Origin of the sequence: Chitinophaga rupis (assembly GCF_900109685.1) — a bacterium.
GTDB lineage: Bacteria > Bacteroidota > Bacteroidia > Chitinophagales > Chitinophagaceae > Chitinophaga > Chitinophaga rupis.
In genome coordinates, this window is the sequence record NZ_FOBB01000012.1 from 115,344 (window position 1) to 173,014 (window position 57,671).

The 57,671-nt window shown below is 48.2% G+C and carries 20 protein-coding genes and 1 tRNA gene (2 of these 21 cut by a window edge); 2 read left to right on the forward strand and 19 right to left on the reverse strand.

Features of this window, described 5'->3' with window-relative positions; translation table 11 throughout:
* Both BMZ54_RS30360 and BMZ54_RS30365 read right to left on the reverse strand, forming a co-directional pair.
* A protein-coding gene (locus BMZ54_RS30360; RefSeq protein ID WP_162277715.1) for a RagB/SusD family nutrient uptake outer membrane protein crosses the window boundary here: on the reverse strand, nucleotides 1-1,299 show its 5' portion. 138 nt of this gene lie to the left of the window's left edge; 1,299 of the gene's 1,437 nt are visible here — the first part of the coding sequence; the start codon lies at nucleotides 1,297-1,299; its stop codon lies beyond the left edge, outside the window.
* 48 nt (nucleotides 1,300-1,347) lie between these two features.
* Nucleotides 1,348-4,539 carry a SusC/RagA family TonB-linked outer membrane protein gene (locus tag BMZ54_RS30365; RefSeq protein WP_162277716.1) on the reverse strand — a complete coding sequence of 1,064 codons (3,192 nt, stop codon included), beginning with the start codon at nucleotides 4,537-4,539 and terminating at the stop codon, nucleotides 1,348-1,350.
* A gap of 620 nt (nucleotides 4,540-5,159) precedes the next feature.
* Between BMZ54_RS30365 and BMZ54_RS30370 the strand changes: the two genes are divergently transcribed.
* Both BMZ54_RS30370 and BMZ54_RS30375 read left to right on the forward strand, forming a co-directional pair.
* Nucleotides 5,160-5,705 (forward strand): RNA polymerase sigma factor, encoded by a 546-nt coding sequence (locus tag BMZ54_RS30370; RefSeq protein ID WP_089920683.1) that lies wholly within the window; start codon nucleotides 5,160-5,162, stop codon nucleotides 5,703-5,705.
* Nucleotides 5,706-5,746: 41 nt separating this feature from the next.
* Nucleotides 5,747-6,904, forward strand: a complete 1,158-nt coding sequence (locus BMZ54_RS30375; protein WP_089920685.1) for a FecR family protein — start codon at nucleotides 5,747-5,749, stop codon at nucleotides 6,902-6,904.
* 435 nt (nucleotides 6,905-7,339) lie between these two features.
* On the opposite strand, the gene BMZ54_RS30385 is transcribed toward BMZ54_RS30375, so the two are convergent.
* The 17 genes from BMZ54_RS30385 to BMZ54_RS30465 all read right to left on the reverse strand — a co-directional run.
* Nucleotides 7,340-7,410 (reverse strand) — tRNA-Gln (locus tag BMZ54_RS30385).
* 67 nt (nucleotides 7,411-7,477) lie between these two features.
* Nucleotides 7,478-8,650, reverse strand: a complete 1,173-nt coding sequence (locus tag BMZ54_RS30390; protein ID WP_089920689.1) for an efflux RND transporter periplasmic adaptor subunit — start codon at nucleotides 8,648-8,650, stop codon at nucleotides 7,478-7,480.
* Nucleotides 8,651-8,652: 2 nt separating this feature from the next.
* A complete protein-coding gene (locus tag BMZ54_RS30395; RefSeq protein ID WP_089920690.1) occupies nucleotides 8,653-9,900 on the reverse strand; it encodes an ABC transporter permease in 1,248 nt (415 codons plus the stop codon).
* On the reverse strand, nucleotides 9,893-10,579 hold the full coding sequence (locus BMZ54_RS30400) for an ABC transporter ATP-binding protein (RefSeq protein ID WP_089920692.1): 687 nt from the start codon (nucleotides 10,577-10,579) through the stop codon (nucleotides 9,893-9,895). The genes BMZ54_RS30395 and BMZ54_RS30400 overlap by 8 nt, the downstream gene beginning before the upstream one ends.
* Nucleotides 10,580-10,607: 28 nt before the next feature.
* Complete coding sequence (locus BMZ54_RS30405) at nucleotides 10,608-11,333, reverse strand: thioesterase II family protein (protein WP_089920694.1); 726 nt, start codon at nucleotides 11,331-11,333, stop codon at nucleotides 10,608-10,610.
* A gap of 5 nt (nucleotides 11,334-11,338) precedes the next feature.
* Nucleotides 11,339-13,018, reverse strand: a complete 1,680-nt coding sequence (locus BMZ54_RS30410; RefSeq protein ID WP_089920696.1) for a cyclic peptide export ABC transporter — start codon at nucleotides 13,016-13,018, stop codon at nucleotides 11,339-11,341.
* Between the two features lie 25 nt (nucleotides 13,019-13,043).
* Complete coding sequence (locus tag BMZ54_RS30415; RefSeq protein ID WP_089920698.1) at nucleotides 13,044-16,877, reverse strand: non-ribosomal peptide synthetase; 3,834 nt, start codon at nucleotides 16,875-16,877, stop codon at nucleotides 13,044-13,046.
* Nucleotides 16,878-16,898: 21 nt separating this feature from the next.
* A complete protein-coding gene (locus tag BMZ54_RS30420) occupies nucleotides 16,899-23,300 on the reverse strand; it encodes a non-ribosomal peptide synthetase (RefSeq protein WP_162277717.1) in 6,402 nt (2,133 codons plus the stop codon).
* 29 nt (nucleotides 23,301-23,329) lie between these two features.
* Nucleotides 23,330-24,076, reverse strand: a complete 747-nt coding sequence (locus tag BMZ54_RS30425) for an aspartate/glutamate racemase family protein (protein WP_089920702.1) — start codon at nucleotides 24,074-24,076, stop codon at nucleotides 23,330-23,332.
* 23 nt (nucleotides 24,077-24,099) lie between these two features.
* A complete protein-coding gene (locus tag BMZ54_RS30430) occupies nucleotides 24,100-33,702 on the reverse strand; it encodes a non-ribosomal peptide synthetase (RefSeq protein ID WP_089920704.1) in 9,603 nt (3,200 codons plus the stop codon).
* Nucleotides 33,703-33,723: 21 nt separating this feature from the next.
* Nucleotides 33,724-35,667 carry a methylaspartate mutase subunit E gene (locus tag BMZ54_RS30435; RefSeq protein ID WP_089920706.1) on the reverse strand — a complete coding sequence of 648 codons (1,944 nt, stop codon included), beginning with the start codon at nucleotides 35,665-35,667 and terminating at the stop codon, nucleotides 33,724-33,726.
* 5 nt (nucleotides 35,668-35,672) lie between these two features.
* The gene (locus tag BMZ54_RS30440) at nucleotides 35,673-36,428 is read right to left on the reverse strand and encodes an aspartate/glutamate racemase family protein (RefSeq protein WP_089920708.1); all 756 of its coding nucleotides are present in this window, start codon (nucleotides 36,426-36,428) and stop codon (nucleotides 35,673-35,675) included.
* Nucleotides 36,418-38,328, reverse strand: coding sequence for an asparagine synthase (glutamine-hydrolyzing) (gene asnB / locus BMZ54_RS30445; RefSeq protein ID WP_089920710.1), 1,911 nt, complete (start codon nucleotides 38,326-38,328; stop codon nucleotides 36,418-36,420). Before asnB ends, BMZ54_RS30440 begins: the two co-directional genes overlap by 11 nt.
* Before the next feature lie 50 nt (nucleotides 38,329-38,378).
* Nucleotides 38,379-39,356, reverse strand: coding sequence for a TauD/TfdA family dioxygenase (locus BMZ54_RS30450; protein ID WP_089920712.1), 978 nt, complete (start codon nucleotides 39,354-39,356; stop codon nucleotides 38,379-38,381).
* Nucleotides 39,357-39,374: 18 nt separating this feature from the next.
* Nucleotides 39,375-42,578: a non-ribosomal peptide synthetase gene (locus BMZ54_RS30455; protein ID WP_089920714.1), complete on the reverse strand. Its 3,204-nt coding sequence runs from the start codon at nucleotides 42,576-42,578 to the stop codon at nucleotides 39,375-39,377.
* A 9-nt stretch (nucleotides 42,579-42,587) separates the two neighbouring features.
* Nucleotides 42,588-45,782 (reverse strand): condensation domain-containing protein, encoded by a 3,195-nt coding sequence (locus BMZ54_RS30460; RefSeq protein ID WP_089920717.1) that lies wholly within the window; start codon nucleotides 45,780-45,782, stop codon nucleotides 42,588-42,590.
* Between the two features lie 19 nt (nucleotides 45,783-45,801).
* A protein-coding gene (locus BMZ54_RS30465) for a non-ribosomal peptide synthetase/type I polyketide synthase (RefSeq protein WP_162277718.1) crosses the window boundary here: on the reverse strand, nucleotides 45,802-57,671 show its 3' portion. 538 nt of this gene lie beyond the right edge of the window; the window shows 11,870 of its 12,408 coding nt (coding positions 539-12,408); the start codon falls outside the window, past its right edge; the stop codon is at nucleotides 45,802-45,804.

Consider the following 57,671-nt stretch of genomic DNA (forward strand, 5'->3'; position numbering starts at 1 on the left):
TCGGCGAAGATCAAACCACCTATGCCCCCACTCAGTGAATAGCTCCACTTGTCTTTCATGCTGAATGGATTCCAAAATCGAATTTTTGTCCAAAGGGCCTGAATAATCTCCAAGCCCGGAACGATTTCTTATTGTGTTAAGATCTCGAACGGCTTCTTCATATAGACCTTGTTGTGCCTTTGACTCGGAACGAATTAAATATTGTTCCGCTAATCTAAGAACTACAGAATACTCGTTTAGCTCGGATCCGACGGCCACTTTATACTTATAAGGAAAACGATAGTTCTGAAAAGATGAAATCCATTCAACTCTTCGCTGATCATTTTTCTCAAATGCGTTCCATAAATGATCACTTATAGTTGAGGTTTGACTACTACCCATAATTTGCGGGATACTTGTTAGTATGTAGTTACGTCCTTCCTGAGTATTAAATCCGGACTTATTTGATGGTTGTAAAGACCAAATAGTTTCCACACTGCCTACCAAGAATACAGTGTTAAGATCTTTGAGTAACCTAAAATTTGGATTATTATCTATTAACAATGAAGATATTTTGACTGCATTCGAATATTCATCATTGTATAGATAAACTCTTGATAAAAGTGCATACGCAACCCATCTGTTTGGACGAACGCGGGTTTCACTTTTAGATATGCCATCCACTGCGACATATGTTTCGGTTAACAACTCTGCTGCGTCTCTCAGATCATTTATGATTTGTTGATAAACAACTTTCTTTGAAAATCGTGAACTGACAGAATTAACAGTATAATCTGTACTTATAATCAAGGGAATAGCATCAAAAAAATTGAGGAGGTAAAAATGCCAAAATGCCCGAATAAATTTTGCTTCACCTATTAATTGATTACTTAATGCAACAGGTATGGCTTTTTGCTTTCCCAACTGTTCTATTATAGCATTACATCCATATATATATTTATAGCCGGGACTCCACAGTTCCTGCAAGAGATATTCGTTCCCTGGTAGAATTTTGTTATTATAAAACATCTTTAAATTAGGATCCGTTGAATGGCAATTCAATTCATCCGATGTATAGCCTGTATAAAGAGAGATACTATAAGGCCCACCCAGTTCATTGCACATCTGAGAGAAAATTGCAAGCATTGCAGCGTTAGCTGTTGATGGATCCCGAAATACCTCCTCAGAAACAAGCTCATTTTTGGGTGATTCAACAGTCAGGAACCCTGAACAGCAGGTAATCATTATATATATGATTGTTGCTTTAAAATACTTAAAGGTAATTTTGAAGAGATTACACTTCCCATGAAATTTATTCATCGCATATCGAATTTTGTCAATTAAATAAGTCAATCCAAACATTTTATGCTAAAATGTAAGTTTATATCCAAGAGTCACCATTCGCAATGGAGGTAGTTGAGAGACAGAAAGCGTCTCTGGATTCAGTCCAATGTAATTGCTAATTGTAAAAAGATTCTGTGCTTGAATATATAAGAGGCTATTAACTTTAAATTTTGAGCCGAAAAGATTTTCTGGAAGATTATAGGAGATATTAATATTTTTAAGACTTACATAAGAAGCGTCGCGTATCTGACCATCACTATATATAAAGTTATAATAGGCTGATGTGCTTACGCCCCCATAGTCTTGACTCACCCTTCCAATTTCACCATTCTCAATACGTCTGAAAATATTAGATGGTTGGTTTGAATTGTACTCTCCTGGCATGAATCCATAATATAGACTGTTTATAGCATTCTGCTTTACGAATTGGAATAAAATATCAATCTGAAATCCTCTTAATGTAAGAGTATTGCTAAAGCCACCATAGAATTTACGCGCAATTTCTTTATAGGCTGTAAAGTCTTGATAGAAGGTAATGCTGCCATCATTATTAACATCTTCAAATGCATATACTCCTGTCGCTTTTTCAAGTCCAATATAATGGAAGCCTTTGTATATAAATAGTGATCGCCCCTCTGCATAAACATTGTTATATGGCGAGGCTTCCAAGTTTGGATAAGAAACAAGTTTATTCCTTGGAATGGTTAACGTTAAACTATTCTTCCAATTAAATCCTCTTTTATTCAATATAGTAGTACTTACTTCAAATTCAACACCCCAGTTTTTTATTACAGCCGGGAGATTGGCCTGCACTGACCCAAAACCTGTCAATGTCGGTAATGAATACCCTACTAGCTGATTTGATGTTTTATTTTCATAAAAATCGGTAGTTAGAACTACAGAGTTATTTAGAATTCCCAGTTCTAATCCAAGTTCCAACTTACGTATTGACTCCCAGTTGTAATAAGGATTTGCAATTCTAGTTGGAAACAATCCTGTTGCACCTAAGTATGGTATATTATAAGATGAATAACTGCTTAAGTATTGATAGTCTGATAATTGATCATTCCCTGCTGTACCGTAACTAGCTCTTACCTTTCCATAGCTTAAAATACTTTGGCTCTTAAAAAAGTTCTCATTTGTAAAAATCCATCCAGCTCCAATAGCCCCAAAGTTTCCATATCTTTTTCCAGGACCAAACCTACTACTACCGTCTCGCCTAGCAGTTAGGTTGATTAAGTATCTTTCTTTAAAATTATAATTGATGCGCCCAAAAAAGGATATATATCGGTACTGCGTGTAGCCGCTTCGGCTGAATAGTGATGTAGCAGATCCTATATCCCCAATCAGCGCGTCTGATGGAAAATTTGATGCCGCGACAACTAAACTTTCATTAATGGTTTGTTGTATCGTTGAACCAAAGAGAATATTTAAATCTCCACTCAATATTCTCCTTGAGAAAGAAACTTGAGGTTCGAAACTCCAAGTATTAATACTATTTGTAGCTTGAGTATTCTTTCGAAAATATGGCTTGTCCGCGTAGGATGGGCCATATGAAGTTAGAGGTGTCGTCATCGATTGCTTCATCTGAATGTTACTAAATCCAAATAAACTCTTTACTTCCAAACCAGGGGCTACATCATATGATAAGTTGGCATTTCCCATAACATTCTTTGTTGATGAAATAGACTTTCGTTGTAACTCTCCAATGGGATTAATCCAAGTATCTTTTTCCCAGTTTAATTGGCCTTCAGCATTCCATATAGACGGAGCATTGGGTGCCAAAAATATACTGTTTGTTGGATCAGAGAGAGGAATAATATTATTGTCATTTGAGTAGCTACTTGTCACTGTAGTTTTAAACTTTCCATTTCTGGATCTATTAGAAAGGCTGATTAATGACGATAGCCTTCTGTCATTAAAATCTCCCGGAAATACAGTTGTTTCATTTCTGTACGTCCCGTTAATAAGAAACTGAGTCAATTCATTACCACCAGAAATGCTTACATCAGCATTAATTAACTTGTTGGTATTACCAATAATAACTTTAGGCCAATTTGTGTATCTTGTAGTATCCCAATTACCGTTAATATCGTTATCAGAAGCTTGAGGACTAACTCCATCATTCGTAAATGCTAATCGCCTAAGTTTTAAATATTCCTCCGTTTTCAGCAGTTTAATTTTACTTCCTACGGCTCCGATACCTGAATTAATATTAACGTCTACTTTAGTTTTACCAATATTGCCACGCTTCGTAGTTATTAGAATTACACCATTAGCTCCTCTTGATCCATAAATTGCCGTCGCATCTGCGTCTTTTAGTATTTCTATACTCTCAATATTCGCTATACTTAAATTGGCAAATGGGCTTAATGATGTCGCCCCACCTCCAACAACTTTGCTGGTTAAACTTTGCGACGGAAATGGTATACCGTCGATGATATACAGTGGGTCATTTCCATTTGCTATACTGTTTTGACCACGTAGTCTTACAACTATATTTGCTCCAGCAATTCCAGAGGTTTGTGTTATTTGTAATCCGGGCACTATCGCTTGCAAGGCAAGTATAGGATCAGCAACTGGTTGTTTAGAAATGTCCTTAGAACTAATTTTTGTTACTGATCCTGTATTAAGTTTTTTAGTTGTGTTGTAGTAACCCTTAACAACTGTTTCATCTAAATCGTTTATACTAATGTTTAGTTTTATTATAATACTTTTTCCGGTTATGACCAATTCTCTTGTTTCAAAACCAACCGAACTCGCAATTAGCAAATCATTTTTTTTAGTATTTGATATGAAAAAAGCACCTGCAGAGTCAGTAGTTGACCCTTCATTTGTTCTTTTAATCCTAACCGTTGCTCCAGGGATCGGAGTACCATCTATTGTCATTACTTTTCCAGTTAAAGCAATCGAAACAATATTTGAATCTGCAGGCAATCCATCCTCAACTACAATCTTCTTTTTAGGCTTAATAGAGATAAACTTCTCCCTCTCATAAGACCAAACCATTCCAGTCCCTTCAAAAACTTTATCCAGGACATCATCCAATGTCTTATCAACTGCAGAAATAGAAATCTTCTGCTCCGTATTAAAAAGATTAGAGGCATAAAAGAAGATCATGCCCGTTTGTTTTTCCAGCAGGTGTAGAACATCAGCCCGCCGTTTGTTGGAGACCTCTAAAGTGACTTTTATTTCCCCCTGGTTGGCAAATCCCATTAGGGATAGGGATAAAAAGATGACGCATAGCGCTATGCACCGTGTGAGAACGGAATAAAGTTGTCCCATAGATGAAGGATTTAGATAAATTTTAGCTTTCGTTATTACGCTGTAGGTATGCCGAGAAAAAATGTCAATTCCGCAGGGACCTGAGACGCCTTTCAGGACCTTCATATATCCATATTATAACAGGCTTTTCTAAGGACGTAACATCCTTATTATGAATTCACATGACTTAATAATATGTCCCAGTAGGACCTAGTTGTTTTTTGCTATAAAACGGGTGCTATATTAATAAACCGTTAAAAATTCATTTTGTACTGTTCAATTCTAAAAAAAATTGGGTTTTAGCCCAAATAAAATTGGCACCAAGGGGTTATTGCCCAGCATTTACAACACATTAACTTTAAGGCTGATCCTAACCAGTTATATTTGGATTGGATAAGGATATGGTCAATATCGTTTTAAGGGAGCATTTTGATTTACGGGCCAATAATTATAATTTTACGAAGACAAGCTCAACCGTAAAAATTTACCAACAATAGATAAGTTACCACTATTCCATTCAATGATCTCCAAATTTAGTGGTAGCGTCGTTTTCTCAACAAGGCTTGGGGATTATGGATGAATTCAACGAAATAGAATCGGTCAGAAGGCTGATTGCAGGCAGTGAAGAAGCCTTCAATGAAATCTTTTACCACTACGAAGGTTATGTATTGCGCGAATCGCTGAAGCGACTGGGTCCAAACCGCCAGGACGCTGAAGACGTCGTGCAGGAGGTATTTATAAAGGTGTGGCACAACCGTGAAAAGCTGGAGTCCGGTGGCAAGGTATTCAATTATATATATACCATCATGCATAATGCATGTATCAATAAGATCGCTAAAAATAAGGTACGCCAAAAATACCTGGATGAAAAACTGGGCGACCCAAATAACAAGATGATCACTCCTTCCGCTGAAAATAAAGAACTCGCAGAAATCCTCCATAATGCCATAGAGCACATCTCCTCCCCGGTCAAAAGAAACATTATCAGACGCTACGTAGTAGACGGTGAAGACTATGAGAGCCTGGCCAGAGAAACCGGGATGAAAAACCAGACCCTCCGCAATTTTGTATCTGAAGGGTTGAAAACAATGAGGAAATTTTTAAAGAATCAGCTGTAAGAACAGTACAAAACGCATATTCGCAGGTTTATTTAGTTAGCATGGATCCAAAATTCCGCATAATAGATCAGTTGTCCGGCCTCAAAGCTGCTGGAATTATCTCTCCTGAACAGGACGAGCAGCTTAGTGAGCTGCTGGCCAGTGATCCGGAAGCCAGTGAATTTAATGATGCGCAGGTGGCACTGGGTCAAAGTTCGGAGATCAACCAGATTATAGCTGAACATGATGCTCCTTCCATGTTATACAAAGTATGGGAAGGCATTGATAAAGACAACCGGCGCCGCAAAGTCATAAAGATCCGCAGAACCCTGTCCATAGCTGCTGCCGCTGCTATCATATTCGGTATAGCCATCGGAGGGATCGCCATCCTGCTACCCAAGAAACAGGATATCAACCATCTCTCCGCAGTTAACGAAGCAAAGTCCAGAATCGAATTGCGGCTACCCAACGGACAGGTGGTTGACCTTTCTGCCCGGCAAGGACAGGTAAATACAGCCGGCGCCACCTTCAGCAACAACAATAAAACATTAACATACACCCCTACAGGCGCGGTTGCATCTGGTAATTCCACGTTATTGGTCCCCATCGGTAAAGACTATACTATAGCGCTTTCCGATGGGACAACCGTGCACCTGAATTCATCCACCTCTATCACATTCCCGCTGTCATTTGCCGACCACCGGGAAGTAACCATTAATGGCGAGGCCTATTTAGAAGTAGCACCGGATGCCAAAAGACCTTTCATCGTACACCTTCCCAATGCAAGCGTGCAGGTACTGGGTACGGCATTCAATGTCAATACCTATGATCCTGGTATCAGCCGTGTTTCCCTGGTCAGCGGAAAAGTAATCGTGAAAGACCCGTCTGCAAATACCGCTGGCCCGGTGATGCTCAAACCTGGAGTGCAGGCTGTTGCTTCAAATAAAGAAGTGCTCGTGCAGCCTTTCGATCCTTCCTACATCCTCTCCTGGAGACAGGGTATTTTCCGTTTCCAGGATCTCTCGCTGTCAAAAATCTGTGAAGTACTTCCTCGTTGGTTTGGGATCTCTGCGGTCATGGACAATGACAGGATCGCCAATTTTAAATTCTCCGGCGGCCTTTCCCGTAACATGTCTTTAAAAGAACAACTCTCCATGTTCCAGCTGGAAGGACAGGTGGAATATTACTGGGATAAGGACAGCACACTGCATTTTAAATAGCAAAATACAATCCTTACATTCTCTACTGAAATACAGTCATATTGTACAGAACTTCTTTATTCATGTATATATCAATACATCTGAACATGCTAGTCTGTTTATATAGGTTTGGGCCATGCATGGATAGATCCTGACATTCATACCTTGGCATGCAGCAGAAGAAGTTACTCAGAAGTATTTATAGATTTCTGGTTCAAGCAACAATATGAGAACGAACGGATAATCAATCTTAGTGGTTACCTGCTAAATGCGTGCAGGTACAAGATCAAAAAGGATCAGACAGAACAGCAAAATCGGGAGAAGCTATTAAGCACTGCCCTGGCGGATATAGAAACATCTACAGCGATTGATGACTAATTGTAAGTTTTTAGTCGCCTAAAGGTGAGAGGAAATGAAAAAGCCGAAACTCTCTTGAAGGAGAAGCCTCGGCTTTTGTTGCCCGACCTGGATTCGAACCAAGACAAACAGAGTCAGAGTCTGTCGTACTACCGTTATACTATCGGGCATTACGCGAATTGGGAGGGCAAATGTATAAATTTTTTAAAAAATAGCCAACAAAATATATTTTCTCCCCTAAAAAACCGCTTTCAGCCTATCCGTGGCCTTTAACCCGCCCAGCACCTGGATATTGATCTCGTCCGACAAACCCAGCTGTACATACCTTTTTTCAAAGGTCTGGGGCTGTACTTCCACCTCCACATAAGGTTTTTCCTTTTCAAACCGCACTACGCTTTCCCGCACGGCCAGCACATTATTCAGTTTTTCCAGCACAATATCAGCCGTGGCGCTATAACCGGCCCGCAGGAACTGGGTGCTGTCCAGCTTAATGGCGGCCCGCACCTCAAAAGTGGTGGCGCCTTCTTCCTTTACCCCGTTGGGTGAAATAAATTCCAGCTGGGCGTGATAGGTCCTTTCTTCGGTGGCCCGTACGGTAATGGCCAGGTCCATGCCGGGTTTCAGGCGGTTTACATCGGCTTCTTCCACTTTGCCGGTAAAGATCATGTCGTTCATATCAGCAATGGTGGCAACGGTGGTGCCTTCGTTGAAGGTGTTCCGTTCTATTACAAAGTTGCCTTCCTTGGCAGGTACATCCAGCAATATGCCATTCACGGTAGAGCGTACTTCGTTGGCGGCAATGCCGGATTGTGCGGAGGCGCCTACCTTTACCAGCTGCAGGGTGTTCTGCGCTTCCCTCAGGTCGGCATCGGCCTTATTGAAATTCAGCAGATACTCATGGTACTCTTTTTCCGCTACTACCTTTTCCTTGAACAGCTGCTCAAAACGCTCCTTTTCTATTTTGGCGTTGGTGTAGGAAATGCGGGCTTTCTGCAGCTCGCTTTCCGCTTTGCTCAGGTTCACCGCATCCGGTGTAAGGCGGATCTTAGCCAGCAGCTGACCGGCTTTCACAGGCTGGCCGGCTGTTACATACACTTTCTCGATAATGCCGGATACCTGCGCTTTTACCTCGATCTGTTTGCGGGGCGCTACCGTACCGGTGGCCACTGCTTTCTGTACAATGTCGGTCACAAAAGCGGTATCGGTGCTATACACGGTTTTTACTTTACCGGAACGTTGCGATAAACAACCGGGTACTATTACCAGCAAAGCCAAACCAGCGGCCGCAGTGGTATACATGCCCAGGTTCTGCCATATCTTTATAGTTCTGTAACCGGCTATTATTTTTAAGAGCACCAGGGTTACACGCGCTGCTGTTAGCAGTAATACGCTTTTCTTTCTCGTTTTCATGTCTACTCAGTTTTAAGTGCTTCAATCGGGTTTATTCTGGCTGCATTGCCTGCCGGCACCAGCCCGGCCAGGGCGCCGGTTACCACCAGTATTATTACGGCGGTAAGGGCTACCTGCAGATCTATTTGCGGGTCCTTGAAAAATTCACTTTTAAAACCGGAGCTGTCCAGGAAGTTGCGTACACCGGCAATAATGCCCATCCCGGTGATCAGTCCTACATAACCGGCAGCGCTGGTAATGACTACAGATTCCATGATGATCAGGCTTATAATAGACGCCGGCGTGGCGCCTAAGGCTTTACGTACGCCTATTTCCCGGGTACGTTCCTTTACAATAATGAGCATAATGTTGCTCACGCCAATGATACCAGCCACGATGGTACCTGCGCCTACGATCCAGATGAACAGCCGGATGCCGGCAAACAGGCTCACATACTTGTTAAATTCTTTTTCGGAGTTAAAAGAGCCCATGGCTTCTGTATCCTGTGGCTGGATGGTATGCCGGGCAGCCATCAGGCTCCGGATAGCCGCTTCCACTTTCTCGGCCGGCACATTGGGTCTTGGGCAAACGGTGAACAGGGAAATGTTATCCTTGTAGTCAAACGTGTGCTGTAACGTGTAAAGGGGTACGAAAACCGTTTCTGCATCTTCTTTATGACTGGCTGATTCCTCCGTGGTAAAACAGCCCACTACACGGAAAGGCACACCCTGTATATTAATGAACTGCCCGATGGGATCCTGCCTGGGGAAGAATACTTCCCGGATACGCTCCCCTATCACGGCTACCTTGCGCTCCTGCTGCAGGTCCAGGATATTCAGGAAACGGCCTTTGGGAAATGCCATGGTTTTAATATGCTGCAGGTCCGGGTGCACGCCTTTAAGAGTAAACGCCATGCTCTTTTGCCGGTACACCATGTTTATTTTTCCATTGGGGTTTAGGCCTGGCGCCAGGTATTGAATATCGGGTACCTTGTGCTGAATGGCCTGATAGTCGCCATTGTCGAATGTGATCTTACGGCCCGGCGCTAATCCTTTATACGGAGTACGGGTAATTTCCGGCCAAATGTAAATGCTGTTGCGCGCGGCGCTGCTGAACATCTGATACACCCCGTTCTGCAAGCCTTTACCGGCGCCCAGCAACAATACCAGCATTAAAATGCCCCAGAACACGCCAAAGGCCGTGAGCAAGGTTCTTAGTTTATGTTTTTTGACAGAGCTCCAGATCTCCTGCCAGTTATCAAAGTCAAACATGATATAAAATATTTGTGTCAGCAGTTACCAAACCATCTTTTACACGGATCACGCGTTCTGCTTTATCCGCAACATCCTGTTCATGGGTAACCATAATAATGGTCATACCCTGCTCATGCAGCTCTTTAAACACCTCCATAATTTCATCCGAAGTATTGGAATCCAGCGCGCCGGTGGGTTCATCTGCCAGTATGATCTTGGGATTACCTGCCAGCGCACGGGCTATGGCCACACGTTGTTTCTGCCCGCCGGATAAAGCTGTGGGCAGATGATCGGCGCGGTTCTTCAGTCCTACGCGGTCCAGCAACTCCAGCGCCATTTCATTCCGCTTTTGGCGGTTTACTTTCTGGTAGTATAGTGGCAGCGCTACATTTTCCATCGCATTTTTAAACGGCAGCAGGTTAAATGACTGGAATACAAAACCAATGTACTGGTTCCGGAACCAGGCAGCCTTCGACTGGGAAAGATGTTTCACCAGTGTGCCATCCAGGTAATATTTGCCGGTGTCATAATCATCCAGTATACCCAGCACATTCAGCAGTGTGGATTTACCGGAGCCCGACTGCCCCATAATGGCTACAAACTCACCGGTGGCCACTTCCAGGTCAATGCCCTTTAAGATGGGCAGCTGGCCGTTGGCCGTTTTATATGCTTTCTTCACCTGTTGTAATACTACCATAACTCATCATTTTTATGCATACACTGCTTTATGCATACACTGCGGTATGCTGTTTTTTCCTTGCACCGGTTAGCAAGCCGGCCATTAGCTGCACGATCTCTCTTTCATGATCGTAAATAAAAAAGTGATCCCCGGTAAATTTGCGTGCGGTTATCAGTACCGTGCTTTCCTTTTGCCAGGCCAGCGCATCTTCAAAGCTGATATTCTCCTGCAATCCGGTCATAACAGTCATGGGTATATCAAAAGGAGTGGTTTCCTCATGCTGATAGGTGTGTAATGCACCCAGGTCGGAACGGATAATGGGCTCAAAGAAATCCTTGAGGTCTTCGTTCCTCAGCAGCTCTTCCGGGCAGCCGCCCAGCTTTGCCAATGCTTCAAAAAAGTCCGCTTTAGGCAAAGTATGAATAACCGCATCCTGTTTTACAACAGACGGCGCTGCACGGCCGGTGAGGAATAAGTGCAAAGGCGCGGGTAAACCTTCCTGCAAAATGCGTTTCGTAAGCAGGTAGCAAAGCAGCGCGCCCATGCTATGTCCGTACAAAGCATAAGGTTCGTGCAGGCGGTCCTGCAGCTGCTGAAAAACATCCTCTGCCATTTCGTATATATCGCCCAGCAAAGGATCGGCAAAACGGCTGCCCCTGCCTGGCAGGTCTACCGGTATAATGCTAACCTGCGGGCTGGCATACTTTTCATATCCCTGGTAAGAGTAACGGCTACCGCCTGCAAATGGCAAACAAAAAATATTCACTTTCATACTTTTCAGTTATTACATACATCAATGGAAAAATGGGCATTTTCAGGAGTGATCACTGTATCAGCTACGATCTTACCGTAATCGAACTTCAGCATACGGTCGGCACAATCGAAGTAATGATCATCATGCGTTACAGCGATAATAGTTTTACCCCTGCGTTTCAGCTCCGGGATCAGGCGTTTATAAAAGTAGGCCCTGAAATGCGGGTCCTGCTCTGCAGCCCATTCGTCCAGCACCAGTATGTCGCGGTTCTCCATTATGGCGTAGATCATGGCCAGCCTTTTCTGCTGCCCTTTCGATAAATTGTTATCAATAAAGTTGCGGTCGTTGCCGATGCGTATGGCAGCGGTGAGCTCCATCATTTCTATCAGCTTACTCAATTCCTTATTGTCTGCGCTCAGATCAAACTGGTCATAATTTTCATTGAACAGGTAAGCATGGGTGAAGATGGCGGAAATATGATTGCTGTAATGCGGGTAAGCTGCCAGCGGAATTACCTGCCCATTCAGGCTGATGGTGCCGCTGGTGGGCTGGTACAAACCGGTTAGCAGGTTTATAAAAGTGCTTTTCCCGCTGCCATTGCCACCGGTAATAAACACCACCTCACCCCTGTTAAAGGTCAGGCTCACGGGACCTACACGGAACACTTTGTTCTGTTTCTCATCCTTATACTCAAAGGTTACCTCACGGAAACGGATCTCCGCAAATTCGCCTTTAATGGCAGGCGCATCCCCGAAAGAATCCGTTACGGTCACTTCCGCCTCAATATCTGCACGGATGCCGTCAATGCGTTCCAGCGCAATTTTTACATTGGTATAATAAGGAATGATCTTTACCAGGGAAGCCAGTGGTCCCATAAGGTACAGGATCACTACAATGAAAGGCACCGTTTGCGCCAGGCTCAGATGCAGCAGGTTTGGCAGCAGGAAAATACCAACGCCCAGCGCTATGTACCAGCTGTAAGTGCCGGTAAGCTCATTGTCCAGATATTTTACGGCGCTGCGGGTGCCCAGCTCTTTCCCCTTCAGGCGGTTCTCTTTCAGGTAATCATGATAAATGCGGTCATTCCTTTCCGTGCTCATTTTCACTTCCTTAAACCCGTAGATCAGATCGCGCAGGTACTGATGATAATCGTTCTGCAGATCCCGCACTATGTTCAGGTCTTTTTCAATGCGTTTATTGCGCCACATATAAAAGGTAAGCAGTGCGCCGGTAAGGGCCAGCACAGCCAGGCCGCCCAGGGGCGATACCCAGAACAGGTACGCTAACGCACAAACGATGATCACGGCGGAGTTCACAACGGCTACCAGCACCTCCGGTATGTAAGCCAGTATGCGCACATCGCCAATGGCAGTGTAAATACGCTGTGCGCCCAGCTTTTCAAAGGCTTCCCAGGTGGCAAAACGCAGCTGCTGCAAAATAGACAGCTCGTAATGCAGCAGCAGCTCCTGGGTTAATTTTACCATATAGGTCTGGAACACCTTGGTGCACACCAGCGACAGCAGCACTAAGCCGGCAAAGATCCAGCCATCGTAACCTTTTGCAAAAGACAGGGAAGAGCCGTTCACCGCATTATTGATGAATGCCAGCAAGCCCAGGTACACAATGCTGTTTACGCTGCCCAGCGTTCCTACGAACAGCAGGAAGTATTTTGATTGTTTCCGTAATAGCTGAAGAATATGCATTTCTTTTAGTTTTATAGGTCAACAATTATGCGGTTACAGGTGCAGCGCAATGTTCAATAATACCGTTTAATGCCGCCTGGTAGTTTTCCAGCAATCCCTGTATGGTATCGGCAGCAAAACGTTTCACGCTGTAATCTATAGTGAGCGTGAACAGGCCGCCTTCTGTCATGGCAGTAATGTACAGCTCATACTCCCTTTGCTCACGCGTATCCTGCAAGGGACCGGTATCCTCTTTTGCAAAACCAAAGGGCAGGTTCGCAATGTCCTGGTCAAACTGCCCGAAGTAGTTGAAAGCAATTTGTTCCGGCGCGCTAAAATCCAGCTCCTGCTTATGCTCTGCTGCTGTTAAATATTTGAGGATGCCGTAACCAATGCCTTTATGCGGAATGGCATGCAGGCGTTTCTTATTACGTTTAATAAGAGTGGTCAGGTCATCGCCGGCAGCAGTAAGTATTACCGGGTACACCGTGGTGAAATAGCCAACGGTACGGCTCACATTCACCTGGTCTAAAATATCTTCCCGGCCATGCCCTTCCATCAGCACGCGGCATTGCTCCCATCCGAATGACTGGCGCAGGCCTAATGCCAGGGCGGTAAGCAGCAAGTCATTGATCTCCGTATGAAAACGGTTATGCACGGCTGTAAGCAATAAATGCGTTGCATCTGCTTCCAGCGATATTTGTTTGGTAGCGCGGTCCTTTATTAAGTTACTGCCCTGGGGAAAATCCGGTTGCAGCAGGGGCGTATTCACGGCCAGTATTTTTTGCCAGTAGGTTCTTTCCGGCAGGAAAGCTGCGCTGTTGGCGTATGCCTGTAACTTTTCCGCCCATACCTTGAATGCATCGGTTTTGCGGGGCAGGCTAAAAGGCTGCGCCTGCAGGTGCTGCCGGTACAAAGTGCCCAGATCTTCAAACAGGATGCGCAGCGATACTACATCTGTTACCAGGTGATGCACGATCATAGCCAGGCGGTCGCCATCCGGCAGGTGGAACAGGGCTATCTTTAAGAGCGGCCCTTCACCCAGGTTGATCTGCGCCTGCATGGTCCGCAGCTTCTTTTCCAGCTGTTTTACTTCCGTATACTCATATTCTTCTATGGAAAAGGGATGATCCAATCCGTGGTTGTACTGGGTAACAGTGTTATTCTCCAACCGGAACGTGATCCTTAACGCATCATGGTGTTCCTGCAGCTTCCGGAAAATGGTTGTTGCTACCTCAGTTTGCAATCTTTCTTTAGAATAGAATAATAATCCAAAATTGAAATGGTCATACGCTTTACGCTTAAAGGCAAAGAACTGTTGCTGGATAGGCGTTAAGGGCAGCTCGCCGGTAATTACGCCCTGGTTGGCCAGCTGGCTTAAAGGGCTTACCTGCGCCGCCAGTCTTTTGATAACCGGGTAACGCAGTACCTGCCTTACTTCCAGCCGGTAGCCCGCTTCATAAAGGTGAGAGGTGATCTGTATGGCTTTGATGGAATCTCCGCCCAATGCAAAAAAATCATCCTGCACACCAATATTGTTAACGCCTAATACTTTGCTGAACGCTGCTATTAATACTGCTTCGCAATCATTGCAGGCAGCTTCATAACATTTGTTGTTATTGACTGTTCCTGGTACAGGCAGGGCGCTGCGTTCTACCTTACCATTATTGGTAACGGGGAATTTATCCAGGTACATGATATGCGCCGGTATCATGTATTCCGGTAAGCGGGTGGTTAAAAATTCTTTTAATGCAGGTATGGATAACTGCGCAGTGGCTGTGCAATAGGCCACCAGGCTTTTCACAGCATTATCCTGCTCATGCACCAGCACCACCGCCTCTTTTACCGTTTCATATTGCAGCAAGGCATTTTCAATTTCACCTAACTCAATGCGGTACCCTCTTATCTTCACCTGGTTATCCCGGCGGCCCAGGAACTCTACTTCGCCGTCTTCATTCCAGCGGCCCAAGTCGCCGGTGCGGTATAAGCGGTCATCTTCTGCACCAAAGAGATCTTTCACAAATTTTTCACTGGTCAATTCCTGGCGGCCACGGTAACCTTTGGCAACACCTGCGCCGCCTATACAAATTTCCCCGGTAATGCCCATGGGCAATAGTTCCAGGTTTTCATCCATAATATACAGCTGAGTATTGGCAATGGGTTTGCCAATGGTGCTAAGGTCTGTAGCTACATCTTTTACATGCTTTACCGTACAGCCAACTGTTATTTCCGTAGGACCGTATTCGTTATAGATATCCATAGCGGGGTTCAGCCGCTGCAGGGTGCTTACCTGGAAGGCGGTAAGCGTTTCCCCACCTACTATCGCATACTGCACCGGCGTGCTTTCCAGCGGCAGGTAACTAAGCATGCTGATATGGGAGGGGGTGAGCTTTACCGTATTTACACCGGCAGCGCCGCTGAACAGCTCCAGCAGAATATCGCTGATATCCTTATTGCCACATACAAATAAAGTATCTCCCCTGAGCAGAGTAGTAAAAATGCAGGTAATGGTCAGGTCAAAAGATATGTTGGTGAACAACGCAAAGGTTTTACCCAGTATGTTGTTAAAGTAATAATCATTAGCCCATAACAGGTAATGGGAAAGGTTATCCAGCCCCAGCATAACGCCTTTAGGCAAACCGGTAGAACCGGAGGTATAGATCACATACGCCAGGTTACAGGGTTTGCTGGATAAACCGGGGTTTTCCGTCTTGCCATTCAGCGATGGCAGCAACAGATCCAGCAGCTCTTGCGCGCCGGTATAAGCCTGCAGATGCTGCAGCTGGTTATTTTCCGTGAGTAATACTTTGGCATTGGCATCCTGTAAAATATGTGTAATGCGGTTAGCGGGCGTGCTGGTATCAATCGGCAGGAAGGCTGCTCCTGCTTTGAGTATGCCCAGTATGGCAATGATCAGCCGTTCAGAACGTTCTGCCAGTACACCAACAATATCATCCGGCTTTACCTGGTATTGCTGTAACAGGTAGTGCGCAAGCTGGTTGGCTTTTTCATTCAGCTGCACATACGTAAGCTCCGTTTCTTCAAACACCAGCGCAGTAGCATAAGGCGTTTTCCTTACCTGCGCTTCAAACAACTCCTGGAAAGTTTTTAACAGGGCATAATCTTTATTGGTGCGGTTCAGGTCGCGCACCAGTTTCATTTTCTCGTCCAGGTCCAGCAGCACCACATCCTGTAACCGGGTATCCATGGATTCAAAACAGGCCAGCACATTGCTTATATGTGAGGGTAGCCGCTGCATAAAGGCAGCTTCAAAAGCAGTAGTATTATAATGCAGACTGATATGCAGGGTGGCAGAACGTTTAATGCTGATCACCAGGTCGTAGTTGTTATGCTGTGTTACCGGCATATGAATGGTATCCCAGTGAATGAGCACATTGCTGTTGCGCATTTCCTTTTGCTCATAGATCAATTCCAGGGGATAGTTCTGATGCGTGTAACTGTCCTTCACGGTTTGTTTTACAGTTGACAGGTAATCGCGTAAGGATAGTTCATTAGCAGGTTCCAGCACAAGCGGTGTTACCGGCGCCTGTATCTTGCCTTTAAACCCGGGCGTATATAGCGGACTGTCAATGGTTACCCGGCTGCTGCCGCTGTATTTTTTTAATAAGATACCAAAGGCCGCCAGCAGGTATACAAATGCACCGGTATCGTTATCGCCAACACGCGCTACCAGGTTGTTGTACAATTCACTGCTCAGCTCAAAATGTTGCACGGCCTGCCGGCTGTCGTTTCCCGGCGTGTTGGCATTGGTCTGCCGGAATTTAAACGCGCCATAACCCGCTGCCAGCCGGCGGCTCCAGAACTCCTGGCTGGGCTGGTAAACCGGGTCCAGGAAACGAACTTTATCTATTGCGTTCATTGGTTTAGATTTTAAGGGTCATCAAAAACTGAAATCAAATGCTTCTTCCAGGGCTGTTGGATCTGTGCCGCCATTGTTACTATCCGCTAAGGTGATGGCAGCAATAGGCTGTTCCGGTTGCCGTACCAGGGCTGTTAACAGTTCCAGGAAAGTATCCCGGATCTGTGCTATGGTATGCGCTTCAAAAAGGTCTGTATTATATTCAAGTACGGTGGTGATGGTTTCACCGGCATCATAAAACCTGAAAGAAAGGTCGTATTTGCTGGTAGCGCCGCCGGCTTCCAGCTCCGTGATCTGCAGGGCATCCGGCTGGTTTTGTTGCACATCTACAGCTCCAATGTTCAGCAGATCGGCATACACTTCAAACAGCGGATGCCGGCTTTCATCCCTGCCAAGCTGCAGGTCGCTCACTAAGCGGTCAAAAGGATAGGCCTGGTGCTCATAAGCGCCCAGCATGGTTTCCTGTACCTTTTCCAATACCTGCACAAAGGAATCGCTGCCCTGCAATAAAGTACGGAGCGCCAGGGTATTGGCGTACAGCCCTACCTGTTGTTCCAGCGCTGCATCTTCCCTGCCGGCGTGTACGGATCCGATGGTAATATCTTCCTGCGCCGTTACCCGGTACAGCAATACTTTCACAGCCGTTAATAATCCGGTGAACAAGCTGCTGTTATGTTGCCGGATGATGGGCTGCAGGGCTTTTACAAGTGCATTGTCTATTTCAAATGTAAGATCGTTACCGTTATAGGTTTTTACAGCCGGGCGCTGTCTGGTGGGCAATGCCAGCACCGGTGGCAGCTCATTAAACTGTTTCCACCAGTAAGCCTGCAGCTGCGCGGCACGGCTGCCGCTCAATTCCTGGTTATGCCATACTGCGTAATCTTTATACTGTAAAGTAAGTGGTGTTAAGTTATGCGGCGCACCGGTGGCATAATGGTGGTACAATGCCAGCCATTCTTTGGTAAGCACTTCCAGCGACCAGCCATCGGTTATAATATGATGCAGGTTAATGAGCAATACATGCTGCCGGTCTTCCAAACGGAACAGGGTGCATTGGATGAGCTGCTCATTGGCCAGGTCAAAGGAGTGGTTAGCCGCTTCTGCCAGCAACATATTCAACAGCAGTTCGCGGTTATTTTCTGTGCGCAAATCCTTCACAGAAATAACAGTAACCGCCGGCTCCTGTACCTGCTGCACCGGTATACCCTGTACCTCTGCAAAACGAGTACGCAATATTTCATGCCGTTCCAGCAGGTGGTTAAATGCCTTGGTAAGCGCTGCTGTATCCAGCCAGCCGCTGATCTTTAATGCACGGGTAATGTTAAAGGCAGTAAGCCCTTCTGCAGCCTGTTCCAGCAGCCACAAACGTTTCTGCGCATGGGATACCGGGTAGTACTGTTGTGCTGCAGCGGCTGTAATGGCTTGTGCATTCTTGTTTGCAGTATTACTTACCAGTGCTGCCAGCGCCTCAATGGTAGGGTGTACGAACAGATCGCGCAGGGCCAGCTTTACGTTTAGCTGTTGCGTTACGCGGGATATAACACGGGTTGCATTCAGGGAATGTCCGCCGGTTTCAAAGAAATTATCCTTCACGCCTATACGCGGTTTGCCTAATACCTCCTGCCAGATGGTTACCAGTATTTTTTCCGTAGCACTCCGTGGGGCCAGGTATTGCACACCGGTAAAGGCAGCTTCACCCGGCGCCGGTAAGGCTTTCAGGTCAATTTTTCCATTGGAGGATAAGGGCAATGCATCCAGGCAAACAAAACAACCCGGTATCATATAATCCGGCAGGTGCTTACCTGCATGTTCCTTTACTGCAGCCAGGTCCAGCTGCTGCTGTGCTACCAGGTAAGCCACCAGGTATTTATTACTGCCTGCATCTGTTTCTGCAATGATCACGGTTTCTTTAATATCTGCATGCTGCAGCAATACATTCTTGATCTCACCCAACTCTACCCTGAAGCCACGGATCTTCACCTGGTGATCTTTACGGCCCATGAACTCCATGTTGTAATCTTCCATCATGCGGCCCAGGTCACCGGTGCGGTACATACGGCCGCCCAGCTGTGTATTAAAGGGATCGACTACAAAAGAGTAAGCTGTTTTCTCTGCATCATTGGCATAACCTTCTGCTACACCTGCGCCGCCTATATACAGCTCCCCTACTACACCCTGTGGTACGGGATTTAAATGTTCGTCCAGTATGTAAAAGAAATTGTTGTCGATCGGTTTGCCATAAGGCACGCTCAATTGTGCCGACATATCCTTTTCCACCGGGTAGTAGTTAGACCATACCGTGCCTTCTGTTGCGCCACCCAGGCTTATCACCTGCGTTTGCGGGAAGTATTGTTTAATGCGTTGCGGCAGGTTCACCGGGATCCAGTCCCCACTCATGAACACTACCCGCAGATCATTTTGCTGGTATGGCAAGCCTGTTTCCGCTATTTCATTCACCAGATAATTCATGGTGGTGGGTACAGAATCCCAGAAGGTGATACGCTCTTCCAGCATCAGCTGCCGCAGCTTTTCCACGTCGGTTACTTCCTCCTGCCGCGCAATCACTACGGTACCACCCACGGCCAGGATGCCGAAAATATCGTACACAGACAGGTCAAAACACATGGAGGTAATGAATAACAGGTGGTCCTGCTCATTCACGCTAAAGCGTTTATTTACCCAGGCTATCAGGTTCACTGCTGCATGGTGTGCGATCATCACACCTTTAGGGCGGCCGGTGGAGCCGGAGGTATAAATAGTATATGCCAGCTCTTTACTGTTCTTTATTATGCCGGGATTATAATCCGGGTAACCAGCATTTAATACGGTTGTTATATCCACTGCATCCGCTGCCACCACATTTGCCTGGTCTGTTAATACCAGTGATACGCCTGAATTGCCAATGATATATAACTGCCGGTCTGCCGGATAAGTGGGGTCAATGGGCACATAAGCCGCACCTGCTTTCAGGATGCCGTACAGGCCAATGATCATGTTAAAACCGCGGCCGCTAATAAGGCCCACATTATCGGCGGCTTGTATTCCTTTTTCTATAAGATAGGCTGCTACCTGGTTCGCTTTACTGTTCAACTCCGCATAGGTCATTTCTACGCCATCCAGCCGCAGGGCTATATTATCCGGTGTTAAAGCAGCCTGAGTTTCCAGCAGACCATGAAGCGTGCTGTTGGTTGCATATGGTACTACCGTATCATTGAAGGTATATAACAATGCCTGCTTTTCACCAGCGGAAAGTATGTCCATTGCCGTGAGGGCTGTGTTACTATTCCGTACAATGCCTTCCAGCACATTCTTATAATGCGCAAGCATGCGCTGTACCCTGCTTTCACGGAAAAGGTCTGTATTATATTCCAGCAGCAGCTGCAGTCCTTCCGTTGTTTCCGTGATATTAAAAATGAGATCAAACTTCGTGGTATTGCTGCTGAAAGGATAAGACGATACGCTTAGCCCTTCCGGTGCAGTGTAAGCCTGTCCCATGCCGGCATTCTGTAATACCAGCACCACATCAAACAAGGGAGAGCGGTTAGTATCCCTTTCCAGCTGCAGCTCATTCACCAGGCGGTCAAAGGGATATACCTGGTGCTCAAAACCATCCAGCACGGTTTTGCGTACCTGTTGCAGCAGCTCTGTGAAAGTGCCGGTACCAGAAAATTGTGTACGCAGTGCCAGTGTATTAATATAAAAACCCAGCTGGTCTTCCAGCTCCACGTAATCACGTCCGGCTATGGGCGTACCTATCACCAGATCTTCCTGGTAGGCGTAGCGGTATAATAAAGCGTGTAACGCGGCCAGCAATACCATGAACAAGCTGGCATCCTGCTGCCGGCCTAAAATGGTGAGCGCCTGCTGTAAGGCAGCATCTACCTGCAAGCTAACGGAACTACCATTGTAAGTTTTTACAGCGGGCCTTGGCAGATCGGGGTACAACTCCAGCTTGGGAACACCGGTGGCAAATTGTGCATGCCAGTAATCACGGTGCTGCTGCAGGTTATTACCACTTAGCTGCTCCTGCTGCCAGTGCACATAATCTTTGTATTGAATGGCCAGCGGCGCCAGCGCTTCGCGTGCGCCCTGTGTATAGGACTGGTACAGGTTCACTAGCTCTCCGAAGAAAACAGCTACAGACCAGCCATCAGATATAATATGATGCATTACGATCACCAGCACCTGTTCATCTGCGCTCAATGTGTAAAGCTTCACCTGCAGCAGCGGACCATTTTCCAGGTCAAATACTACGGCGGTATCATTGGTTACGTGGGTTTGCAGTTCCTGCTCAGGATCGGGCGTACTGCTCAGATCAATCACCGGCAGGTTAAAGCGGAAAGCGGCAGCTGCCTGCACTTTCTGGCGGGGTGTTTCTGCTATGGTAATAAATGTGGTACGTAATATTTCATGCCGGGTAATAAGTGCGGCAAATGCTTTTTCCAGCGCATCTTTGTCCAGCTGGCCTTTTAAGCGAAAGGCATTGGCCATGTTGTAGGCAGTTTTACCTTCATTGAACTGGTCCAGCACCCAAAGCCTGCGCTGCCCGTCAGACAGTGGATAATGTTCCTGTACTGGTTGTGGTACAATAGCGGGCTTTGTTTCCGTAGTACTGTTAGCGATCAGCGCTGCCAGCTGCGCAATGCTGGGATGGTCAAATACATCACGGATGCGCAGGTTCACTGCAAATGTTTTATAGATGCGGGATATCAGCTGTGTTACTTTCAGGGAGTTGCCGCCTATACGAAAAAAGGACACTTTCCTTCCGATCTGCTTTATACCCAGGATCTCTTTCCAGATATTTTCCAGCTGTTGTTCTGTTACATTGGTCACGGCTTCATAGCTGGCAGCATCCACCACAATAGCTTCCGGGCGGGGCAGCTGTTTTTTATCCACCTTACCGTTAGCATTCAACGGAAATTTTTCCAGCTGTATAAAGTAACCGGGTATCAGGCTCTCATTCAGCAATCCTTTTAAATGTTGGCGTAGCGTGGTCTCCGGGATGGCGGCGCCGGTATAATAACACACTAGCTCATGCTGATGGTCGTTATTCTGCCAGGTAATTACCTGGGCTTCACTAACACCATTCATTTCCAGCACGGCCTGTTTTATTTCATTCAGCTCTACACGGATGCCGTTAATCTTCACCTGTTCATCCGTACGGCCCAGTATTTCCACACTACGGTCGTGCAGGTATCTTCCCAGGTCGCCGGTTTTATAAATAATATCTGTACGGTCTTTTATCAGCGGGTTTTGAACAAACACGGTTTTTGTTAAGGCTTCATTTTTAAAATAGCCTTTGGTCATGAAAGGGGTTTTGATATACACTTCCCCCGTTTCGCCGATACGGCATAGCTGCCCGTTATTATTGAGGATAATAAGCGCTGTATCTGCAATGGGCTTGCCTACATGTATTGGTTGTGAAGGCGCTTCCGCTACTTCGTGGATGCGGTGAAAGCTTTTAATGAGCGTAGTTTCAGAAGGGCCGTAGAAGTTTACCAGCTCCACATGGTCACCTGCTACGGCGCGGAAAGTGTGAACATCTTTTGCATATAATAATTCCCCGGCCATTATTACCTGCTGCAGCTTGCTGAAATGCCTGGCCGCAGGCGCTGTTTGCAGTTCTTTGAGTATTAAGCGCAGCAAGGAAGGCACGCAGTGCATGAGTGTAATGCCGGCATCATTGATCCAGTCTATCAGCTTAGCGATGTTGCTTTTAATCTCTTCACCCGGTATACATAAAGTACCGCCACTGCATAAGGGTACAAAAATATCGCGGAGGGATGCGTCAAAGGTGAACTGGATCAGCTGGCTTACACGGCAATTTTCATCTATTCCAAACTCTTTTATTTGCCAGCGAATGAAATGTGCCAGGCTCTCATGCTTACCCAGTATGGCTTTAGCTTCACCAGTGGAGCCGGAAGTATAAAAAATATAGTTGCTGTCAGTATCAGCTACTGCAACCTGCGGAGCCGCTGCGGGTAAGGGAGATGATAAGCTGCCCCAGTGCTGGCTCACCGTAACATTTCCTGCTTCATCCAGCAGCACCAGGTATTGGATCTTAAGAGCCAGCTGCTGTAACAGGTCTTCCACCTGCTCTTTCATATCCAGCCGGGTAATGAGCACCTGTATACCGGTTTGGGTGAACATTTGCAGCAGGCGTTTCCAGGCAAAATTGATATCTACCGGCAGGTAAATACCGCCGGATTTAAAAACAGCCAGCAAGGAACGCACCAGGTTAATACCGGAAGGCAGCATTACGCCTACAATGGTATCCTGCTGCACGCCTAACTGGCGCAGTGTGCCAGCCAGCTTGTTGGCGCCCGTATTTAATGCATGGTAGGTGATCTCCTGTGTTCCTTCGGTTATGGCTATACGGGAAGGGAACTGTTGGGCTTTATTTTCAAAATCGATATGTATCATGGCGGACTGATTGAAGATTAAGGGCATGCTTATACGGCTATCAGGGCAGGTACCGGTAATACTGGCGTTAGTTTTTCATAACACTCCGTGATCACCGCTTTGGCCAGTATGTCCATGGGATCAATGAAAGGCACCGGCACATTATCCTGGTTCAATGCCAGCGGCACTTCTGTGCAGCCGGCTATAATTGCATCCGCGCCCATTTCCAGGAGGCGGTCCATAGCCCGCTGCATCAGGCGGATAGCGCGTTTGGAGATATTGGAAGATTTAAGGCCATTCTCCATGTACACAGATTGCATGAACAGGGCTTCCTGCTCTTCTGCATTCAGAGTAAGCACCGGCAATCCATGCTTATGAAATTCACGGTGATAGATCCCTGAGCTGATAGTGCCGCTAGTGGCCAGCAGCCCTACTTTGGAGAAATTATTCTCCTGCACATGCTGCCTTACCAGCTCAACCGGATGCAGGATCTTAGCTACTGCGTATTTGGAAAATTCATCATAATAGTAATAGGAAGTATTACAGGTGAGCACCATTACATCTACATTACTCTGGTCCAGCAGCTGAATCGAGCGTACGATCTCTTTCAGCGGAGATGGCTCATTGTGCAGGATGGCACGTGTACGGTCAGGGATAGCCGTATTATTGTGTATGATCACTTCTATAAAATCCTGGTCTTTTACTGCGGGACAGTAATCAATGACCTTGTTGAAGAACAGGGAACAGGCCCTGGACCCCATGCCGCCAATAATACCTAGTTTTTTAGACTTTCTCATGTGTTAGATTTTTAAGGAATTACTTATTTCATAATGGCTGCCATGAATTCATCTTCTGTTGTTGTCTCCCGTTCCGATGGTAATAACTGTATTTCGGGTAATGTAATGTGCTCATTGGCTGTTACCTGTTGCAGGCAAAACAGCAGGTTGTTGCGCATTTCGTGAATAGTAGCTCTTTTGAACAGGTCTGTATTGTAGCGGATGATCACATTTACCTGCTCCCCTGCTTTTATATATTCAAATGCCAGGTCAAACTTGCAGGCTCTGTCCGCCAGCTTCAGGTCTGTGATCTTTAACCCGTTCCAGGTAGTATTTTGCTTTTCCTGCAGGGAGCTGTCCATGTACTGGATCCATACATCTGCGAGCGGAGAGCGGCTCCGGTCGTAGCTTACCTGCGTAGCCTTTACCAGCTGCTCAAAAGGATACAGCTGGTGATCATATGCATCCAGCGTGGTTTGTTTTACTTTTCCTAAGAGAGCGCTAAAACTATCATCACTTTCAAACTGCGTTCTGAGCGCCAGCGTATTCACATATAACCCGATCTGGTTCACCAGGTCCGCATGATCCCTGCCGGCTGCCGGTGTGCCTATCACAAGATCCTGCTGGCCGGTGTAGCGGTGTAACATAGCTTTCACTGCTGCGGTTAATACCATGTACAAGCTGGCTTCCTGCTGTAATGCCAATTCAGATAAAGCTGTTGTTAAAACAGCATCCAGCACAAAGGGTACGGTATCGCCATTGGACGTTTTAACAGCCGGGCGCGGGTGATCTGTGAGCAGGTCCAGCACCGGCACTTCACCGCTGAACTGTTGCAGCCAGTATTGTTCATGCCGCTGAATAGCTGTACCGGAAAGCTGTTCATTGATCCAGCTGGCATAGTCTTTATACTGTATGGGTAATGGTTTATTGCTATATGCACTGCCAGCAGTGTAGCGTTCAAACACTTCTTTTACCAGCACTTCCATTGACCAGCCATCTGCAATAATGTGGTGCATGTTTAACAGGAAAATGTGCTGTTCATCCTGCAGCTGATACAAGCGGATGCGCAACAGTGAGCCGGCTGCCAGGTTATAGGGAAGCACCAGCTCCTGCTTCATCAGGTCATGCGCTTTCATTTCATTATCCGGTTGGCTGCGCAGGTCTGTTACCTTTATATCCGGTTCGCAGGTGGTACCATCCTGTATTTGCTGCCGCGGTTCTCCATCCACAATAATAAAACGGGTGCGTAATATTTCATGCTGCTGCACCAGCGCTTTAAAGGCTTCGCATAATGCAGGGATGTTCAATGCACCTTCCAGCAAAATGGCTTCCGGCATATGATAGGCCAGCGTATCTTCTTCCAGCTGGTCTGCTATCCAAAGGCGTTTCTGCGCAGGTGAAAGCGCGTAGTGCGCTTGCTGCGGAACCGGCACAATAGACTGGTATACTGTTTTACCGGTAAGCGCAATGGCAGTGGCCAGGTTTTCAATGGTAGGATGTGCAAAGATGGTACGCAGATCTATTTTAGCCTGCAGCACTTTATGCACCTGTGATAACACGCGGGTAGCTTTTAAGGAATGGCCGCCTATCTCGAAGAAGTTGTCCAATACACCGATAGGTGTTCTGTTCAATACTTCTTCCCAGATAGCCACCAGCTTTGTTTCCAGTGTATTACGCGGCGCCACATAATTGTTAGTAGTGGTTGCAATAAGGGTAGCAGCTTGTAAAGCTTTGTAATCTATTTTGCCATTCATGGTCAGCGGGAAGCTATCCAACTGTTCAAAACAGGATGGGATCATGTACACTGGTAACCTGGTTTCCAGGAAAGAGCGTAGAGCGGCTGCCGTGAGTGTTTCGCTGGCTGTGAACCAGGCCACTAATTGCCGGTCTTCTTCCGTGTTGCCCTGCAGCAACACTACTGCCTGGGTAATAGCTGCGTGTGCCTGTAAAGCGCTTTCTATTTCACCCAGCTCTATACGGTAACCTCTCAGCTTTACCTGGTGGTCATTACGGCCCAGGAACAATAGATTCCCATCTGCCTGCCAGCAGGCCATATCACCGGTTTTGTATAAACGGTTATTGTTGATGGTAATAAAACGTTCCTCTGTTAAACTTTCCCGGTTCAGGTAACCACGGGCCACACCTGCGCCACCGATGTACAGCTCTCCCGGTATGCCTACGGGCAATAATTGCTGCTGTGCATCCAGAACGTAGTACTGCGTATTACGCATAGGCTTTCCAATGGGCACATGACCGGATGCAGGAATGGTGTCCAAAGTAGCTTCGTAGTAAGATGCATCAATGGTAGTTTCCGTAGTGCCGTAACTGTTAAGGATGCGCAGATGATTGCCAAAACGCTCCTGCAAACGACGGAAATCTTCTACTCTGCAGGTATCTGAACCCAGGATCACCAGCTGCATGAAAGAGCTGTCTAATCCTTCCTCATAGATGTGATCCATGAGCGGCAGCACCAGTGCTGGTGTGGATTCAAAAATATTGATGCTGTGTTGTGCGATGAGTTTATACAGTCCTTCAGGATCTGTACGCAGATCAGCCGGGGCAATGATCATACTGCCACCATTCAGCAATGCGCGGCACACATCTCCAAAGAACACATCAAAGGACATGCTGGCCATCTGCAACAGGTGTACTTCAAAGCTATCCAGCTTATATGCTTCCCGCCAGCCCAGCGCCATGTTAAAAAGGTTGCCGTGCTCCACCATCACACCCTTAGGCTGACCGGTGGAACCGGAAGTGTAGATCACGTAAGACAATTGGTTAGCAGTGATGTTCACCACCGGTGCATAAGTGCTGTAGATATGGATCTCATCTGCATTAAGCGCAGGATCCACCATCATGATGCCCATACCGTGAATGCGTTCATCCAGCTGATTATCCGTCAACAACACGCTAATGCCACTGTCGCTGATCATATATTGCAACCGGTCTGCCGGATAAGCAGGATCAATGGGTACATAAGCTGCACCGGCTTTCAGTACACCCAGCACATACACCAGCATTTGTCCGGAGCGGTTCACCATAATACCAATACGCTCCTCAGGCTGTACATGATAGCGGGCCAGCAGGTAGTTGGCTAACTGGTTACTGGCTTCTTCCAGCTCCTGGTAGGTAAGTATATTATCTTCAAACACTACTGCAGTTGCTTCCGGGTTTTGTTGTACCTGTTGGGTAAACAGTTCCAGGATGTTACCAGCTGAGTTAGTGGCGGCAGTGGCGTTGAACGTATTTAAGAGTTGTTCTGTTTCTGCGGCTGTAAGATAGCTCAGCTTATCTATAGACGTTTTGCTATCAGCCACAATAGATGCTAATATATGCTGGCAATGCGCACCCATTCTTTCAATACGGTCCCGGTTATACAGGTCGGTATTGTATTCAATGCGCAGCTGCAGGTTATCGCCGTATTCATAAAAATCAAAGGAGAGATCAAATTTGCTGATGGTCACATCTGCCGGGTAATCTTTTACTACAATACCGCCAAAGTCCCTTTGTTCAGTGGTAGACAGCTCTACATTTTCCAGCGCTACCATTACGTCAAATAAAGGAGAGCGGCTCATATCCCGCTGCAGGTCCAGGTCATCTACCAAACGGTCAAAGGGATACAGCTGGTGGTCATAAGCGCCTACTGTTATCTCTTTTACCTTGTTTAACAGCTGTACAAAACTTTCGTTTCCTTTAAACTGCGTGCGTAATGCCAGGGTATTTACATAAAAACCGATCTGGTTTTCCAGCTGGTAATGATCACGGCCCGCAATGGGGGAACCGGTAATAATATCATTTTGCCCCGTATAGCGGTACAGCAAAGCTTTTACTCCCGCCAGGAGCACCATGAACAAACTGGCGCCCTGCTGTTTGCCTAAGTCTTTTAAAGATTGGCTCAATGAGCTATCCAGGCTGTACTTCACCATATCTCCATTGGAGGTCAGTAAAGCAGGACGGGCATGGTCTGCAGGCAGGTTCAGTACCGGCAGCTCACCACTAAATTTATCTAACCAGTAAGCCTTATGATTATTTGCTGCTTCATTATTCAATTGCTCCTGCTGCCAGGCGGCGTAATCTTTGTATTGAATGGACAGCGGTGCCAATGGGTTACCCTCTCCCTTCACATAAGCATTATACAAAGACAATACCTCATCCACCAGCACTTCCATTGACCAGCCATCAGCAATAATATGATGCATGGTGAGCAGGAACACATAATTATCCGCAGCGCGTTGCAGCAGATCAGCTTTTAACAGCGGCCCTTGTTCCAGGTTAAATACATGGTTGGCTGCTGCTGTTACACATTCAGCCACCTGGCTTTCCGGCGCTTGCTGCATATCAGTTTGCGCCAGCTTAAAGGCAAAGGTCTCAGGCGTATGTATTCTTTGGCGCGGCTCACCATCTACCGTAATAAAAGTAGTGCGCAGTATTTCATGCCTTGCCACCAGGGTGCTAAGCGCCTGCTCAAAGGCAGCTACTTCCAGTTTTCCTTGCAGTATAAATGCACCGGGCAAATTGTAAGCCACCTGACCCTCTTCCAGCTGGTCCAGGATCCAGAGGCGTTTTTGTGCATGGGAAATAGCGTAGTGCGCTGCATCAGCAATGGGTGTAATATTTTCATATGCCACTACATTGGATTGTGCAATCACTTCTGCCAGTGCAGCAATGGTAGGATGCGTAAAAATAGTGCGCAGGTCCATTTTTGCATGGAACACCTTATGCACCTGCGATAATACGCGGGTAGCTTTTAAGGAATGCCCGCCTATCTCAAAGAAGTTGTCTAACACACCGATGGGCGCTCTGTTTAATATTTCTTCCCAGATGGTTACCAACTTTGTTTCCAATGTATTGCGTGGCGCTACATAATTATTCGTGACTGTTGTAGTAACCGTAGTAGCCTGTAAGGCTTTGTAATCTATTTTGCCATTTACGGTCAGCGGGAAACTCTCCAGCTGTTCAAAACAGGATGGGATCATGTACACCGGTAAACGGGTTTCCAGGAAAGAGCGTAGAGCGGCTGCCGTGAGTGTTTCGCTGGCAGTGAACCAGGCCACCAGCTGCCGGTCTTCTTCCGTATTGCCCTGCAGCAATACTACTGCCTGGATAATAGCTGCGTGTGCCTGTAAAGCGCTTTCTATTTCACCCAGCTCTATACGGTAACCTCTCAGCTTTACCTGATGGTCATTACGACCCAGGAACAATAGATTCCCATCTGACTGCCAGCAGGCCATATCACCGGTTTTGTATAAACGGTTATTGTTGATGGTAATAAAACGTTCCTCTGTTAAATTTTCCCGGTTCAGGTAACCACGGGCCACACCGGCACCGCCGATGTACAGCTCTCCGGGTATGCCAACCGGCAACAATTGCTGCTGTGCATCCAGGATGTAATATTGCATGTTACGCATAGGCTTACCAATGGACACATGACCGGATGCAGGAATGGTGTCCAAGGTAGCTTCGTAGTAAGATGCATCAATAGTGGTTTCCGTAGTGCCGTAACTGTTAAGAATGCGCAGGTGGCTGCCAAACCTTTCCTGCAAACGGCGGAAATCTTCTACCCTGCAGGTATCTGAACCCAGGATCACCAGCCGCATAAAGGAGCTGTCTAATCCTTCCTCATAGATATGATCCATGAGCGGCAGCACCAGTGCGGGTGTGGATTCAAAAATATTGATGCGGTGCTGTGCAATTAATTTATATAAGCCTTCAGGATCAGTACGCAGATCAGCCGGGGCAATGATCATACTGCCGCCATTCAGCAATGCGCGGCACACATCTCCAAAGAACACATCAAACGACATGCTGGCCATCTGTAACAAGTGTACTTCAAAAGTATTCAGCTTGTATGCTTCCCGCCAGCCCAGCGCCATGTTATGTAAATTACCATGCTCCACCATTACACCTTTAGGCTGCCCGGTGGAACCGGAAGTGTAGATCACGTAAGCCAATTGATTAGCAGCGATGTTCATCACCGGTGCATAAGTGCTGTAGATATGGATCTCATCTGCATTCAATGCAGGATCTACCATCATAATGCCCATGCCATGAATACGTTCATCCAGCTGGTTATCGGTCAACAGCACGCTAATGCCACTGTCGCTGATCATGTACTGCAAGCGGTCTGCCGGGTAAGCAGGATCAATGGGTACATAAGCTGCACCGGCCTTCAGCACACCCAGCACGTACACCAGCATTTGTTCGGAGCGGTTCACCATAATGCCAATGCGATCTTCTGGCTGCACATGATAGCGGGCCAGCAGGTAGTTGGCTAACTGGTTACTGGCTTCGTCCAGCTCCTGGTAGTTTAAAACTTTATCCTCAAATACTACTGCAGCAGCTTCCGGGTTTTGCTGCACCTGTTGGGTAAACAGTTCCAGAATGTTGCCGGCCGGGTTAGTGGCAGCAGTGGCATTAAAGGTTTCCAGCAATTGTTGTTGCTCTGCAGCGGTAAGATAGCTCAGCTTATCTATAGATGTTTTGCTATCAGTTACAATAGATGCTAATATATGCTGACAATGCGCGCCCATTCTTTCAATACGATCCCTGTTATACAGGTCGGTATTGTATTCTATGCGCAGCTGCAGGTTATCGCCGTATTCATAAAAATCAAAAGAGAGATCAAACTTACTGATGGTCACATCTGCCGGGTAATCTTTTACTACAATGCCGCCAAAGTCTCTTTGTTCAGTAGTAGACAGCTCCACATTTTCCAGCGCTACCATTACGTCAAATAAAGGAGAACGGCTCATATCCCGCTGCAGGTCCAGGTCATCTACCAAACGGTCAAAGGGATACAGCTGGTGGTCATAAGCACCTACTGTTATCTCTTTTACCTTGTTTAACAGCTGCACAAAACTTTCACTGCCTTTGAACTGCGTGCGTAATGCCAGGGTATTCACATAAAACCCGATCTGATTTTCCAGTTGGTAATGATCACGGCCGGCAATGGGGGAACCGGTAATAATATCGCTCTGGCCTGTGTAGCGGTACAGCAGCGCTTTTACACCAGCCAATAGTACCATGAATAAACTGGCGCCCTGCTGTTTGCCTAAGTCTTTTAAAGATTGGCTCAATGAGCTATCCAAGCTGTATTTCACCGCATTTCCATTAGAGGTCAGTAAAGCCGGGCGGGCATGATCTGCAGGCAGGTTCAGTACCGGCAACCCACCGCTGAACTGATCTAACCAGTAAGCCTTATGGTTATTTGCAGCTTCATTATTCAACTGCTCCTGCTGCCAGGCTGCATAATCTTTATATTGAATGGATAACGGTGCCAACGGATTATCCTCTCCCTTCACATAAGCATTGTACAAAGACAACACCTCATCCACCAGTACTTCCATAGACCAGCCATCGGAAATAATATGATGGATCGTATAGGCAAACACGTATTCCGTGGCTCCTGATTGTAATAAAGTGGTTCTGAAAAGCGGGCCGGTTTCCAGGTCAAAAGGAGTATTAAATTCCGCCTGCACCAGCTCCGCTGTTACGCTCTCCTTGCTTGCTTCCTGCTGCAGATCATGGTACTGCAGTTTAAAACCGCAGCTTGCAGCCGGTAATATTTTCTGGCGGGGTTCATTATCTACTGTAATAAAAACAGTGCGCAGGCTTTCATGCCGGTCCACCAGGGTTTCCAGCGCCCTTGCAAAAGCGCTCCGGTCCAGCATTCCGTTAAGTACTACAGCTGCCGGCATATTATAGGCTACCTGTCCCTGTTCCAGCTTATCTAAGATCCACAAACGTTTCTGCGCATGGGATACCTCGTAATGTTCCTGCAGAGGCAGGGGACTAATAACAGCATAGGTGGTTTGGCCACTCTGTGCCACCACTGTAGCCAGCTGCGCTATGGTAGGGTTAGAAAAAATATCCGCCACCTTCAGGGAAATATCCAGCGCCTTGTACACCCTGGATATTACCTGCATAGCTTTTAGGGAAGTACCGCCCACCCGGAAAAAGGATACCTTGCGGCCTACCCTTTTCAGGCCCAGCACTTCCTGGAAAATTTCATCCAGCAATGTTTCTGTTGCTGTTTGCGGCGCTTCATAATCTTCATCACTAATGATCAGGCTATCCGGTTTAGGCAGCGCTTTCTTATCTACTTTGCCATTAAGGGTTAAGGGAAACTCTTCCATGGGTATAAACCAGGAAGGGATCAGGCCTTGCGGCAGCTCCGCTTGCAGGAAAGCGCGCAGGTCTTCTATAGTAATGTTGTTGCCTATGTAATAACAGATCAGCTCCTGCTGTTCTTCGCGGTTTTTGTGCGTGGTTACAAACACTTCCCGGATCCCGTCTTTACCCAGTACGGCTTGTTTAATTTCGTTTAGCTCTACCCGTATGCCGCTGATCTTTACCTGCTCATCCAGGCGGCCCAGCACTTCCAGGCTCCTGTCAGGCAAATAGCGGCCCAGGTCACCGGTTTTGTAAATAATATCCGGTTCAGGGGTTAAGGGGTTTTGTACAAATACTTTTTGGGTAAGGGCTTCATTTTTAAAATATCCCTTGGTCATGTAAGGGGTTTTAATGTACACCTCTCCTATTTCCCCTATGCGGCATAATTTACCGGTATTGCTGATCACTGCTATAAAAGCGCCTTCTATGGGCTTACCGGCATGAATAGCCTGTGCAGGATCTGCGGGCAGCTCATTAATACGGTGAAAAGTTTTAGCCAGTGTAGTTTCAGAAGTACCATACAGGTTCACGATCTCCACATGCGTACCCACTACCTGCTGCCAGTGCTGTATATCCCGCCCGTAAAGGATCTCACCGGCCATCAGCACATATTGTAATTCCGGAAAGCGGGTGTTGGATGTTTCAGCACCTGATAATTCTTTAATAAGCAGGCGGAAAAGAGAGGGCACGCAATGCACCAGGTTAATGCCGTTATCCTCCAGCCAGCCGGTGAGCTGCGTCATGTTAGTGCGGTACTCCACCGGTGGAATACAAAGCGTACCGCCGGAGGTAAGCGGCAAAAATATGTCCCTTAAAGAAGCATCAAAGGTTGTTTGGGTTAGCTGGCTTACACGGATATTCTGCTGCACATTAAACTCCTTACGTTCCCAGCCAATAAAATGGTGCAGGCTGCGATGCACACCCACAAAGGCTTTCGCCTCGCCTGTAGAACCTGAAGTATAAAAAATATAACAGCTGTCAGTATCCAGGATCAGCTCATCGGGGTTCTTGTCACAGATCTTGCCATCAAAGGGATCATGAACAGCATCATGCAGGCACTCCGCTATTTTCGTATCCTCATCCAGCACAAACAAATAGCGCACACTTACCTGCAGGGTTTTCAGCAATGCATTCACTGCATCTTTTTGCGCCGTGGTAGTGATCAGTACTTCGCAGGCGGTTTGCTCAAAGATCTGCGTCATACGCCGGAGCGGGAAAGCCAGGTCTACCGGCAGGTAAATGCCACCTGCCTTAAACACAGCCAGCAATGATGCCACCAGGTTAATACCGGAAGGCATGGCTGCCATTACAATAGTATCCTGTTTTACACCTGCGGCTTTCAATGCCCAGGCCAGGCGATTGCTTTTTATATTCAGCTCCCGGTAGGTGACCTTACGGCTACACTCCTCCACTGCCGGCTGTTCCGGGTATTGCGCTACCGTTCTTTCAAAATCTGCAACTAATAACTGTGCCATGCGTTTTGGGTTTATTCTTAATTAATAAACATAGGTACCGTCAAGGGGCCAGGTCTTGTAATCGTTCTGCCAGATGCGGCTCAGGTCTTTTTCCAACAGGGAAAAGATGCTGGAATCACGTTCCATGTTCTTGCGGATCACTACTTTTTCCCGGTGGAAATCTTTTGTTTTTTCATCAAAAGGCAGGTTCCCGAAATCATAGAAGCGTACTGCGCCATCTATATCCCGCACGCCTACTACCTTTCCCTTGTTGTAAATGCTGGGCGACCATGGAATATCCAGGATCCCTGCTTCAATGGCTTTGATAGCGCCTTTGGCAATAGATCCATTGGACAGCTGCATTACTGCGTCCATAATTTGTTTTACTTCAGAGCGGATCAGTTGCTTTTCGATCTTCAGCTTTTCCTGATTCACCATGCTGTGATGCGCGGTAAGGGCGCCCTGTTTGCTCAGCTTCACGGCCTTGGCATTATCAAAACGGTCCGGGATGCGGATGGCTTCCACAGCGGTTTTCACCATTACCTTGGTAGCGCCGGCCAGCGTGGCGGTAATGCTGGAATTGAAAATGAGGTCTTCCGCTTTTTTATAATCAGATGGGAAAGCAGCCATAAACTGGTGGTACACGGTGGTTACCCGCACATCCATAAAACCGTACATCTGCAGGAAAGCGTTCACCTGTTCTTCCATTACCTGTATGGCGGCAATGTCCTGCGCACGGTTGCCCTGCTCTGCATAACCTACAGTGATATTTTTCACACCCTGCTGTGCGGTCAGGATAGCCTGTATAACGTTCACGGATATAGCTAAAGAAGGCTCTATCAGTGTAGCGGTAAGTGTACCAAAATATTCACGGTTAATGCTTACATCATGCACTTCCTCATAAAAGGCGCTCAGGCGGTCAATGAATTGCCAGTTGCGTAAAGATTCTATCGGGTTGGTCAGCTTATCATAAGGCAGGCAGTAACAGATACAGCCGCCTTCTACTGCGGTAATGCCGGCAGCCAGCGCAATCTCGTAAGTAAAGCGGTGATCAGGCCCGCCGCCTCTCAGCTGGAAAGGCCGTTTCAGGGAAGTGATTAGGCGGCGTACTTCCTTTACGCCGTACACCGGGATGGGGAAACCGTTCAGCTGCGATTGTTTTCTTTCTATGCTCAGGTCCTTTCCCAGTTCAGCCTTATCATACATACGTGAACGTGAGGCCGCATCCAGCTGCACAGAGCTTACGTCACTGCCTTCTGCTTCCAGGTGCTGCAGCAGGGTTATCTGCTGCTCAATATCCGCTACGCCGGTCCTGGGCTGGAACAGGGGTTTGTTGCCTGCCTGTTTGTTGCTCCATAATATATTGCCCAGCGTGTGCTGCTTGTTTGCGTTCTGGTAAGTATCCGTCATTACCTCCCGGCCGGTATGCCACTCTGCCAGCACCTCCTTACGGTGTGTGGTCAGCTCTTCACGGGTCCACTGGCGATCCGTGATCTCATCTACCCGCAGCTTTTCTGCTACCAGCGAGCGCCGCCTGTTCTTACGGTAATTGCTTTCCCGTTTGGGGATCTCATGCCGGTGAATATCTTTCCTGATCTCCTCCAACACCTGGGTAAAGGGTACCGGTTTCGGGTATACGTTGGTAAATCCCATGCCCAGGTACTTCTTCTTGATCTGGAAATCTGATTCGCTCACTGCCAGGCTGCCACCCAGGTACCATAGCTTGGTGCTATCGTCCGTAAGCTTATACTGGCTCATAAGACGGGCAAAATCCTGCAGGTATAATTCCGCATGCCCGTTCTTGTTAGAGATCATAATGATGTCAAAATCCGGTGCATGATCAAAGAAAGAGGAGATAAGATTGCGGATGCCCAGGCTCTTTACAAAAAATCCGGCATCCTTGAAACCCAGCTCCAGCAGCCCTATTCCCACGGAATGTGCATCATCGCCAATGCCGCCTATTAATATTCTATGTTGGTATTCCATTGTTATCAGTTTTTAATTTTGGAAATAGTACGGGCGCCATAGTAACAGTACTCTACTGTTTTGCGGGCCAGCAATTCAAATGCATCTATAAAAGGCACTACCATGCTTCCCTTCATTACCAGCGGCACTTCAGAGCAGGCGCCTATCACTACCTCCGCACCTTTTGACACCAGTATAGGCACCTGGCAGCAGAACATTTGCTTCACCTCGTCTGTAAGGCAGCCTGATTTAATGCCGCCGTCCATATAAATGGGGCGCATAAAAAATTCTTCCTGCTCGGTTTCATTCAGGGTCACTACCTCATAACCGAGGGGTTCCAGCCGTTGCTGGTAAATACCGGAGCGCAGCAGGCCTGTAGAACCAATGATGCCGATCTTCTTTTTACCGGTATAAAGGGGGTTAGTGGTCAGCTCTTCCTGCACCAGGTTCACTGCGCTGAGGATCTTTCCCTGGAAATGCTGCTCCAGCTGCTCACAATAATAATGTGCCGTCATACAGGCCAGCACAGCCACTTCCACGGCACTGTTGTTAAAAATGCTGATAGAGCGTTCCAGCTCAGGTAAAGGGCTGGATTCTTTATAAACAATGGCGCGGGTACGGTCAGGGATAGCGCTGTTGTTATGCACTAAAATGTCCAGGTACTCCTGGTCCTTTTGCGCGTAAGACAGCTCCGTGATCCGGTTGAAAAGCCATACGCCGGCATGCGATCCCATACCGCCTATAATGCCCAGCTTCTTTTTAGATACATTATTAACTTGCATAAACTAATTTTTGAGCGTTTGAATGGGAAAAGGCGGGCATATCAAATACATCCAGGAAAATGTTAAAGGTGAGCACCACAATTAACAGGTCACTGTCAAACGGCAGGTTCAGCTTAAAATCATCTTTGCGGTAGATCTTCTTCAGCCTTTCTATGGTATCGGGATTAAAATAACCCTGCCTTTTAATGCGGTCATAAGAAAGCATGTCATTGATCCATTCTATGTTATTCCTTAACAGGTGCGGACTGCCAGGCGCTACAAAGCCTTGTTTCTGGCGGGCATAGATCTCTTCCGGCAGGTATTTCTTTGCTACTTCCTTCAGTATATATTTCTCTACCAGGTTCTTTAATTTTATTTCAGGCGGGATGGTTTTTACAAAGTTAGCCAGGTTCACATCCAGGAAAGGATAACGGCCTTCAATGGAATTTGCATAGGCTACACGGTCGCCATGGTCTGCTACAAGATGGTCTGAGAGGCGCAGCTTCATATCCAGGTAAGAACGTTTATGAAAAGCATGGCGGCCTTCCAGCTTGCGTTTGTCAACGCCCAGGTTCGTCAGGCAGTCAAAATCACTAAAGCCTTCATTCACCTCATCAGAGTATAAGGCCTGTACGGTTTCCCGGAAAGAGACATGCCTTTTCTCGTAAAAGAAATTAGGATCGCTCCACAGCTGCTCATTCATCTGGTCTTCCAGCAGGTCTTCCAGGTCTTTTTCCACCGGCATCTGGCTACGCTGCACATCAAAGCGGTAACCTACATAACCACCCAGGAACTCATCAGAACCTTCACCGGTAAGGATCACCTTTACGCCGCTGTTGCGTACATTTTCGGATAAGGCCAGGGAGCAGGTATTATAAGATTCTTTTAAGGGGCATTCGGAATGATAAACTGCCTGCCGCAAACGCTGCTCTATTTCCGGCCAGTCAAACGGTATTTCTGTATGGCGGGAGTTTACATGTTTAGCTACTATCTGCTGGTATTTGCGCTCGTCGATCTCTTTGTGATCCAGCGTGGGAAAACCAATCGAGAACGACTGATAGCTGGTATCCGGGTGGATCTTTTTCATCATAGCGCCAATGAGCGATGAATCCAGGCCCCCGCTCAGGTAAAAGCCTACCGGCACATCTGCGTTTAGCCGGTACCGGATGGATTGCAGCAGGATCTCTTCCAGCTGCTCCGCATAGTAGGATTCCGGTTTGTTCTCGTAATTATGTTCCTGCGGGTAGTAATCAATGTCCCAGTATTCATTGGCACTTACCTTCCCGTCCTTTACCTGTAGGTAATGACCAGGCTTTAAGCTGATCACATTTTTGAACATGGTAGCCGGGCTCACCAAACCGGGGAATGCAAATACCTGGTCCAGTCCCGTGAGGTCCACCGCTCTTTTTACCATTGGGTTCTGCAGGATGGCCTTGATCTCTGAACCAAAAATGAGCATCTCGTCTGTAATGGTATAGAACAGTGGGCAAATGCCAAAGTGATCACGCGCCAGCAAAAAGCTATTGTTACGCGCATCGGAAATAGCAAAGGCAAACTGCCCGTTCAGCCTTTCAATAAAAGCAGTGCCATATTCCAGGTAAGCATGCAGCACCACTTCCACATCGCAATTGGTGGTAAAGTGGTAACCTTTCTGCTGCAGCTCTGCACGCAGCTCTTTATAGTTATAGATCTCGCCATTGCAGATCATGCGCACCTGCTCATCGGCTGTAAAATAAGGCTGGTGGCCATGCGCCAGGTCAATGATACTGAGGCGGCGAAAACCCAGCCCTACATTTTTATCAATGAAGCAGGATGCTTCATCCGGCCCGCGGTGCTGTATGGCATCTGCCATTCCCATTACGGTTGACCGCTCAATGGTATATTTTGATTTAATATCGAAAATCCCGGTTATGCCACACATGGTGTTGTTTTTTGAGTGAAGTAGTTCGAAGGATAATTACGGATTGTTAATCACGGCGCCATAGACACTACCGTCTGCCGCTCGCCGGTGTAAGATTTGCGGCCATGCGCTGCCAGCATATTATCCAGCACTACAAAGTCGCCTTTTACCCAGGGGCGGGTTACCGCAACGCCGTTAATGGTATCGATCACCTCTTTAATGGCAGCTTCCGGTATTTTGGTACCATCACCAAAACAGGCGTACAAAGGCAATTCTTCTTCATTGAAATCCGCCAGCAGCATCAGAGTTTCATATACTTCTTTACGGAAGTGGGATGGATGGAACTGGTCTGCCTGGTTAAACCATACACGCTCTCCGGTAACCGGATGTTTGCGTGTAGCCGGGCGGGTATGTACCAGCTTTAAGCCACCGTTATCTTTCCAGTAATACTCTATTTCAATTTCATCGCAGTGGCGTTCCACTACTTTGCGGTCTTCTGTTTCAAAAGTGTCCATCCAGGTGGGGCCTAAACCATCGCCGGCATGCAGGTTGCGTACATAGCGCACTTTTTTGTTCTCAAACTCGTCCAGCAGGGAGGGATTCATTACCCGTACTACTTCGCGGCTGTCGGCCAGCGGTGTTTCGCCGCCGGTAGCTGCAGGTATGATACTGCCAAAGTATAAGCGTGACGGCCATTTTACAGAGTAAGACAGCTCATTGTGCAACGTAATGTCAAAAGCCGGGTCATACTCCGTGGAGATGTACACATGGCCTTTCAGGTTGCGGCGGGGGTAGCTGCCATCTACATAGTTGCGGAACTTGGTGGAAACCGAGGCCGTCATTCTTTCAAAGTCCGGCACGGTGTTAATGGCTACGCCCTGGATCAGCACAGCGCCTTTTTTCAGCAGCTGTTCATCTATATATGCGGTGTTATTCCTGTACCATTCTATTAAAGTATCTACGGGTGTGTTCTTTTCAAAAGTGATGGTCAGCGGGAACTGTTGTTCATCCACCTTCACCAGCGCTTCCTGTAACATGGTATGTTCCATAGTCTTCTGTTTTATAGTTTATGATAGGTTATACATGCTGTTGAGGAAATCGTCTGCTTCGGCAGCTTCTTCGCCGGAAGTAAGCAGGGTTACAGCGCTCAGGGGCAGACTGTCATTATCCAGCAGCTGCTGTAATACATAGTTAAAATGCGCCTCCAGCTGTTCCATGGTTTCACGGCGGAACAGGTCTGTATTGTATTCCAGGATCACCTGCAGACAGTCGTCATGCACAGTGAATTTAAAGGTGAGGTCTACCTTGCTGGTCAGGTAACCCGGATTGTATTCCGTTACCTGCAGGTCACTTTTGTCATCGAACGTCATGGGAGCATCTGTTAACTGTACCCATACATCTGTAAGCGGCGCGCGGCGGTTATCAAATTCCAGGTTCAGCGCGCGCACCAGCTCATCAAAAGGATAGTGCTGGTGTGTGTAGGCGTTGGTAACCGTTTCTTTTACTTTATTCAGCAGCTGGCGGAAAGTGAGCCCGCTGCTGAACTGTGTGCGCAAGGCCAGCATATTCACAAACAAGCCTACCAGCGGCTCCACATCTTTGTGTGTGCGGCCGGCAATGGGTGCACCAATGATCATATCTTCCTGGCCGGTGAAGCGGTTCAGCAGGGCTTTTACGGCTGCTACCAGCGCCATGAACAGGGAAGCGCCTTCCTGCTGCGCACAGGCTTGTAATTGTGCAGTAATGGTTGCAGGGATAGAAAAGCTATATACATCCCCGTTAGTAGTACGTTCTGCCGGGCGGGGATAATCTGTAGGGAACTGCAGCACCGGCAGCTCGCCGGCAAACTGCTGCTGCCAGTACTGGGCCTGCTCCCGTAATGCGGCATCGCTCAATTGGGTATTTAACCACGCTGCATAATCTTTATACTGGATACCTAAAGGCGGTAAAGGATTTGCCAGCTGTTTGCTGTAGGCGGCATACAGTATGAAGAGCTCTTTTACCAGGATCTCCTCGGACCAGCCATCGGAAATAATATGATGGGTATTGAACAGGAAAATGAACCGGTCTTTTGCCAGCTGCAGCAGCTGCGTACGGATCAACGGCCCCTGCTGCAGATCAAAAGGTATGGCCATGGCCTGCAGAGCTATTTTCTTAGCCACTTCCAGCGGGTCCTTAACGGATTGCAGGTCCGTGGTGGAAAGGGGCACTTCCATTACAGCATGGATCTTTTGCTGTACGGTGCCGCCACTGCTTACAAATGTGGTACGCAGACTTTCATGCCGTATTACCAGGATGGTGATGGCCTTTTGCAAAGCGGCTTTATCCAGTTTACCTTCCAGTATAAATGCCGCGGGCATATTGTATAAGGCGGGTTGTGATCCAAACTGGTCCTGGATCCACAATCCTTTCTGGGCCGGTGTTACGGGATAATAAGTTTGCTGCACTGCAACAGGTATGGGCTGGTAAGCGCTGGTAGATGCGCTGTTTATGAAAGCGGCCATTTGCCTGATGTCAGGGCGGGCAAACATATCACTTAGTTTCACTCCTACTTCAAACTGCTGGTAGATGCGGGATATAACCTGCATGGCTTTTAAAGAAGTGCCGCCGGCTTTAAAGAAGTTTGCCTTGCGTCCAATATTATTCAAACCCAGGATGGATTTCCAGATAGTTTCCAGCTGCTGTTCCGTTTCACCCTGCACAGGTTCATAGTCAGCCGGATCCAGCACCAGGGCTTCCGGTTTGGGCAGGGCCCTTTTATCTACCTTGCCGTTAATAGTTAAGGGAAACTCTGTCATGGGTACAAACCAGGCCGGGATCACGTTCTCATTCAGCTCAGTTTCCAGGTAAGTGCGTAGCTCTGTAATTGTTATACCGGGTGCTATGTAATAACAAACCAGCTCGTTCTGGTGATCACTGTTCTTATGCGCCAGTACTACTACTTCCTGCATACCGGGCATACCCAGCACAGCCTGTTTAATTTCGTTCAGCTCTACACGGATGCCGTTCACTTTCACCTGCTCGTCCAAACGGCCAAGTATTTCTATGTTGCCATCCGGCAGGTACTTACCCATATCGCCGGTTTTGTGCATCAGCTCTATACGGTCTTTCACAAAAGGGTTCTGGATAAATACGCTGGCTGTTAAAGCCGGGTCTTTATAATAACCCTTGGTCATGAAAGGGGTACGGATGTATACTTCCCCTATCTTACCCGGCTCGCATAACTGGCCCTGGTGTAAGATCATTACAGCCGTGTTGCTGATAGGCTGCCCTACGTGCATTACCTGGGAAGCATCTGCCGGGGCTTCTTTAATACGGTAAAAGGTTTTGGCCAGAGTAGTTTCAGATGTGCCGTATAAATTCACAATCTCTACATGCTGTGCTCCGGTGGCAAACCACAGCTGCAGATCCTTGCCATACAATGGCTCGCCGGCCATCAGGATATGTTTCAATTCCGGCAGGCGTACTTCCGTAGCATCCTGCACAGCTAATTCTTTGCTCATTAATCGCCAGAGGGAGGGCACACAATGCACCAGCGTTACGCGCTGCGCTTCCAGCCAGGCCATCAGCGTAATTACATTGGAGCGAGTTTCCGGTAAAGGCACACACAAGGTCCCGCCACAGCTCAGGGGCAGCAGCACATCGCGCAGGGAAGCATCAAAGGTGATCTGTGAAAGCTGGCTTACCTTAAAAGTTTCATCTACGCCAAACTCTTTCAGCTCCCAGTGTATAAAATGGCTCAGGCTATCATGGCAGCCCAGGAACGCCTTGGCAGCGCCGGTGGAGCCGGAGGTGTAAAAAATATAGTTACTGTCGCCCGGCTCATTGATCAGCGCCGGGTTTTCAGCTGAATAATTCTCATAAGGCAAATCTTCCATTATCAGCAGGTGCGGTATGTCCAGCTCCAGCTCGCGGATCAGGGTTTGCGCTGTTTGCTGTAAGGCGCGGCAGGTGATCAATACCCGTGTAGCCGTTTGCGTGAACATCTGCAGCAAACGCTTACGGGAAAAAGCCGGGTCCATAGGCAGGTACACCCCGCCTGACTTAAACACTGCCAGCAGCGCAGTAGCAAGCTGAATACCTGCAGGCACCAGCACGCTCACCACTTCCTCTCTACCCATGCCTTTTTCTCTTAACAAGTGCGCCAGCTGGTTAGCCTGGTTATTCAGCTCCCGGTAAGTGACCTGCTGCGTTTCTTCCGCAACGGCTATATTATTGGGCACGCGCAGCGCCTGTTGTTCAAATACGGTATGTATGATCCTTTTATTCATAAAAAGAGATTAATAGTCGTTACTGATACTTTCCAGTTGATGTACGGGTGCATGCTGGCGTATGCGGGGTAAGTGAGCGCTAAGGGCGGTTAAGGACTGCTCCGGCTGTTGCAGGATGGCATTCATTAACCCCAGCAGGTTATCTTTCATTTGCACCATGGTGCTTTCCTCAAACAGGTCTGTGTTATATTCCAGGATCACGCTGATGGTACTGCCTGTTTCAATAAACTTCACCGTCAGGTCTACCTTGCTGTAGGTATGGCCGGTTTCAAAAGCTGTGATCTTCAGGTTGGCATCTTCAGCCTGTACCCAGGGGGTATCACTATGCTGCACCCATACATCCGTTAAGGGAGAGCGGCTGGTATCATGTTCCAGGTGTAAGGCTTCCACCAGCTGATCAAATGGATATACCTGGTGTTCATAAGCGCCCAGTAAAGTTTGTTTTATGTTCTTCAGCAGCTGTAAAAAGTTATTGTCTGTTTGCAGCCTGGTTCTGATGGCCAGCATGTTCACGTACAGGCCCAGCTGTTCATCCAGGTCTTTATGTACGCGGCCTGCTACCGGCATGCCGGTTACAATATCATCCTGGCCGGAGTAGCGATATAACAGCACTTTTACCGTAGCTAACAGACACATATACACGCTTACATCCTGCGCACGGGCCAGCGCTTTAATACCTGCAGTTAAGGTTTCATTGATCTCAAATTCCAGCGTAGCACCATTGGTGGTTTTGGCTAATGGCCGCGGGTGATCAGTAGGCAACTGCAAGACAGGCGCCAGATCTTCAAACTGCTGCAGCCAGTAACGGCGGTGGGCTGGCCAGCTTTTATCGTTCATCTGGTTATTTAACCAGGCTGCATAATCTTTGTACTGGATCTTCAGTGCAGGCAAGGCTGTGTTCTTATTATTATACAATGCCAGCAGCTCTTTTACCATTACCTGTATTGACCAGCCATCGGAGATAATATGGTGCATGGCAAATACGAACACATGCTGATCTGCTGCAACCTTTAACAGCATAGCCTTTAACAGCGGGCCGTTTTCCAGGTCAAAGGGTGTGCGGAACAATTGACTGGCCATATGCTGGGCTGTTTGCATGGCCTGCGGATCATTGGTCAGGTCTTTACAGTCGATATGAAAGATCTGCGCACCCGCCTCCTGTACCCGGAACTTAGGTACACCGTCAACTGCTGTAAAAGTGGTGCGCAAACTTTCATGACGGGTTATCAGCTGGAGAAAGGCCTGTTCCAGTGCTGTTATATTTAAATCACCTTGTAGCATAAACGCGCCGGGAATGTTATAGGCTGCCTGTGCATCTTCCAGTTGGTCCATCATCCACAAACGTTTCTGGGCATGTGTTACATCATAGTAGGGCTGTGGGACTACCGGTGTAATGCCCGTGGCAGGCGCCTGCTTATTCAGCAGGAAAGCGCTTAGCTGCGCAATGCTGGCATGGGTAAATATGTCGTTCACCTTAATGAGCACATTGTACTTTTTGTACACGCGGGAAATAAGCTGTATGGCTTTAAGAGAGGTACCGCCTACTTTAAAGAACGATACATTGCGGCCTACCCGCGGAAGGCTTAACAGCTCTATCCACATGGCTTCCATCTCCTTTTCCGTATCATTAACCGGCGCTTCATAACCGGCATCTTCTATTACTGCTGCGGGTTTAGATAGCATCTTTTTATCTACCTTCCCGTTAATGGTAAGCGGGAAACTTTCCATTTGAATAAAAAAGGCAGGCATTATATTCTCATTCAGGGCATAAGCCAGCTGCTTACGCAGCTCTTCTACCGTAACAGCGCCGGTATAGTAACATAACAGGTCGTTGCCATTATCGTTATTTTCAGCAGCTACAATTTCCACCTGCTGTACGCCGCTTACTTCCAGCACCCCTTGCTTCACTTCACCCAGCGTTACGCGGATGCCGTTCACTTTTACCTGGTCGTCTGTACGGCCCAGCACTTCAATATTACCGTCTGCATTAAACCGGCCCATATCGCCGGTTTGGTGCAGGGTATCTTTAAAATCCACCAAAGGATTTTGTATAAACACTTCGCGGTTCAGGGCCTCATTGCGGTAATAACCTTTGGTCATGAAAGGGGTGCGGATATAAATATTACCCACTTCATTCACCGCGCAGGGAATGCCATCGTTCATGATCAGCACTGCAGCATTGTCAATAGGTTTGCCGGCATGAATGGCCAGCTGCGGATTATCAGGCAGCTCACCAATGCGGTAAAAAGTTTTGGCCAGCGTGGTTTCAGAAGTGCCATACAGGTTCACGATCTCCACATGGGTACCTGCAGCGCTGCGCCAGTTCTGTATATCTTTTACATATAGCGCTTCACCAGCCATGAGTATGTATTTCAGCTGCGGGAATATGCCGGGTTGCGGATTTTGCAGCAGCTCTCTGGTAATAAGGCGGAACAGTGCCGGCACACAATGCACCAGTGTAACACCGCTGTTATTGATCCAGTCTATCAGCTGCAGCACATTGGATTTAATGCCCGGCTCCGGCATACATAATGTAGCGCCGCAGCTCAGGGGCAGAAAAATATCCCGCAGGGAAGCATCAAAAGTGAACTGCGACAGCTGGCTGATCTTATCTTCAGCAGTTATTCCAAATTCCTTCAGCTCCCAGTGTATAAAGTGGCTCAGGCTCTGGTGGCAGCCCAGGAAGGCTTTTGCGTCGCCGGTAGAGCCGGAGGTATAAAAAAGATAATTGCCATCTTCCGGGTCATTGATCAGTTCCGGATTGGTAGCTGCCAAACTATCAGCGCCTTCAAACATCAACATTTCATCCAGCACCACCAGCTGCGGTATAGCTATCTGCAAGCCGTCCAGCAATTCCAGGATAGCTGCTTTTTGTGCAGCAGGGATGATCAATACTTCCGGTGTGCTGAGTGTGAACATTTGTTTCAAACGCTTGCCGGAAAAAGCGGTATCTATAGGCAGGTATACGCCGCCGGCTTTAAAGGCTGCCAGCAAAGCAGCTACCAGCGCACCGCCGCCGGGGATCATCACCCCCACCATGCTTTCCCGGCCAATACCCAGGCTGCGTAAATAATGGGCCAGGCGGTTGGCCGCTGCATTCAGTGTGCCATAGGTAAGGCTGCGCTGTGCTTCCTGTATGGCTATACGTTCCGGCGCTTGCGCGGCCTGGTTTTCAAATAGCGTATGAAGAATTTTCTTATTCATATTTATCTTTTGAAGGCGTTTAAAAATCTGCGCTGATGGCGGTGGTGGCAAACTGCCATTGCTCCTGCTGTGTACCGGAGAGCTGCTGTTTCAGTGCTACAGGCGTTAGCTGCATGTTCTGTTGTACAGCATTCAGCAGCTTCACCAGCTCATCTTTCATAGCTGCAATGGTGGCGGGTAAGAACAGGTCTGTACTGTAATTGATGGACAGCTGTAAACCATTTTCCACTGGTTTAAAGGCAAACGTGAGGTCAAACTTGCTGGCGCCATCATCTATATCCAGCGTTCTTAAGGTAATGCCGGCATAACGTTCTCCCGTGCTGTGTATGGATGTAAAGCTTTCATACTGCAGCATTACATCAAACAAATGAGAGCGGCCCGGATCACGCTGCAGGTGCAGGTCTTCTACTACCTGGTTAAAGGGATATATGCCATGCTCATAAGCCTCTATAAAACATTTTTCTGTTGCGGTTAATACTTCTTTGAAAGATTGCTGCACGGGCAGCTGGCTGCGTACTGCTATCATGTTGGTATAAAAACCGATCTGGTTTTCCAGCTCCGGGTGGTCGCGGCCGCCAATGGGCACGCCTACTACCAGGTCTTTTTGCCCGGTGTAACGGTATAACAGCAGGTTCACGGCTGCCAGCAATACGGAGAAAGGCGTTACCTGCGTTTCTGTGGCCATACGGTCAATAGCTGCGCTAAGAGCTGCATCCAGCATAAACCAGGCAGTGCTGCCGCGATGTGTTTTCACTGCCGGCCTGGTTTTGTCGGCAGGCAGGTGCAGCACCGGTACTTCTCCTTCAAACTGTTTCAGCCAGTAACGGCGGTGTGCTTCCATAGCACCCTGCTGCATTTGCTGGTTACGCCAGTGTGCATAATCTTTATACTGCAGGCGCAGTGGGGCTAAGGGCGCAGGCTTTTGCTGCACAAGAGCGCCATACAGCTGCCATACTTCATTGATCAGTATTTCCAGCGACCAGCCATCGGAAATAATATGATGCATGGTAAAGCTGATGCGGTACACCTCATCCTGCAGCTGTATCAGCAGCACCTGCATTAAGGGGCCCTGTTCCAGGTTAAAGGAGCATTTTGCAGCCTCTTCCAGCAGGCGGGTTAATTGCTGCTGCGGTGCGTTCTCCTTACGGAGATCTATATACGTTACTGCAAAGTTGGTGTTAGCGTGTACCACCTGTTTGGGTTCCCCATCCACACGAATGAAGGTGGTACGCAATATTTCGTGACGGTTAATGAGCTGTTGGAAAGCTTCGCGGAAGGCGTTAATATCCAGTTGCCCTTCCAGCATGGCAGCGCCGGTCATATTAAAGGCGGTTTGCGCGGTCTCAAATTCATTCATCATCCATAACCTGCGCTGGGCCTGACTCACCTCGTAATAAGGCTGTTCGGGTATTACGTCAATAGCTGCTATTTCTTTTTTACCGGCCCGTTCTATCATCATGGCCTGTTCTTCAATAGTAGTATGGCGGAACAGCTGGCGTAAAGGTACCCGTACCTGGAAAGCCTGTTGGATGCGGGCTGCCAGCCGGGCCGCTTTCAGCGATTGACCACCTACTTCAAAAAACCGGTCCTGCACGCTGATATGATTGTGGCCCAATACTTCTTCCCATAAACCGGCCAGCGTTGTTTCTGCTATATTACGCGGCGCTATAAAATCATTGTTATGCACCAGGCCCATTACTTCGGGGTCAGGCAATGATTTACGGTCGGCCTTGCCGCTTACATTCAGCGGAATACTACCCAGCTGTATAAACCATGCCGGCACCATGTATTCCGGTAAGCGTTGCAGCAGGTAGCTGCGCAGCACCGCGCTTTCTATATTCACTTCGCTGGTAAAATAGGCTGCCAGGTAAGGCTCTGCGCCTTTTCCGCTGCGAGCCAATACCACCACATCTTTCACCTGCTCATGTTCAGCCAGCGCATGTTCTATTTCACCGGTCTCTATGCGGTAACCGCGGATCTTCACCTGCTGGTCTGTACGGCCCAGGTATTCTACATTCCCATCCGGCAGCCAGCGGGCAATATCGCCGGTATGGTATAAAGTATCATTGGCTTTATGCGGATTGCTGATAAACTTTTCTTTGGTAAGCGCAGGCTGGTTCCAGTAGCCTTTAGCCAGCCCTATCCCACCGATGTATAATTCACCGGTTACGCCAATGGGCGCCAGCTGCAGTGCTTTATCCAGCACATACAGCTGCAGGTTGCTGATAGGCTTACCAATAGGTATCACCACATCATTAGGCCGGGCGCTGTAATTGCTTACTTCCACAGAGGCCTCCGTAGGCCCGTAATGGTTATGCAGCCCGCAGGATAATACGGTAAAAAACTGCTTTACAAACTCCGGCTTCAGCGCTTCCCCGCTGCAATACACCTGTTTCAGGGATTGCAGCTGCCGCACCTTTTCCGCATCCAGCGCCTGTAAGAACAAGCCTAACATGCTGGGCACAAAATGGATCTGCGTAATACCGTGTGCGGCCACCAATGCAGTTAATAATTCGGGATCATAAGCAGCATCTTTGGGGCACAGCACCAGGCGTGCACCATAACACAGCGGCACAAAAAATTCCCATACAGATACATCAAACACATAAGGGGTTTTCTGCAGCACCACATCTGCCGGGGTAATATTGTAATACCCGTGCTGCCAGTGTAAACGGTTCACCACGCCCTTATGCGCTACCATCACCCCTTTGGGCTGGCCGGTAGAACCGGAGGTATAGATCACATAAGCCAGGTCAGTGGCAGTACAGGTATGTTCAGGATTCTTATTACTACAGGCGGCAATGCTAGCCCAGCTGGCAGCCAGCGGTAAGGCTATGGCCAGCTCCGGTATGGCACTATCTGTAATGGCCACACGGGCTTTGGTATCGTTGAGGATATAATGCATCCGTTCCAGCGGGTATTCCGTGGCAATGGGCACATAAGCCGCTCCTGCCTTTAAAATGCCTAACAACGCTATCACCATCCATTCAGAACGGTCCATGATCAGCGCTACCAGGTCATTAGGACCCAGCTGATAATTGGTTTGCAGGTAATGGGCCAGCTGGTTGGCCTTTTCATTCAGCTCTGTGAAGGATAAACGTTTTTCTTCAAACACCAGGGCTGTAGCATCCGGGCGTAAGAGCACCTGCTCTTCAAACAGCTGTGCCAGGGTTTTATCATCCGGGAAATCAGCGGCTGTATCATTAAAAGCCAGCAGCTGCTGCTGTTCTGCTGCGGTTAAGATGGAGCTGGCAGCTACCGGTGTGCTTACACTGACGGTGATGTTGCGCAGCATTATTTCATAGAAGTCTGCAAAACGTTGTACGGTAGCAGCTTCAAAAAGATCGGTATTGTATACACAGGAGAGTACCCATTCCCCGTTCTCCTCCATCATATCAAAAATGAGGTCGTAGGCTGTGAAGTGCATATCCAGCGGTAAAAAGGAAGTGCGCAGTCCGTGAAATTCCATGGCACTTGCATTCACAATGGCCGGGTTTACATTAAACACGGTAGAGAATAAGGGTGTGCTGCTAAGGTCCTGCGGCAGATCCAGCTGCTGCATCCAATCGGCCATAGGCACATCCTGATGCTGCAGGCTGTTAATAAATTCCTGCTTCACGGCTTTCATATGGTCTGCCAGGCTGCAGCTTGCTGCCAGCTGGCTGCGCAGCGGCAGTATACCCGCGCAGTAACCAATGGTATTTTCATCCTGCGCTGCAAAACGGCCGGAGGCAGGTATGCCTACTATCACTTCATCCTGGCCGGAGAGCTTATGCATGAGCAGCATGTAGGCAGTCAGCAGCGTCATAAAAGGTGTTACGCCATTTTGTTTGCTAACGGTTTTGACTTCCCGCATTAATGCGGGAGCCAGGTGTTTGGACAAGCTGGCGCCGGTATAGGTTTTTACCGGGGGCCGTGCATGGTCCAAAGGCAGGGCCAGCACCGGCTGTGCGCCGGCGAACTTTTGCAGCCAGTAAGCAGTATGCTGCTTACGCTGTTCAGATGTGAGCTGCTGATCACGTTCACGGATATACTCCCTGAACTGCTGGGGCGCATCTAAGGTTATATTTTGCTGGGTGCAGATACCTGTATAATAACTGGCCAGGTCCTGCAGCAATACGCCTATTGACCAGCCATCAGATACTATATGATGTACGGTTAACAGTAGCAGGTAAGTGGCCGGGCCGGTACGCAGCAGGTCTGCATGGAACAGGGAAGGCTGCTGCAGCCCATCAAACAATACCTGGCTTTTTTCCTGTTTCCATTGCGTAATGGCGGCAGCTTGTGCGTCACCGGCCAGGTTGCTGCAATCGGCCAGGGAAAAACAAACCTCTGCATGTGCATGTATGATCTGTTGTTCGCCATCTGCACTGATACCTGTTCTTAACGCCTCATGCCGGTCCACCACTTTTTGTAAAGCCTGGTGCAGGGCTTCAACCTGCACGGGACCTTCCATTTGCACACAGGCATGTACATTGTAGGCCAGCGATCCGGCTTCCTCCATCTGCGCCAGCACCCATAACTGTTGCTGAGCAGCTGTTAGCGGCGCGTGGCTGTTCATAATCAGGCTATCCATGGCAGGTGCTGCCACTGTATCCTCATAGCGCGCTTCCGGAAAAAAGCCACCACCCATCATTTCCAGGATGGTTTCTTTTACCTTTTGTACAATGAGGTCAAGGTCCCGTTCAGTATGTGCGGCTGATAAGAAACAGATCCTTCTTTCCCAGGTGTAGATCCCCTTTTCTATCAGCATATAAAAGAACACATCCATTTCTATAGGCTGCAACAGCGGGTTGTATTTTCCAAAGGGTTCAAAGCGGAACAGTGAACCAAAGTGCACCATGCGGATGCTTACATTACAGGCTTCAAAAAAGGTGTTCAGCTTTGCGGCCAGGCGGGCGGTTTTTTCATTTACTCCATCCTGTAAACCGGTTCCTGCTTTTTTGATGTGCTGTAACACTGCCCTGGCAGCAGCCATGGCTAAGGGATGCCGGCAAAAGGTGCCGCCAAATACCGTCATCTGCGCACCGGGATAAGAATCATCTCCGTAGTTCCACCAGCCGCCGTCAATGGCATCCAGGAAAGCGGCTTTACCGGCTACAATACCAATGGGCATTCCACCGCCGGCAATTTTACCATAGGTAACAATATCGGCCTGTATACCCAGCTTAGCCTGCATACCGCCGGGATGCATCCGGAAACCGGTAATGATCTCGTCCAGTATGAAGGGAATATTTTTCTCTGCGGTGATCTGCCGCAGGCGCAGTAAAAAGTCTTTCGGGAAAAAGCCCGGGCGGCGGCTCTGCACTGGTTCTACCAATACTCCGCCCAGCTCATGTGCGTTAGCTATAATATATTCCAGCGCTTCATCGGTGCCATAGTTCAGCAGCACCATATCTTCTACCATACCCTGCGTGGTGCCGGGTGCTACCGGTGAAGTGTACACGTTGCTGCCATCACTGTGCGATTGTGCCAGCAGTCCGTCAAAGGTGCCATGGTAATATCCTTTGAACACTGCTACCTTGCTTTTACCGCTTTTGGTACGGGCAATACGCAGGGCATTCATCACCGCTTCAGTACCGGTATTGGTGAAGGTTACTCTTTCCACACCGGTTAGCTCATGCACCAGGTTGGCTACTTCGCCAGCCAGGTCCGACTGGGTGGCCAGCTCATACCCTTCTGTTAGCTGCTCCTGTATGGCGGCAGTAACAAAGGCCGGGCTGTTGCCAAAAAAGTTCACGCCAAAGCCCATGGCAATATCCACATACTCATTACCGTCAATATCTGTAAAATGCGCGCCTGCGGAATGAGCTGACACAATGGGATACAGCACTTCTTTCAGGGCCTGCCGGAAACCTAATGAATTGATCCAGTCGGAAAGCACGCGGCGGTGCTGTTGTACAAATTCTTTGGAGGCGCCGGTTTTGGCGTTATAACGTTGTATAAAATTTTCCAGGAAAGCCAGCTGCCGGAATGAGAGCGGCTTATCTTCTGCCAGCTTTACGGGGTTGAATTTTACAGTTTCCTGTTTAGCTGCACGAATGGGAGCAGTGGCTGCTTTCATAGCAACCGCAGGCCGCTCCTGCATTGCGGCTGTCTCCATGGTTGTTGTCACTGATCTTTCACCTGCTGTTACCATAGTCCCGGCAGCTACTTGCACTGCACTTTGCCCATACATAGATGCATGTGCTCTATTATCCACATCTCCCGCCACAGGCGCTTGCGCCATCACAACAGCACCATCTCCACCAACAGGCATTCCCTTCAGCACCTGCAGCTGTGCATTCATCAGCTCCATTTGTTTGAGCAATATATTTTCCAGCGTATTATTGGAAGCCGGCAATGCAACAGCAGGCACAGGCACACTTACAGGCGTAACAGCTGCCGGCATTTGTGCTACCACTGCCTGCGCTATCATAAACGTATAACCTAAAAAGTCGTTCTGATCCTGCATCATGGGCGATGACCATTCTGCAGACTGGAAACCCGTACGGGTAAGCAGCTGCATCCACATCTCACGCGACATCAGCGGGTAATCCGGCCGTACCTGCTGGTCCTCAAAGCGCCACCAGCCTTCTGTTAAGCCAAAGGTGAGGTCCAGCCAGCGTTGTTTGCGCACGCCTTCTATCAGCATCAGTACCCCGCCCGGCGCCAGTAAGGAGCGCACATGCTGCAGGGTTTGCGTCATATTTTTGGTGGCGTGCAATACGTTGGCCGCAATGATCATATCATAGCCATGCTGCGGGTATTGCTGTGCAATGGGATCCTGCTCTATATCCAGCTTGCGGAAATCCACAAAGGGATAGGCGCTGAACTGTTGCTTGCTGTTATGCAGCAGGTAAGTGGAAATATCTGTGAAGGTGTACTCCACCGGCCTTGTGTTCAATGCTTTCAGCACATAGGTAGTGGTGCCGCCGGTGCCGCCGCCAATCTCCAGTATCTTCACGGTTTTCTCCTGCGGGAACAGCGGCAGCCAGGCGCTTACAGCTTCCTGGCAGCAGGTGTTGAGCACCTGTGCGCCAAAGGAATTGGTGTATACCTGTGCAGCGCCATTGGTATCTGCTTTGGGAAATAATACTTCCAGCGGGTTTAAAACACCGGTTAATACTGCCGGCAATTGTGCAGCACAGCGTTGCAGCAGCATTAATTCCGCCTGCGCTTCGGGGTACTGCTCCAAACAGACAGCCATACGCTGCTGCGGGTTCACTGCCACAGGCGTTTGCAGCACTTCCCATACATCACTGTACTGCTGCAGTATGCCGCCTTCTTCCAGCATTTCTAAAATGCGGCGTAACAGGCGGTAGTGCGGCTTGGCTATACCCAGCTGCTGCGCAAGCTCGCCTAAACGAAATTGATGGCCCTGCCGCAACGGCATATGCAGCTCCTGTAAGGCCTGTATCACATAGTCCAGGCTAAGCACTTCCATTTCATGCAGCAGCTGCTGATATACGGGAAGGGCTTTTACAGGTACTGTTACCGGGGCTGCCATACTATCCATTGTTGGTACAGCAGGGCCGTTTTGTTCTTCAATATAATCTGCCAGGGCTTGTATGGTACTCAGCTCTTCAAACACCTGCGCAATACTTATTTTAATACCGTAGATCTTTTCAATTTTGCTAAGGGCTTCTACCAGCACAATGGAATCAGCGCCCATTTCCAGGAAAGGCAGCTGCACATCCAGCTGATCCGGCTGGGCATGCAGGGCAGCGGCCATAATATTTTGTATGGCTTCCAATACGCCGGTAGTAGCGGGTTTGGGAGCCGCTACCGGGGTAATAACACGGTATTGCATAGCTGGTTGTTCTTGCTTGTTCATGTATGATACAGGTTTTTCTATCCAGTATTGCTGGCGCTGGAAAGGATAAGCTGGTAAAGGAATGCGGGCGCAGGGCCAGGGTTGGTACACCGCCTGCCATTGAATGTGCGCGCCATTCACATATAAAGCGCCCAGTGCTTCCAGCAGCAAAGGCAGGTCCTGCTGTCCGGGTTTAACACTCATTACCTGCAGGCGTGCAGCCGTATCCGTAAAGTCGCGGCACATGGTCAGTAAGCTGGGTGCAGGCCCTATTTCCATCCATGCCGTACAATCTGTTTGTTCCAGGATGTGAATACCTTTTTCAAACTGTACGGGCGCCAGTATATGCTGTGTCCAATACTCCGGGGTAGCCAGCGCATCATGCATTACTTCGCCACTAAGATTGGAGATGAACTTGATATTGGGTTTGTGGTAGGTAACGCTATCTGCCGCCTCTTTAAAAGCCGCTACCATGGGCTGCATCAGCGGGGAATGGAAGGCGTGCGACACCTGCAATGCTTTGGTGCGTATGCCTGCTGCTGCAAAATGCGCAGCCACCTGCTGCACACCAGCAGCTGCACCGGCAATCACGGTCAGCTTAGGGCCATTGATAGCTGCAATGGAAACAGTATCCCGCAGTGTTGCCAGTTGTGCATCCACTGCATCGGCTGTTGTAAAAATGGCCACCATTTCACCGCCGGCAGGTAATTGCTGCATCAGCTGCCCGCGTTTGGCGATCAGCTTAACAGCATCTTCCAGGCTGAATACACCCGCTATACAAGCAGCGGCATATTCACCAACACTATGGCCTATTACTACTGTGGGCTGTATGCCAAAGGCTATCCACAGCTGCGCTAACGCATATTCAAAAGCAAACAATGCCGGTTGTGTATAAGCTGTTTGATGCAGTAAGGCTGTATGTGCGGGGTTAAATAAAACATCCGTCAGGGCTACTGGTAACCAGGGCTGCAATAATTCGCTGCACTTATCAATTGCATCTTTAAATACCGGGTAGGTTTCGTATAAAGTTTTACCCATACCCGTGTATTGTGCTCCCTGCCCGGTAAAGAGGAAGGCTGCACGCGGCGCACTTTTACGCTGGGCCGGAGCCGTAGTATCAGCTGCCTGTAAATAGCTTTGCAGCTGTGCCTGTACTTCCTGCACATTAGCTGCGGAAACAGCCATGCGGTAAGGGAAATGTGTGCGTGCAGTGGCAGCGGTGTAGCAAACGGAGGTTAATGTTATATCATCCTGCTGAAGGTAGCTTATGTATTTGCGGCACAGGTCCTGCAGAGCTGTTTTGTTTTTGGCAGATAATAACAGCAGGTAATGCGGCGCTTCTGTAACGGCTTTGCTGGCAGTAGCAGCTTCTGTGATCAGCACATGGCTGTTGGTGCCGCCAAAACCAAAGGAGCTAATACCGGCCACCCGCTTTTTGCCTTCCGGCACTTCCCATGCAGTATGCTGCACCGGTATGTGCATGGGCAGCTGCTGCAGGGAAATATTAGGATTTAAGGACTGAAAGTTAAGTTGAGCGGGTATTTCCCGGTGCTGCAGGGCCAGCACGGTTTTAATAACACCCGCTATACCGGCTGCAGCTTCCAGGTGGCCAATGCTGGCCTTTGCAGCGCCTATCCATAAAGGATGCTGCCGCCCTTCTTCCATGAGCACGTTTTTCAGCGCATTCATTTCAATAGGATCGCCTAAAGGTGTACCGGTGCCATGTGCTTCAATATAGCTTACTGCAGCGGGTGTTATCCCTGCCTGCTGCATGGCCTTCATTATTACGGCCTGCTGTGAAAGCCCGTTGGGTGCGGTAAGGCCATTACTACGTCCATCCTGGTTAATGGCGCTGCCGCTGATAACAGCCAGCACCGTATCGCCATCATCCATAGCAGCCGACAGCTTTTTTAAGATCACCACACCGCAGCCTTCTCCCCTCACATAACCGTTGGCGTTAGCATCAAAGGTTTTACACTTACCATCTTCAGATAACATGCTGGCTGCGCCAAATACTTCGTTCAGCTCAGGGCTTAATAATAAGTTCACTCCGCCGGTTATAGCCATACGGCTTTCTCCGTTGCGGATACTGTTACAGGCCTGGTGTAGTGCTACCAGGGAGGAGGAGCAGGCCGTATCAATAGCCATGCTGGGGCCTTTCAGGTCCAGGAAATAAGACAAGCGGTTGGCCAGTATGGAAAACGCGCTACCTGTACCTGCGTATGGGCTTAACGCAGCATCCGCAGCCAGCTGCATACGTGCATAATCATTTCCACTAACACCAATGAATACACTGGTATCAGAGCCGGCCAGCTTTTCTTCTGTAAGGCCGGCATGCTCCAGCGCCTCCCAGCATACTTCCATCATAATGCGCTGTTGCGGATCCATACAGGGCGCTTCTTTGGGCGATACACCAAAAAAGGCCGCATCAAAAGCATCAATGTTACTAATGTAGCCACCGGGTACGGCCAGGCCGTTCATAGGTGTAAGGGCGCGGCGTGCTGCAGTCATGGGCCCTACGGCACCTGTTCCATTCTTCAGCAATTCCCAATAAGCAGCGGCATTCTCTGCACCCGGAAAACGGCAGGCCAGCCCGATGATGGCAATGGGTTCCGTTACAGTATGATCAGCAGGGGCAGTAGTGGTTTGTACTGCTGCGCCGCTCAAATGTTCTGTTAAAGCCTGTATGTTGGCAAAGTTCCAGGCAAGGGTAGTATCCAGCTCCCGCTGCAGCAGCTGCCCTAAGTGACCGGCCAGCTCCACAGCTATCATAGAGGTTACGCCCAGTTCTGCAAACGCACGGGAAGGATCTATATTTTCAGGGCGTACCTGCAGGCGGCCGGAGAGGAATTGAATAATATGCTGGCGGATAGCAGCGGCCGACAGCTCCTGCAAAGGTGGTACAGCAAGGGCTGCGGGTTCCGGCGCAGCCTGCATTTTCTCCAGCTCCTCCAGCACAGCGTTATACTCCCCTTTTAAAAGATCATCCAGCAGCATAAACCTTTTTATTTTGCCGCTGGTGGTTTTGGGAATATGCTTTACCGGCACCACCTGCTGCACACGAATGCCCAAACGGGCCGCTATCAGGGCTTTCAGCGCCTGTGTTAATGGGTAGAAACTTTCCAGTGATTTTTTATACAGTACAAATAATACCAGCGCATCTGTTTGCGTAGCCGTATCCGGCACCCCGCAGGCTACTATGCGGCCGGTATCTATTTCATCCAGCTCCTCTGCAATGCGCTCAATATCGTGCGCATAATAATTGAGGCCTCCCGCAAAAATGATATCCTTGGCACGGCCGGTAATAAACAGGTTGCCTTCCAGCACAAAACCCAGGTCGTAGGTATTGAGCCAGCCGGCTTTGATCACCTCTCTGGTGGCAGCAGGATTATTATAATAGGTTTTGGTAACGTTATCGCCGCTGATCTGCACATACCCTACTTTACCTTCATCCAGCACTTCATTTTTTTCATTGGTAATGCGGATACGGCAATTAGGCACCGGCTTACCCAGGTTGGCAAATTCCACCTGGTTTTCCGTAGCATCTACCTTTACCCGCTGCCCTACACCCAGGCGTAAACGGGAAAGACGGATGCCCGTAAGCGGGCGGGCCGGTGGCGGGAAAGCCACGGCCAGCGTAGCTTCTGCCAGGCCGTATACGGTAAACATCACATCCGGATGTAAACCATACGGCTGCATGGCAGCAAGAAAAGTGCGGCACAGGTCCATGGAAATAGGCTCTGCACCATTAAAGATCAGGCGGACGGAGGAGAGGTCAATATCTTTCAGCGCATTTTCATCTAAGCGCTGTAACAAATGTTTATAGCCAAAGTTGGGCGATGAGGTGAGCGTAGCCTTATGGGCCGACAATACCTGTAACCACAATGCCGGCCTGCGTATATACAGGTCCGTAGGCATCATATATTGCTGTGCACCCAATACCAGCGGTACCAGGTGAAAGCCAATAAGACCCATATCATGCGTAAGCGGCATCCAGCTGCAGGTAGCATCGGTCTTTGAAATAGCGCCTGCGCTGATGATAGCGCCTACATTCGTGATCACGTTATGATGGGTAAGCGTAACGCCTTTAGGGG

What these genes read in the sequence shown, in the direction of transcription:
- BMZ54_RS30365 (WP_162277716.1), bottom strand. Translation starts at nt 4,539, where the DNA reads ATGGGATTTGCCAACCAGGGGGAAATAAAAGTCACTTTAGAGGTCTCC.
- BMZ54_RS30370 (WP_089920683.1), top strand. Translation starts at nt 5,160, where the DNA reads ATGGATGAATTCAACGAAATAGAATCGGTCAGAAGGCTGATTGCAGGC.
- BMZ54_RS30375 (WP_089920685.1), top strand. Translation starts at nt 5,747, where the DNA reads ATGGATCCAAAATTCCGCATAATAGATCAGTTGTCCGGCCTCAAAGCT.
- BMZ54_RS30390 (WP_089920689.1), bottom strand. Translation starts at nt 8,650, where the DNA reads ATGAAAACGAGAAAGAAAAGCGTATTACTGCTAACAGCAGCGCGTGTA.
- BMZ54_RS30395 (WP_089920690.1), bottom strand. Translation starts at nt 9,900, where the DNA reads ATGTTTGACTTTGATAACTGGCAGGAGATCTGGAGCTCTGTCAAAAAA.
- BMZ54_RS30400 (WP_089920692.1), bottom strand. Translation starts at nt 10,579, where the DNA reads ATGGTAGTATTACAACAGGTGAAGAAAGCATATAAAACGGCCAACGGC.
- BMZ54_RS30405 (WP_089920694.1), bottom strand. Translation starts at nt 11,333, where the DNA reads ATGAAAGTGAATATTTTTTGTTTGCCATTTGCAGGCGGTAGCCGTTAC.
- BMZ54_RS30410 (WP_089920696.1), bottom strand. Translation starts at nt 13,018, where the DNA reads ATGCATATTCTTCAGCTATTACGGAAACAATCAAAATACTTCCTGCTG.
- BMZ54_RS30415 (WP_089920698.1), bottom strand. Translation starts at nt 16,877, where the DNA reads ATGAACGCAATAGATAAAGTTCGTTTCCTGGACCCGGTTTACCAGCCC.
- BMZ54_RS30420 (WP_162277717.1), bottom strand. Translation starts at nt 23,300, where the DNA reads ATGATACATATCGATTTTGAAAATAAAGCCCAACAGTTCCCTTCCCGT.
- BMZ54_RS30425 (WP_089920702.1), bottom strand. Translation starts at nt 24,076, where the DNA reads ATGAGAAAGTCTAAAAAACTAGGTATTATTGGCGGCATGGGGTCCAGG.
- BMZ54_RS30430 (WP_089920704.1), bottom strand. Translation starts at nt 33,702, where the DNA reads ATGGCACAGTTATTAGTTGCAGATTTTGAAAGAACGGTAGCGCAATAC.
- BMZ54_RS30435 (WP_089920706.1), bottom strand. Translation starts at nt 35,667, where the DNA reads ATGGAATACCAACATAGAATATTAATAGGCGGCATTGGCGATGATGCA.
- BMZ54_RS30440 (WP_089920708.1), bottom strand. Translation starts at nt 36,428, where the DNA reads ATGCAAGTTAATAATGTATCTAAAAAGAAGCTGGGCATTATAGGCGGT.
- asnB (WP_089920710.1), bottom strand. Translation starts at nt 38,328, where the DNA reads ATGTGTGGCATAACCGGGATTTTCGATATTAAATCAAAATATACCATT.
- BMZ54_RS30450 (WP_089920712.1), bottom strand. Translation starts at nt 39,356, where the DNA reads ATGGAACATACCATGTTACAGGAAGCGCTGGTGAAGGTGGATGAACAA.
- BMZ54_RS30455 (WP_089920714.1), bottom strand. Translation starts at nt 42,578, where the DNA reads ATGAATAAAAGGATCATACATACCGTATTTGAACAACAGGCGCTGCGC.
- BMZ54_RS30460 (WP_089920717.1), bottom strand. Translation starts at nt 45,782, where the DNA reads ATGAATAAGAAAATTCTTCATACGCTATTTGAAAACCAGGCCGCGCAA.